Here is a 47,440-nt window from a genome sequence, read left to right as displayed (position 1 = left end):
AGTGAAGGTAAAGAATGTTGAAGGGTGCAATCTAAATTTTCAGATAAAGTCATAAAAAAATGAGCGTATTTACATACACTCATTTTTACTACATTTTACTAATATTTGCTTAACTGACTGGCATTACTCCAGATGGGGTGCTTTTTTATTTTTAATAATTGCACTGCCTCAAATAACCGAATCAGATACACAGAGTCTTACTTTTATCTAAAGATCGCTTTCTATACAATCGAATAAAACCTAGACAGCTTTTAAGCTTCACAAGAATTACATCCAGGACGATTAAAATGAGTAAAGACAATATCCGAGAACATTCTGCTCCCGTCTATGAAGGCATCGAAAATGCACCGGCCCGATCCATGATGCGTGCCACCGGTTTTCAGGATGAAGACTTTACTCGTCCGTTTATCGGGATCGCGTCGACCTGGGCCAATGTGACCCCTTGCAATATGCATATTGATGGCCTGGCACGTACAGTCGAGCAGGGCGTGAATGCTGCTGGTGGTAAGGGCATTATCTTCAATACCATCACTATTTCCGACGGGATCTCCAACGGAACTGAGGGGATGAAATACTCCTTGCTGTCGCGTGAAATTATTGCCGATTCGATTGAAGCGGTGGTCGGTTGTCAGGCCTATGATGGCGTGATTGCCATTGGCGGTTGTGACAAAAACATGCCGGGCTGCATCATGGGCTTGGCACGTTTAAACCGTCCAGGTCTGTTTATTTATGGTGGCACCATCAAGCCGGGTGAAGGGCATACCGACATGATTTCGGTATTTGAAGCGGTGGGTCAGCATGCCAAAGGCGAAATTAATGCGATTCAGGTGAAACATATTGAAGAAGTGTCTTTGCCAGGGCCGGGTTCTTGTGGGGGGATGTATACCGCCAATTCTATGGCCTCTGCGATTGAAGCTCTCGGCATGAGCCTGCCAGGCTCATCCGCACAGGAAGCGGTGTCTGAAGACAAGCAGATTGACTGTGCCCGTGCTGGTGAAGCAGTGATGAATCTACTGCGTCTGGATATCAAGCCACGTGACATCATGACCAAAGCGGCTTTTGAAAATTCAATTAAGGTATTGATTGCATTGGGTGGATCAACCAATGGAGTGCTGCATCTGTTAGCCATGGCGCATACAGCGGGTGTTGAGCTGAGCCTAGATGACTTTGTACGAATTGGTAAAGAAATTCCTGTAGTCGCCGATGTCCGTCCATCCGGTAAATATCTAATGTCGGAACTGATTGCCATTGGTGGGATCCAGCCATTGATGAAACGCATGCTGGATGCTGGCATGCTAGATGGTTCCTGCCTGACTGTGACCGGAAAAACACTGGCAGAAAACCTGGCAGATGTAGAAGATTATCCTGAAGACCAGCAGATTATTTTGCCATTCGACCAACCGGTGAAAAAAGACTCGCATCTGATCATTATGAAAGGCAACCTGTCACCAAATGGCGCAGTCGCCAAAATTACCGGTAAGGAAGGTCTATATTTCAAAGGACCGGCCCGCGTGTTTGAAGGCGAACAGGGTGCGATGCGCGGGATTCTGGATGGCGAAGTTCAGCCAGGTGAGGTAGTCGTGATTCGCGGTGTAGGTCCTAAAGGTGGACCGGGCATGCCGGAAATGCTAAAACCGACTTCTGCTATTATTGGTAAAGGTCTGGGGGATTCAGTTGCACTGATTACTGATGGCCGTTTCTCAGGCGGAAGTCATGGTTTTGTGATTGGTCATGTCACACCGGAAGCCTATGAGGGTGGCCCGATTGGTCTGGTGCAAAATGGCGATGAAATTTCCATTAATGCGGAAACCCGTGAAATGACCTGGCATATTTCGGATGAAGAGCTTGCTGCACGTCAGGCGGCCTGGGTGAAACCGAAACCGAATTACATTCACGGGGCACTGGCGAAATTCGCCAAACTGACCTCTGGGGCGGAGACCGGGGCCGTGACTGACCTAAATCTTGAAATCTAAAGTCCTAGAAAACATTGAACATTTGTTGCTGACTTGATATAAGTTTTGCACAAGACTTATATCAGGTCATAAACATCCTCATAATAGGATGTTGAATAAAACGATCCTGCTGGCAAGGGCTGGCATGACAAAATCTTTTCGAGGCACCTCTCATGTCCCTGCTACGCCGTTGGTTTGATCCAATCCGATCGAGTTGGTTTTACCAGAAACCAGTTCGTCAAACGGTGTTATCTATTGAAGATGGCTTGAGCATCCATTTAAGACTGGATGATGTTTATAGTTATCTGGCGGTACAACAGTTACCGCAACTGGAAGAAATTCTCAGTCCGGAACTGAAGCCACTCAAAGTCATCATTTCAGATCAGCGGGCTGAACCGCCTAATCAAATGTCTTTTGATGAATGGCAGCACTATTGCCTGAATGATGCCAAAATTTTATCTAAACAGCATCGTTTCAGTTTTCATGAGACCCCAGAATTACCGACAGCTGAAGCCTTAAAGCAGGCAGAAACCATCCTGAGAAATACACCATTACGCGGACAGGATTTTCTGTATTTGCTAGAAGATGTATTCCATATGCTCTGGCAAAAACAGAACGGAAAATTACGCACCTTATATGCGATGGCCAGCCGTCATCATGCGCCGCAGAATTTTCCGGAACGAATTTTTGAGCATAATCCGATTCTGGCCAGCTATTTCCAGTTTGGCGGACGCCAGTATCAGGCGGTAGATGACTTGTTACGTCTGACCCGTCGCCTGAAACAGCAGAGATTACTGACCGGCAATCCGATTTTCCTGATCAATCATATTGAATGGCGCGAGCATCTGATCAGTGATGCGGAAGAGCTGAATGAAATCCAGTCCATGGACCCGGAGCTAGACCTGTATATCGCTCTGGAAGATCCGATTTCCTGGTTATTGCTAGCCTATATTAAGGAAGAGTTGGCTGATTTTTATAATATCCAGTTGAATGTCTATCCGCTGTCTTATCAGGGACGGGACTGGTTTGACTGGAGTCTGGCGACACGCTTATCCAAGCGGACTGAAGTCAAATTTACCCCATTCTGCCGGCCAACCGAGCAGGCTGTAATGCCGATGGCGCAATTGTTTTATAGCTGTCCGGAAGAGCAGCGGATTGAAGCCATGTACCAGATTCTGGAAGCGGTCTGGACCCGTGGTTATGATCTGTCTTATGCGGCACATTTCAAGCGTATGCAGCAGGAACTGAATATTACTGAACTGACCCAGGAAGATGTTCTGGCCAAGTTGCAGGAAAATGACACCTTATGTGAAATGAAGTCCCAGCCGAATTTACCGGTGCTGGAACTGCGTATTGATGGGCAAAGTTATACATTTAATAGCTTATATCGTGTCTGGATGATTGAAAGTATTTTCAGTAATGTGTTAGAAGAAAAGTATAAGAGTGATAACTAAACTGAAAGTGACTGAATAAACATGGAAAAAATCAAAGCTGAATCATTACAACATGCACGTCAACAGATCGATGCCATTGATACAGCTTTAGTTGAGCTGATCGCTGCGCGTCAATTTTATGTTGATCAAACCACCCGTTTTAAAAAAACTGAAACTGATCTGCAATCACCGGAGCGTATGGAGCAGATTGTGGAAAATGTCAAAGCCTTGGCACAACAGCAGGGCGTGGATCAGGCCTTCATTGAGCATTTGTACCGGGAAATGTTCCAGTATTTCATTCAGCGTGAACTGAAAGAGTTCCGTCCTTAAACGACTTTTAAATCCGATTTTTGCTGATGAATCTGATGAGTTTCAGCACATCCATCTGAAGCCTCAATATTTACTTGAGGCTTCCTTCTTAAAACCCTGATTTTACTCTATTCGCGATTTCTATAGCATGAGCTTAAGTCAATTTAGGGTCATCAGATGACTGCTTTTATTATTGCTATTTTTGCTCTGGCTGGCCTGATTAAAGGCACCATTGGATTAGGTCTGCCTGCGGTGTCCATGGGTTTGCTGACCATGTTTATGAGCCCATTCCAGGCAGCAACTTTACTGATTGTGCCTTCGATGCTGACTAATTTCTGGCAGTTATTTGCCGAAGGTCATGTACTGAAACTGATTCGCCGTTTCTGGCTATTGCTGGCAGGCATTATCGTGGGTTCAATCTGGAGTATTTTTCCGACGTTGGGCCATTCTGAATTTCATAGTGAAGCCTTACTGGGGGGGATGCTTGCTCTATATGGCCTATATGGTTTACTGGCAAAACGGATGCCAGATTTAAGCCCGCATGAAAAGTGGCTTTCTCCAATTATGGGATATCTCGGGGGTGCCTTGACCGTGGCAACCGGGGTAGTGGTAATTCCAGTGGTGCCTTATTTGCAAACCCTGCATTTAAAACGTGATGATCTGGTTCAGGCTTTAGGGTTGGTATTTACTACCTCGACGGTGTGTTTGGCAATTTTCCTGCACCGAAACCCGGTAGAAGATATGCCGATTGATTATACCATGTCAGCGATTGCATTGATTCCGGCCTTGATCGGGATGTGGTTCGGCAAGAAAATCCGTTCCCGTATCTCTGAACAGAAATTCCGGACAGTATTTTTTATCGGCCTGATCGCCTTAGGTAGCTATATGATGCTGCATCAATTTGGCTGGATTTAATTCAGGATTTTTTGTACATCCGCAGAAATGAGGAACTGGCTAAAGTGCTGATAGGCGGTGCTCAGTTCATCAAAGTTCTTCGCAGCTAACAATAACTTGCGGTTGGCCCAATCTCCTGTCAGCTGGATTTGCTGAAATGCATAGAGCTTCGACAAACGTTGTGCAGCACGTTTTGGCATGATCGCGATACCTACACCATTGGCCACAACTTGGGCAATGGCGGCAAAATTTGGTAAGCGTAAGCGGTATTGAATTTCACAGTTCAGCAAGCGAGCCTGGGTTTCAATGGATTGCTGCAAAGAGTGATATTGCATCAGACCAACAAAGGGATAACTCAGACAGTCTGCTAATGTTAATGCCTGATTAGCTGCCAGATCATGTTGTTCAGGGCAGATCAGCACCAGAGGATCATCTGAAAATTCCAGAGTCTGTAATTGTGGCGCAGGAAAAAAGCTGGAAATAAGTCCTAGCTTGGCAGTACCACTCACTAAAGCCGCAATGATGTCCTTGCTCTCTGCTTCTTTGAGGTCGATCTGGATATTTGGGTTATTCACCAGATACTGGGGCAATAATAGGGGAAGGTACTCACTTTGTGCTGAAGAGTTACACCATAAGCTGATATTGGAATGGAGTCCTTCACTAAAACCGGCCATGGCTTGAGACAACTGTTGTCCCTGTTGCAACAGGGCTTGGGCATGCTCAGCAAAGACCTGTCCCGCAAAAGTCATTTTCACCCCGCCAGAATGGCGGCTGAACAGACTGACCTGATATTGCTGTTCCAGCTTTTTAATCCGCTCACTGGCTGCCTGTAAGGAAATGGCAGAGCGTTCAGCACCTTTGGTCAGACTACCTGTGTCGACTATATTGAGAAAAAGACGTAAATCAAAAAAATCCAGACGCATCGGCAGGATGCTCATATAAAAGATCAGGCCTATTTAAACAATTCTAGCGATATAAAAAAAGCAGCCCGGAGGCTGCTTAAAAATTTAAGTCTTCACATTATTTTTTATCGACCAGGCTAAAGAACCAGTTCAGGAATAGCGCAGCAAAGGTCGCTGTACCAATTCCACCGAGGTTAAAGTTACCGAAGGTCAGGGCAAAGTCACCTGTACCCAGAATAATCGTTACTGCTGCCACCATCAGGTTTTTGTTTTGTGAAAAGTCTACTTTATTTTCGATCCAGATTTTCGCACCGGCAATAGTAATCAGACCAAAGACCACAATTGAGGCGCCGGTTAAAATCGCTGTTGGAATGGTATGAATAATCGCACCAAACTTCGGTGATAAACCGAGGAATACCGCAAACACACCCGCAACAGCAAAGATAATCGTCGAGTAAACCCGGGTAACGGCCATCACACCAATATTTTCACCATAGGTAGTCATACCCGGTGCGCCCACACCACCTGCCAAGGTAGTTGCAATACCGTCCGCCACAAAGGCTTTACCGATATGCGGATCTAGATTCTCACCGGTCATGGCACCCACGGCTTTAATATGTCCCAGGTTTTCTGCAATCAGAATCAGGGCAATAGGCGCAATGATCAGCATGGCATTGCTATCAAATACAGGCGCATGGAAGCTTGGAACACCAAACCAGCCAGCTTGCTGAATGGGCGCAAAATCAATTGCAGTACCATAGCCCATTACATTACTTAAAATGTAGTAAATGAAGTAAGCCAGCAATAAACCGATCAAGAGCAATAAACGCTGTACCAGACCTTTGGTAAACACCGCAATGGACCCCATACACAGTACGGTCACCAGTGACATCCACATATTAAAGGTATTGCCCATGACGTTTTTCACAGTCACAGGGGCCAGGTTCAGACCAATAATCATCACCACCGCACCGGTCACGACAGGAGGCATCAATTTTTCAATCCAGCGGGTTCCCGTTACCATCACCAGAACACCCATCAAGGCATAAAGCACACCACAGGCAATAATCCCGCCAGCAGCGACACCAATATTTGGATTCAGTCCGCCAGCACCTGCATAACCGGTTGCCGCAATCACCACCCCAATGAACGCAAAGCTTGAACCCAGATAACTTGGTACACGACCACCTGTGATCAGGAAGAACAGGATGGTACAGATCCCCGACATTAAAATGGCCAGATTGGGATCAAAACCCATTAGAAATGGCGCCAGTACCGTCGCTCCGAACATGGCAAAGGCATGTTGTACCCCCAAGATCAGGGTCTGGGCAGGCGGTAAATACTCTGCGGTACCTACTGGTCGTGCATCGATACTACCCTCATAAGGGCGCCACTTGGGAAACCAATTGGACATAAAATGAGCACTCAAAAGATAAATTGTGCACATCATACTCTTGTTTTTTAGAAGATTTAATCACTGAAACAAAATTTTTGTTCAAATTAATTCTATGACTTTATTTGATATTTTACCGTGCGGTAAAAGTTTTTTAAATCAAAACTAAAGTTAAATCAGTGGATTAATTCCCGGACAATTCATATTCAACTTCTATAAGTAATTTTAATTTGATATATAAATAAAGCTTTTTTTGGCTATTGACTGATCAATAAAAAAGCACATCGTGTAGATGTGCTTTAAATGGAAGGGAAAAATCAACCGGTATTTCGTAAACCGGCGGCAATACCGGCAATACTCACCATTAGGGCATGATCGACTGGCGTGTGTTCAGCCTGCTGCTGTTCCAGATATAATCGACGACGTTTCATCAGTTCGGCTTGCAGTAAATGGAGCGGTAACAGATAAGGTTTACGCACCGTCATGGACTGGTCCAAGACACCATTACTGCTCAGCAGTTTTGATTCATCTTTTAAAGTGAGTAAGGTCTGGATGGCATCTTGCAAGCGTTGACGCAGTTCCGTGCCGAGCTCTTTCAGGTCTTCATCCTGAGTCAGATGTGATTCGTAATAGAGCGCGACATTGCTGTCTGCTTTGGATAGCACCATTTCCAGCATATCAATTAAGGTCTGGAAATAAGGCCATTCGGTTAGCATCTCATCCAGAATTGTACGTTGCCCTTGATCCAGTACCTCATTTAATGCGGCACCGGTACCCAGCCAAGCCGGTAACATCAGACGGATTTGGGTCCAGGCGAATACCCATGGAATGGCACGCAAGGATTCAATTCCACCGCTGACCTTACGTTTGGCAGGACGTGAACCAAGCGGCAGCATTTGCAGTTCCAGTTCTGGGGTCACGGTACGCAGGTATTTCACGAAATGCGGATTTTCACGTACCGTCTGACGATAGACCTGTACTGACAGATCGGTCATTTTATGCATCAGATCACGCCATTCCGGTTTTGGTTCAGGTGGCGGTAATAAAGTCGCTTCCAGCGTCGCCGCTGTATAAATTTCCAGATTTTGTAGTGCGATTTCTTCCAGACCGAATTTAAAGCGGATCATTTCACCCTGTTCAGTCACCCGAATAGCGCCTGAAATAGAGCCTGGTGGTTGCGAGAACAAGGCTTGTTGGGTGGGTGCACCGCCGCGGCTGATCGAACCGCCACGGCCATGGAACAAGGTCAACTGGATACCATGCTGTTTAGCAACTGCGGTCAGTTCTTCCTGCGCACGGTACTGTGCCCAGTTGGCTGACATAAAGCCGGCATCTTTGGCTGAATCCGAATAACCAATCATGACTTCATGCTTACCCTGAATATGCTGCTTGTACCAATGCATATTAAAGAGTGTCGACATGGTGTCAGCAGCGCCGTCGAGATCTTTTAAGGTTTCAAATAAAGGTACTACCCGTAAAGGCTGTTTAATCCCAGCTTCTTTTTGCAGCAGCAAGACAGCCAGCACATCACTTGGGTATTCGGCCATGGAAATAATATAGGCACCCAGAGACTCACTTGGCTGTTCGGCCAATGTGCGCATGGTGGTAAACACTTCCTGCACATCCGGATGTTCAATCAGGCTACCCGCTGGTTCATTCAGGTGTTTAGGTAGTAGAGGCCGTTTACTTTGCAGTTCCTGCAACAGGAAGTTTTGACGGGCCTGTTCAGTCCAGGTTTCAAAATTACCCAGACCCAGATATTCAGTAATGGCTGAAATGGCCTGACGATGACGACCAGATTCCTGGCGAATATCCAGTTTGAGAAGTTCAATGCCGAAACAGTTCACCCGGTAAATCAGGTCCAGCAGACTGCTATTGGCAAGTTCTGCCAGATTGCACGCCATCAATGAGCGATAACAGGTCAGTAAAGGTTTTAATAACTCATCTTTACTTTTAATCACCCGACTATCATCCGCATCTTTGCCATGCAGTTTTTCAGCCAGCCAGGCACGGGTGATTTTTAGACGTTCACGGATATCGCGTAAATATTCACGGTAGGGTTCAGGATGTTGATGGCCTAACGCCTGTGTAATTTCATCGCTGCATTGCTGAATAGAAAGTTCCCAGCGCAGGTTTTCAATATCACGCAGATACAGATCAGCTGCTTTCCAGCGCGACAACCACAATACTTCCTGAGTCACATTATGCGTCACATTCGGGTTGCCATCCCGGTCGCCGCCCATCCAGGAAGCGAAACGTACCGGAGCAACATCTAGCGGCAAAGCCTGGCCGCATTGCTCCTCAACCATGCCGTTCAGCTCACGGATGAATTTAGGAACCGCATTCCAGAGGGTCTGTTCAATTGTCGTAAAGCCCCATTTGGCTTCATCTACCGGGGTTGGGCGATGTTGACGAATTTCATCAGTTTGCCAGGCAGAACTGATGAGCTGTTTTAAGTCAGCCAAAACTGCCTGACGTTCACGCGGGGTCAGTTTCTGCTGGTCAAATTTGGACAGGGCATTATTGATGCCATCATATTTTTGGATCAGGGTGCGTCGGCTGACTTCTGTTGGATGTGCGGTCAGCACCAGTTCAATCTTTAATTCACAGATTTGCTGATATAAGGTTTCTGCAGAAATTTCTTGCTGTTTGAATTTTTCAAATAAAGGAACCAGAGGATTTGGAGATTCTGTAGTTTCCTCAAATTCGCTTTGACGGCGACGACGTACCACATGGTACTGTTCGGCAATATTGGCAAAGTTTAAGAAATGGGTGAAGGCACGGGTCAATGGCAGGATTTCATGATCTTCTAAAGTCAGGAATAATTGTTCCAGCTGTTTTTCTGCTTCCACCTGTCCATCGCGAGCGCCTTTCGATAAGGCCCGAATTTGCTCGACCTGATTAAACAAATCTTGCCCCGCATGTAACTTCAGGGTTTCTCCCAGCAAATTACCCAGTAAACGTACGTCTTCGCGTAGAGGTGCATCAATCTGTTGAACCATTTTTTATATCCCTCCGATTCTTCCTTTGACTATACCCCGACTGCATGACAATCCAAGTCTTTTGCAGACAAAAGTTGAATATCATTTGTTGATAATTGAATGAATTTTAGTCCTTACGCTGTTGCAAGGATCAGGCCAGATAGAAGAAATTTAACGGGAAATAGCATATTTCAGCATAAAGAGCTCGATGGCCTGCTGAATGATCTGATGGCGTTGCTGCATGTCGGGTAGCGGACTTAAGCCCAGTAAGACTTTGTGATGTCGCATACCTAACAGTAAGGACACCATCAGTTCGGTCTGATGCTGCGGATCATCAGTCTGGATAAATTGATGTTGCTGCGCCTGCTCAAAGAAATCATGCCAGGCCTGATTCAGCTTGATATGTGAGGCTGTATAAAAACGTTCCGCCAACGGATTTTTTTCATAAGCCAGTTGCATGATGAGCAGATCCAGTTTGAGAGCTTCCGGCAGATTGGCAATATTGAATGAGCGCAGACAGATCTGATACAGCTCCTGCTGAAAATCACTATCAGGCTGCAGAACTTTAGGAGATTCTTGCAGAATTGCCTCACAGGTTTCTTCAACCGCACAGCTAAACAGCGTAGCCTTATCCTGAAAATGATTATAGACAGTGAGTTTGGTCACACCGGCTTCCAGCGCAATCTGGTTCATGCTGGAACCATGATAACCATGCTGTAAAAACAGCTGTTTCGCTGCGTTCAGAATACGCTGGCGTTTTTCCAGATCCTTGGGCCGTCCAACCGGTATTTGCACAATTTCATCCAAAAAAATTCAATATGGTCATTGTCTTAACTGCAGAATCCTAATTAGTGTACCGGGTGGTATATTAATTAAAAAATAAGCAATTTATATATCTACCTATTTTGCCCTAAAAATGATGATTAGATAAGAGCGAACAATAATGATCACGATACAGAGCGCACTGGCTGGCATGATCGTCCTATGCAGTATGGCTTTCTCAGGATGTAGCAAGGACAGCGCTGCAGCAGAACAGGAAGTTCCATTTGTCATGGTGACCACACCGAAAACTTCACATCAGGAATTGAAAAGCTATGCCGGTGATGTCCAGGCACGTCAGCAAACAGCACTGGCATTCCGGGTAGGCGGGCAGGTCACCCAGCGTTTTGTCGATGTAGGTGATCAGGTAAAATTTGGGCAGATCTTGGCGACCCTAGATGTGAAAGATGCCCAGCTCCAGCTCAATGCAGCACGTGCCCAGCTGGAAAGTGCTCAATCGGCCAGTAAAATTGCTCAGGATGAATTACAGCGCTTCAAGCAGCTGTTACCCACCAATGCTGTGAGCCGCTCGCAATATGATGCGATTGAAAATCAATATAAGGCAGCTACCTCGAATCTGAAACAGGCTCAGTCCAATTATGATACGGCCAAAAACCAGACCGCTTATAACCAGCTCATTGCCAATAAAAATGGGGTAATTACTGCACGCAATATCGAAATTGGTCAGGTCGTTGCAGCAGGGCAGGCTGCCTTTGAACTGGCGATTGCCGGTGAGCGTGAAGTCGTGATTGGGGTTCCTGAACAGGCGATTTCCGAAATTAAAACCGGTCAGCCGGCCTGGGTCACCTTATGGTCTAAACCAAATGAGAAATTTGCTGCCTTTGTTCGTGAGATTTCACCAGCAGCAGATCAATCGCGTACCTTCCGGGTGAAAGTGGCTTTACGCGAAGGTAATAGCCAGATTCAGCTCGGTCAGAGTGCCCGGGTGTTCTTCCAGAATAGTCAGGACAATGTCCTTAGCGTTCCTTTATCCAGCGTTTCAGCGACTGATCAGCAGGCCTATGTGATAGTAGTCAACCCGGATCATACTATTCGCAAAGTGCCGGTGCAGCTGGGCGCTTATGGCCGTGATTCTGTACCAGTTCTCAGTGGGTTAAAGGCTGATGATTATGTGGTGATTGGTGGGGTGCATCTGCTGCGTGACCAGCAAAAAATAAATCCGATTGACCGTGAAAACCGTAGTGTGAAAATTCAGGCAGGGAGTTAAATATGAACTTTAACCTGTCTGAATGGGCCTTAAAGAATAAAGGTCTGGTACTGTATTTCATGATCCTGCTCGGTTTGGTGGGCATCGTATCCTATTCCAAACTGTCACAAAGTGAGGATCCGCCGTTTACCTTTAAGGTGATGGTAATCCAGACCTACTGGCCGGGTGCCAGTGCTAAAGAAATGTCCTTACAGGTCACCGACCGGATTGAAAAAGAGTTGATGACTACCGGACAGTATGACCGGATCATGGCCTATTCCCGTCCGGGAGAATCCATGGTGACTTTTATTGCCAAGGATTCCTTGGCTTCCAAGGATGTCTCAGATGTCTGGTATAACGTCCGTAAGAAAATCAATGATATTCGGCATGAATTGCCGCAAGGCGTACAAGGTCCATTCTTTAATGATGAGTTTGGTGATACCTTTGGCAACATCTATGTCATCAAGGGCAATGACTTTGATTATGCGACGCTTAAAGAATATGCCGACCGTTTACAGTTACAGTTGCAACGGGTCAAGGATGTCGCCAAAGTTGAACTGATCGGTCTGCAGGACCAGAAAATCTGGATCGAAATCTCCAACACCAAAGCTACCCAGCTCGGTATTCCGGTCACTGCCATTCAGCAGGCACTGCAGCAGCAAAATGCCATGACTCAGGCGGGCTTTTTTGAAACCGGTTCTGACCGGATTCAGGTGCGGGTCAGTGGTGCGCTGAATAATGTCGAAGAACTGCAGCAGCTACCTTTACTGGTGAATGGCAAGACCATCCAGCTTGGCGATGTGGCGGAGGTTTATCGCGGCTTTACTGATCCGGCACAACCGCGTATGCGCTTTATGGGCGAAAATGGCATCGGTATTGCCGTATCGATGCGTAAAGGCGGCGACATCATTGCCTTGGGTAAAAATCTGGAACAGGAATTTGCCCGGTTGCAGAAAACTTTGCCTCTGGGGATGGATCTGCAAAAAGTATCCGACCAGCCGGTAGCGGTGAAACGCAGTATTAATGAATTTATGAAAGTTCTGGCCGAGGCCGTGATTATTGTTCTCTTGGTGAGTTTTTTCTCACTCGGGTTCCGTACTGGTTTGGTGGTGGCTTTCTCGATTCCGTTAGTATTGGCGATGACCTTTGCCGGGATGCAACTGTTTGATGTTGGCCTGCATAAGATTTCTCTGGGTGCCCTGATTCTGGCACTTGGCCTTCTGGTCGATGACGCGATCATTGCCATAGAAATGATGGCAATCAAAATGGAGCAAGGCTTTAGCCGCTTACAGGCGGCCGGTCATGCCTGGCGGACGACTGCTTTTCCAATGCTGACCGGAACCCTGATTACTGCTGCCGGTTTCCTGCCGATTGCGACAGCAGCATCCAGTACCGGGGAATATACCCGCTCGATTTTCCAGGTGGTGACGCTGGCACTGTTGGTGTCCTGGATTGCCGCAGTTCTGTTTGTACCTTATCTGGGTGATAAACTCCTGCCAGATTTTAACAAGGATCTGGTGCAAAGAGCGCCATGGTATCAACGTCTCTGGGCGCGTTTACGCAAACGCCCTGAACCGGATCCGCTGGTGCATCATGCCGGTGAACATCATGATCCTTATCAAACCAAGTTCTATCAGGGCTTTCGCCGTTGGGTGAATATCTGTGTCACCTACCGTAAAACGGTCATTGCGGCGACTGTCGGGATTTTTGTGCTATCCATTTTGATGTTTAATCTGGTGCCAAAACAATTCTTCCCGCCATCGAATCGTGCCGAAATTCTGGTAGATCTGAAACTGGAAGAGGGCGCTTCATTAAAAGCGACTGAAGCGGCAGTGAAAAAAGTTGAAAACTTCCTGTCCAAACAGGAGGGGATTGATAACTATGTGGTCTATGTCGGTACCGGCTCACCGCGTTTCTATTTGCCATTAGACCAGCAATTGCCGCAAGCCAGCTTTGCCCAGTTTGTGGTATTGGCTTCATCACTTGAAGACCGCAATGAAATCCGTAAATCCTTAAGCGACCAGATTCGGGTGCTGTTACCAGAAGCCCGTACCCGCGTATCTCTGCTGGAAAATGGCCCACCCGTCGGCTATCCATTACAGTTCCGAGTATCGGGTGAAGACCTGGGATTAGTCCGTCAATGGGCACAGAAAGTTGCAGCAACGGTCGGAGATAATCCGAATACTACTAATGTGCATCTGGACTGGGGCGAGCCAAGTAAAGTGATTAAACTGGATATCGATCAGGATCGTGCCCGTCAGTTGGGAGTAAGCAGTAGCGATTTGGCCAATTTCCTGAATAGCTCAATTTCTGGAACTGCGATTGATCAGTACCGTGAGAAACGTGAGCTGATTGAGATCCGCTTACGGGGTGATCAGGCTGAACGTGTCGATGTCGGTTCACTGAGTAGTCTGGCAGTACCGACCACGAATGGGAGTTCAGTTCCTCTGGCCCAGATTGCCAAGATCGAATATAGCTTTGAAGAAGGCCTGATCTGGCATCGGAATCGCTTGCCGACCATTACCGTAAGGGCTGATATCCGGACGCAACTGCAACCGGCAACCGTGGTCAACGAGCTGAAAGATCAGTTGGCACAGCTCAGATCAGAAATGCCAAGTGGCTATTTAATAGAGGTAGGCGGGACAGTTGAAGAATCTGCGCGAGGGCAGAACTCAGTGAATGCGGGTATGCCATTATTTTTAGCGGTGGTGATGACTTTGCTGATGATCCAGCTTAGAAGTATCTCGCGTGCCTTTATTGTCTTCCTGACAGCGCCATTGGGCATTATTGGCGTGGTCTTATTCCTGTTAATTTTCAATAAACCTTTTGGCTTTGTGGCCATGCTGGGTACGATTGCTTTGTCAGGCATGATCATGCGTAACTCATTGATTCTCATTGACCAGATTGAACAGGATATTCAGGCCGGTGAGTCGCAATGGAATGCAATTATCAATGCCACAGTGCGCCGTTGCCGTCCGATTGTCCTGACTGCACTGGCTGCCGTTCTGGCCATGATTCCTTTATCCAGAAGCATTTTCTTCGGACCAATGGCGGTTGCCATTATGGGAGGATTGATCGTTGCAACGCTATTAACGCTGTTTTTCCTGCCAGCCTTATATGCACAATGGTTTAAAGTGAAAAAAAGTTTAAATTCTGTTTAAATTTGTCATAATTTCAGGTGCGAAATATTGAAAATTTCAATATAGTAGTGCCTGATTTTTTAATAATTCAAAAAAGACATACTGCTGCGGAACTTGCTTGTGCTGGGCCGCACACTAAGGTTGACTAAACATGACTCAAGACACACTCACCAAGATGCGACGCTCCGTGGCGATGGCTTATGTCTTCATGTTTTTTGCTTTGTTTACAGTGGTGAGCGGCATATTCGCCTACTGGTATGCACGTAAGGTGACCCAGATTGATTATGCCGAAGTCTGGTTACAGGCACAGGCACTCTGGATCATGCGTAATATTGTAATTTATTCGGTACTCGCCATTTTTGCAGCGCTTTGGTTCATTCCCTTATTTTTCTTCGCCTGGGATAGCCAGCTTTGGGTGAAAGCCTGCACAGTCGCAGGTGTGGTATTCAGCTTTATTGCTATTATTTTCCTCATTAATGCATGGTTCAAAGGCATCTTCAAATTTTCTCAAAACAAAGCCGTATTCTAAGCTTTCAATTTTTTTTTCAGAATTCCCCTTGTAAAGCTGGGTTTAACCCCAATTTTAGACCACAGTCAATATTAAATAGAATTCCGTGAGGAGCATCGCCAGACATGGCTAAACGTGATTATTATGAGGTTTTGGGCGTCTCTAAAACCGCTAGTGATGATGAAATTAAAAAAGCCTACCGTAAGTTGGCGATGAAATATCATCCAGACCGTAACCCGGACAATCCTGAAGCTGAAGAGAAGTTTAAAGAAGCTTCAGAAGCGTATGAAGTTCTGTCAGACAGCGAAAAACGCAGCATGTACGACCGTATGGGCCATCAAGCCTTTGAAGGTGGTATGGGCGGTGGTGCTGGCGGCTTCGGTGGTTTCAGTGCGGAAGATATTTTCAGCCAGTTTGGGGATATTTTCGGTGGAGCCTTTGGTGGGGGGGGCCGTGGCCAGCAACGTCAACGCCGTGGTTCAGACTTACGCTATGTGATGGAATTGACGCTTGAAGAAGCAGTCAAAGGCGTTAAGAAAACCATTACTTTTACTGCACCAGCACCATGTGACGCCTGTGATGGTAAAGGTTCTAAAAATCCGAACGATGTTGAAACCTGTCCAACCTGTCATGGTGCCGGCCAAGTACGTATGCAGCAAGGTTTCTTCTCGGTACAGCAAACCTGTAGTACCTGTCGTGGCCAGGGCAAGATCATTAAGAACCCATGTAATAAATGTCATGGATCAGGTGTATCTGACCGTCAGCAAACCCTAGAAGTTACTATCCCAGCCGGGGTGGACAATGGCGACCGCGTACGCTTGACTGGTAAAGGTGAAGCGATTCGTGATGGCCAATCAGGTGATCTATACGTTGAAGTCGTGGTACGTGAACACGAAATCTTCCAGCGTGACGGTGCAGATCTGTATATGGATGTGCCAATTTCAATTGCGGATGCAGCTTTGGGTAAAGAAGTTCAGATTCCGACATTAGATGGTCGTGTCAGCCTGAAAATTCCTGAAGGTACGCAAACCGGTAAACTGTTCCGCCTACGTGGTAAGGGCGTGAAACCAGTACGTTCAACCATGCAAGGTGATCTGCTTTGCCGTGTTGTTGTAGAAACACCAGTGAACCTGACTGCACGTCAACGTGAACTGTTGAAAGAGTTGCAAGCGACCATGGAAGATGAGGGCAGCCAGTCTTCTCCAAAGAAAAAATCTTTCTTTGATCGGTTGTTTGACTGATCTGGATAGATAAAAAAGGACGCTCAGGCGTCCTTTTTTATAGCTTAAATTCGGAAAAGATGTATAAGTTAATTATTAGATAAAAATAATGAGAAAATTATTCTTTTAATGATATTGGCTTTTTAAGAAGGATTTATACCCCTCACGCAGAGAAATATAAATCCTGTCATATTATTGAGCTTCAGTTGCTTGAGCTTCTGATGCTGGAGCTTCGCTTGCAGGTGCTTCAGCAGCTTGAACTTCAGACGCAGCTGTTTCAGTTGCAGCAGGAGCTGTTTGTGCTACTTCTTCAGCAGCAAAAGTTTGTGATGCAGCAATTAACGCTACCCCGGCAAAAGTTAATTGAACTAATTTCATATAAATTTCCTTGTATTAAAAATAGTGTACTACTCAGTACACTTGGCAAAAATGTTGACATAAAATGTAGATATTGATGTTTTTTTGTGTGTACTTATGTTTACTAATGTAATTTGATGTTGTTTAAATAATTGAAATATAAGAGTAATCATTAATCTCATAAAATTTAGCAAGTGGCAAAATATATAAGAAAATGGATTTTTTAATGTGATGTATGTCACATATTTGCACATCTAAAGAATGAAATTTAATTTAAACTCTAAAAGAAAAACCCCAGCATCCTGCCGGGGTTTTTCGTATGGGTTCGCTCGGTATAACTCCTGTCGTACCTTACTGTCCTTGTGCTGATCTATTGTTATTCTTGTTTGGAACTTCCTGTTCCTGATGAATTCATCATAGGAAACTTCCAGTATTCTGGATAGCAGCAAAAGGCCGAGATTAATGTGAGCCAAAGCGTACAAAGAGTCTGGTTTTACCTTTGCCAGATAGAAAAAATACTTTGTCTTTTAAGACCTCATCATCAGGATATGAAAATCCTGAATTAATGATCTCTCTATTCATTTGACTAATAAAATATTATGAATAATCTGAAATATTAAAAGAATTGTTACAAAAACTGGTTCCTATTAAATTTTTAGCAAACATGAGATTATTAATAAATTGATATATAAAATTAATTTTTAGGCCGACAATCTTGCTAAATAGGAATGATTTAGAAGGTTATTTAATCTATCAATTCCTCAAAACTTGCAGAACTTTTTCTAATTTGTAATCCTTGCGACCAAGGGTGTCTAGCTGAGCTAAGGCAGGTATTTGTTGTAGTCGGGCCGCTACAACTGATAACAGGTGCCTATATGTTTAATTTAAAGATTTTTAATAAGATCTCTACCGAAGTTTTGACCTTAAAAAATGACCTGGAGCTGAATTCCGAGATTCAACTCATCACTAAATATAAAACATCTATTTGTGAAGATTATAAAAAAGCGATTATTTTGATCTTTAAAGAACGTGGATATACCAGCTTGGAAGTTGGTCAACTACTTGATGCTTGATCCTTAAACATTTCTAAATTTAAAAAAGTATGGATTTATACTTTCATTTACTCAAACAATCCATCGCGCTTCATCTAAAATAATGCCATGCGCTAAAGGCATATGCCTCAGTACGCGATAATGGGTATTTAATTCAATAATATCAGTAATACTTATATTGCTGAGGTGGTCAAATTGGAGTTTCAATATATTTCCCTTAAATACAAATAATCTAAATATGAAAAATCAAGATCATACGTACCATGGAAAAATATTTTTTATCTTATTAAATTCAATTATTTAAAATTAAAATCTAATTCTTATTAACTAGAATTTTCTTTAAATGAGTTTATCTCTGACTAACCATTTAATCATTATTCCTCTAACGGAATTATTTTCTTTTTACTCGTCCATAAAATATTGTTTATATGGATACATATCAAAAACCCTCATGATCCTCTTTAATTCTTTTCATTGATTTTTATGCGATCAATCTTAGTGTTATGAGCGAGTTTTGCTATAGTAAGAGCAATTTCGAATCAACATCAGGACTATGTTATGTCAGCGACACCACGCATTGGGATTTTAGGTGCAGGCGGCCGTATGGGACGCATCCTTATTCAGGCGGTGAAAGAAGCCGGTTACCAATTGGCAGCAGCTGTTGAGCGCCCTGAAAGCTCATTGATTGGCGCAGATGCCGGTGAACTGGCTGGTGTAGGGAGCCTGGGTGTAAAGGTTGTCGGCCATCTTGAAGAAGTAGTTAAAGACTGTGACGTAGTGATCGACTTTACTGCGCCTGCTGCGACGGTGAATCATCTTAAAATCTGCCGTGAAAATGGCGTTGCGATCGTGATTGGTACGACTGGTATGAATGACGAACAAAAAGCTTATCTGGATGAATCTGCAAAAGAAACTCCAGTGGTCTATGCAGCGAACTATTCGGTTGGTGTGAACGTTTCGATCAAACTGCTAGAACTTGCCTCTAAAGTCTTTGGTGATACGGTCGATATTGAAGTGATTGAAGCACATCACCGTCATAAGGTAGATGCGCCATCAGGTACAGCTCTTATGATGGGTGAGGCGATTGCTGGAGCACTGGGTCGTGATCTGAAAAAAGATGCGGTATATCATCGTGAAGGGCATACGGGTCCTCGTGAACGTAAAAGTATTGGTTTTCAGACCATTCGTGGCGGTGATATCGTCGGTGAACATACTGCAATGTTTATTGGCGAAGGCGAGCGTGTTGAAATTACGCATAAAGCCACCAACCGTATGAACTTTGCAGCGGGTGCCGTACGTGCCGCAGCTTGGGTCGTTGGTCGTGATGCACGTAAATATGACATGAAGGATGTACTTGGTTTTAACGATATTCAAGTATAAATTTTCGTCAAAATCCTATATAAAAATAACTTAAAACTAAAATAAGATGACAATGGAATGAAGAAATTAATATTAATGGCGTGTGCTGTAGCCTTTGCCGCTACAGCACAGTCGACCTCTGTGCAGAATGCCAAGCTCAGCATTAATAAAAATAATATTAAAGTCTGGACCTATCAGGATGAACGTAATCCCGTTTTTCTCTATAAAGCCGAAACCACCTACAATGTCCCGATTGAGAATGCCGTTTCTCTGATTCTGGATGTTGATCATGCGGTGAAATGGGTGCCTTATATGGGCAGTATCAAGGTGCTGTCGCGTGATGATAAAAAAGGCGATTTCACCTTGTATATGGTGCTGGATTTTCCATTCCCTTTAAAAGACCGTGATCTGATTGTGCAGGGTAAAATGATTAAGGATGCCAATGGCCAGATCACCATTAAGAATAAAGCGATTCAGACCGGGTATGCTCTAAATCCGAATTATGTACGTTTGACTGATTATCAGGGAGACTGGACCTTCCAGAAACTGGCGAATAACAAGGTTAAGGTATCGACTTATGGCTATGCCAATCCTGAGGGCTCGATTCCTTTAACCTTTGTGAATATGTTTGTGCAACAGCAGCCTTATCAGATGCTGCAAAAGATGAAAACCGAACTGGCTAAACCTGTGGCAACGCCTGTGTTACCTGAAGCTTTACGTTAAATAGCCAATAAAAAAGTCCGCATCAGGCGGACTTTTTTGTGAAGGAAATTTTAAGAGCATTGCTGCGTAGTCATATCTTGCTGTGGAACCAGTTTCATTTGAATTAAAACCAGAAGCAAAGCAACAGCACTGAGCCCAGCACCGGCAAATGAAACCGCACTATAGCTAAGTCCCAGATTTAGCACACTGGCACCCGCAATCGCACCCAAAGCATTCCCGAGGTTAAAGGCACCAATATTTACTGAAGAGGCCAGTCCAGGCGCATCATAAGCTACGGACATGACTCGCATCTGTAAAGGTGGGACCACGGCAAAGGCAGCAGCACCCCAGATGATTAATGCCAGACCTGCGCCAAGAGCCGTGCTTGCCAGAATCGGGAAGAGCAGCATCATCAGCATGAGCAAGATTAAAAAGCCAATCAGGGTTTTATCTAAGGATAGATCTGCAAACTTGCCACCCAGATGATTACCAATCGAGAAACCTACTCCAATCAGCACAAGCATTAGGGTAATTAATGCCGGTGAGGCTTGAGTAAAGCTTTGCAGACTTGGCGCAATATAAGTGTATAGGGCAAACATGGCCCCCGCACTCATCACAGTGGTCAATAAAGCTAAAACAACGGGCAGGCGGGTCAATACTTGTAGTTCTTGCCTTACATCTGGTTTCTGGCTGCTTTGGCCTTCAGGCAAGGCTTTCCATAAGGAGAACATGGTTAGCACACCAAGCAGGGAAATACCCAGAAAAGCCATACGCCAGCCGATATGTTGTCCTATCCAGGTTGCTAGTGGCACCCCGCCAATATTGGCAATGGTCAGGCCCATAAACATCATGGCTACAGCGCTGGCCTGTTTATCTTTCGGAACGACACTTGCCGCGACAACCGAACCAATCCCGAAGAAAGCACCATGGTTCAGGCTGGTAATGATGCGTGCCCCCATCAGCCCCAGATAATTAGGCGCTAATGTCGCCAGAATATTACCAATCGTAAAAATCGCCATCAGTAAAATGAGAGACTTACGTTTGGAATAACGGCTTAACCAGAGGGTCATTAGTGGTGCACCCAACATCACCCCTAAGGCATAGGCACTGATCAGCATCCCGGCACGAGGAATCGAAATCTCTAGATCACGGGCGATTTCTGGCAGAAAACCCATTGGAGAAAATTCAGTGGTACCAATTGCAAAGGCACCAACCGCCAGTGCAAGCAAAGGAAAATTAACTTTCATGGTTTCTGTTTAATCCCAGATAGGCGCAAGCTGGTCCGGATCAACCTCGCGGCCATTGCGCTCCAAGGTGCTGATCAAAGCCATTTCTTCTTGAGACAGTTGTATCTCCTGCGCTGCCAGATTGGCAAGCAGATGTTCACGTTTGGTTGAAGAAGGAATCACAGCAAAACCTTTTTGCAAGGCCCAAGCCAGTGCAATTTGTGCAGTCGAAGCCTGATGCTGGGCAGCAATTCCTTGCAGGACAGGATCATTCAGCACTTTGCCATAAGCTAGTGTCATATAAGAGGTGACATCAATCTTCTGAGATTGTAGGAAACTGACCAGACGCTGATTTTGTAAATAAGGACTGAGTTCAATCTGGTTGGTTACGATATGCTCTAGACCAATCGTATCAATGGCTTGTTGGGTCAGCTCAATATTGAAATTGGACACACCGATATGCTCAGTCAGACCTTGCTGTTTGGCTTCTAATAAAGTCTGCATCAGCTCAGGAATTTGAACGCCTAAACGAGGTGCAGGCCAGTGAATGAGCGTTAGATTGACTGCATCGGTACGTAGTTTATGCAGGCTTTCTTTGAGGCTTGGAATTAATTTGTCTGGTGCGTAATGATCTGTCCAGATTTTGGTGGTAATGAATAGCTCGTTACGATTAACTTGGCTTTCTGCAATAGCCTGACCCACTTCCGCTTCATTGGCATAAATCTGTGCCGTATCTACGGCGCGATAACCGACTTCCAGGGCTGTTTTGACTGAATCAATGACGGTCTGTCCAGACAGGCGAAAGGTACCAACACCAAATTGAGGAACAATATTCATAGCTTTAATCTTTAAGTATTTTCGATGTTGAGTATTTTGTGCTTTTTATTGTTGCGAAAAAATAGCTGAATTTGCAAAATATTATTGACCGAAAATCAATAAAAGAGTGACAAATGAAATCGACGATTGAAGAATTACAGGCTTTTGTCACTATTGTGGATAGTGGTTCTATTGTCATGGCGGCAGAGCGTTTGGGACAAACCACTTCGGGTGTCAGTCGGGCATTGCAACGTCTGGAAAATAAGTTAAATGTTACTCTTTTAGAAAGAACCACACGTAAGCTGAAACTGACTCAAGAAGGCCAGCTATTTCTAGAAAAGGCGCGCAAAATTCTCAATGATCTGGCAGAAGCTGAAGATGCCTTACTGAAATCAGATAGTGATACTTCAGGATTGATTCGGGTCGATTCAGCGACACCTTTTGTACTGCATGTAATCGTGCCGCTAATTCAGGAATTTATGCAGCGTTATCCCCACATCGAAATTGAACTAAATAATCATGATCAGGTGATTGATCTGCTGGAACATAAAACCGATGTCGCGATCCGCTTTGGAGAACTGCATGATTCCAGCCTGCATGCCAGATTATTATGCCGCAGCCGTTTGTATATTGTGGCCAGTCCTGAATATTTACAGCAGAAAGGCAGACCGCAATCAGTGGCAGATTTATCGGAGCACACTTTGCTGGGATTTAGTCAGCCTACACATTTGAACACCTGGCCGATTCGGCTGGATGGCGAACCTATCACTGTAAAGCCAAAGATTCGAGCACCCAATGGGGAAACTGTCCGTCAATTAGCTTTATACGGGGTGGGTATTACCTGTCTGTCACGCTTTTTGATTGAGGACGATTTACAGGCGGGTCGTTTGCAGGCACTATTTGAAGACCAGATTGAGCTACATTATCAAAAAATTCATGCAGTCTATTACCGTCAGGAGCATCTGCCTAAACGGGTACATCTATTTATTGAATTTCTAGCTCAGAAGCTGGCTAAATATTTATAAACCAATTATTTATAAATACAGCCATAAAAAAATCTGCCCTAACATGAGGCTAGGGCAGATCTAGATTTACTGATGATTGGTACAAATTAGAAATCGGCTTTCAGTACGATCCGGTAACGGGCTTTGCCTGAGTGCAGACGTTCAATCGCAGCATTAATTTCCGACATTGGGAATAACTCAATTTGTGGCGCAATATTTTTACGTGCCGCAAATTTTAATAATTGACGTAAAGCTGCTGGTGAACCTGTCGGCGAGCCAGTCACTGATTTAGCACCGCCAATCAGTGAACCTGCAGAAATTTGCATAGGTTCCAGTGGTAAGCCCAGCATATGTACAGTGCCATTTGGCGCTAAAGTTGATAAATAAGCCTGCCAGTCTAGTGTGACATTGACAGTACTCATTAATAGGTCAAATTTACCACGGAGCGGTTTAAGCGCTGCTGGGTCGCGACTATTCACTACATGGTCTGCACCCATAGCTTTCAGCTCATCGGTTTTATCCAGATTTGAAGTAAAGGCGGTAATTTCACAACCCCATGCTTTCAGCAGCTTGATCGCCATATGTCCCAAACCGCCAATACCAATGACACCGACGTGGTGAATAGCCTGAATCTGATGTTTCAGAATCGGATCAAATACAGTAATCCCGCCACAGAGCAGGGGACCTGCACTTTCTGGGTCCAGATCTTCGGGTAAGGGAATTGCCCATTGCCAGCCAGCACGGACTTTATCTGCAAAACCGCCTGCATGACCGACGATGGTTGCAACCTGACCACCGGTACACAGCACTTGCTGGCCTGAAATACAAGGATCGCAATGTTGGCAGCTTTCCGCAGTCCAGCCAATACCGACACGTTGACCTACTTTTAGACCTTTGGCTTCAGAACCCAGTTGTGTAATGGTTCCAATGACTTCATGTCCGGCCACCACAGGATATACTGAAGATCCCCAGTCATTATTGAGTACTGAAATATCAGAATGGCATAGGCCGCAGTATTCAACTTTCACTTCGACCTGATGCGGCTGAAGTTCACCTGCATCAAATTGATAAGGTTCCAGAGCAGCACCGGCAGACATTGCGGCATAGGCTTGAATAGTATTAGTGGACATAGATTCAGCTCTTATTTGAATGGGAGGATATTGTTTTAAAGTGACAGTGATTTTCATGGTCATCGACCATGCCAACTGCCTGCATAAAAGCATAACAGATCGTAGGACCGACAAACTTAAAGCCTGCTTTTTTTAAGGCTTTGGACATGTTCTGGCTTTCAATGGTTTGTGCTGGAGCCTGACGATAATCTGCAACATCATTATTTAACCGGGGCTGATGGGCAAAGGACCACAACCATGTGACCACATCAATTTCTTGAGATTTAAGCTGTTGCCAGGTCCGGGCATTATCACGAATCGCAGTTAGTTTACCGATATGCCGGATTAGACTAGCATCTTGCAGTTTTGCGGTGAGTTGCTCATCTGTAAAAGAAGCAATCGTTTCAATCGAATATTGAAAGAAATGTTTGCGATAAGATTCACGTTTTCTGAGTACGGTAATCCAGGCTAAACCGGCCTGTTGGCCTTCCAGACACAGCATTTCAAATAGGCGTTTCTCATCATGCAGCGCCTGTCCCCATTCCTGATCATGGTAAGCAGTATACAGAGAATCATCAGAGCACCAGCCACAGCGTTGGATCGTCAAGGGATGCTCCTTTTGATTATCTTATAATTTAAATGTCGTCCACTGATCTTGCTGATTATCCCAGTAGGAGAGTTCTGCCTGCTGCAGATCGCTGAACTGGATCCACATATCCTTACCACTTTTATCGGCATAACCAGTACTGATCAGAAGCGCCTCTTCGGTAATTTCCATGATCCAGCCCTGATAGGTCTGGCCATTGAGCACGATTTTCTGTTGATTGCCTGATTCAGCAAATTCGACCAGACGGTTGATCAACGCTTCTGACATGTAAACTTCCTAAAATTAACGTAAATATGGATAAGGGTTAACAACACCACGGCCCTTACCATTTAAATAGAGACCATAATGCAGATGTGGCGCAGTATGCCGGGCATTGCCAGTATTACCGACATAACCAATGACATCGCCCTTTTTGACATAGTCACCAACTTTCAGGCCACGCTTATGACCATCCAGATGTGCATAATAATGCCAGGCACCACCTGGACCCAGAATCCAGACTACTTTACCACCCAAATTGTTATTCCGTAAATCCGCGATCAGACCAGGCGTCGCACTGCGAACCTTGGTTCCACGTGGAGCCAGAATATCAATGCCCTCATGCAAACGGCCACTACTACGCGAAGCTCCCCAAGTATCTTTCAATTCACGAGCCTGGACCCGATCTACCGGAATCGGCAGAGAAGAGGGCATACGCATATGATTCAGTTTTTTGACCAGTGCCGGATTAAGCTGAACCGCAGAAGGATGTTTCGGTGCGCTACTACACGCCACCAGAAATAACATCACCAAAGAAAGCCCGACAAACGCAAGAGAATGGCGCAAAATATTTATCCTTAAATGAGGCCAATATGATTCTTCTTGTCCCAGACTATGTCATAAATTTACGGTAGAAATCAATTTTTTCATGGCGGTTGGAATACCTGCATTGACTGCAGTTTCCGGGTTCATCCAGAAGCCTTGTAACTCAATCGCCAGATGTTCCTGCTGATCTGCATCGACTGCAAAAACCATGGCTTCAAGCTGCCAGGTAAAATGGGTGAAACTGTGGCTGATCTGGATCTTTTGTACGAGATTTTTCAGACCCAGTTGCTGGCACAGTTGTTCAAATGTATGAGTGTCTTCAATAATTGGCAGACACCAAAGCCCGCCCCAAAGACCACTATTAGGACGTTGCTGCCATAGCCATTCATCACCTGACTGGATCAACAGCACTTGAGCTGCTTTGACCGGTACCGGCTTTTTGGCTTTTTTAAAGGGCAATTCATTTTCCAGACCCTGTTGATGTGCCTTGCAATGTCGCTGCATTGGACAATACAGGCATAAAGGCTTTTTCGGAGTACAGACGGTCGCACCGAGATCCATAATCGCCTGGGTATAGTCATGATTCCGTTCAACCGGGCAAAGCTGTTCAGCAAGCTCCCACAAGGCACGTTCATGAACCGGTTTAGACAGATCATCTTCGATCGCAAAAAATCGTGCCAGCACCCGTTTGACATTACCATCCATGATCACGCCGTACTGACGTAAACCCAAAGACATTAAGGCTCCCGCGGTTGAGCGGCCAATGCCGGGCAGGGCGATCCATTCTTCTAGGCTCGTCGGGAAATGCCCCTGCCTTGCTACAATACCGGCTGCCTTATGCAAATTGCGGGCACGAGCATAATAGCCCAGCCCAGCCCAATAGGGTGCGACTTCATCCCAAGAAGCTGTACCTAAGTCCTGTACTGTCGGAAAACGTTGAATAAACCGCTCAAAATATTGCAGCACGGTTTTGACCTGAGTCTGCTGTAGCATGATTTCAGAGACCCAGACCTTATAGGGATCATCAGCCACTTGCCACGGCAAATCATGACGGCCATGCACATCAAACCATTCTAAAAGGGCATCTGAAAATACAAACATGAAGATAGAACAAACTGGAAAACGAGGCCTAGTATAACTGAAGAGACCCAGCTAAAAGATGAAAAGTCTGCTAAAACAGCAAGACTGAAAAAGAGTAAAAATGAATAAATGGAAGGGACAAGTGAACACTTCGAAAAGCATTCACTCGGGAAAAAAATTTAAATTCTTATTCTTCAATGCCCCAGCGTGCATCCAGCTTTAATACCTTGCCTTCATAACGTGGGATAATATGAATGTGTAAATGTTCTGATTTTTCCTGAAATACTTCGCCATCATTAAACCCGACATGAAAACCGGAAGGCTGATAGCGTAATTGCAATTCATTACGAGCCTGTTCAAGTAAGGACATCATGCTCTTACGTTCTTTATCTGTGATTTCAAAAAATGACGCCACATGACGTAATGGAGTAACTACATAATGTCCTTTGGACAGGGAGTTGGGTTCAGGTAACACGACAGCAAAATCATTTTTAGCCAGAATATCGTATTCGTCAAAATTACAGTACGGGCAGTTATTTTCAGTCATGATATTGGCTCCTTTCATTGAATTTATTTTTTTCATGTATGACCCAGCTCGATCATGAGCCGGATCAATTTATCTGTTATCAAGCGAGTCGTCGTGCCAGTAATTCATACATGGCAGCCAAGCTTTGTTTCTCTGCTTCAGCATTGTAGCCCAGATCGACACCATTGGCCTTGGCGCGCTCATCCGCAAGCGGGTTGCTAAATCCATGCTTGGCATTTTCAAATACAATCACATTATGCTCGACCTTAGCCGCCTGCATTTCTTCTTTAAAGCTGGCGACATCATCCAGACTGACCATACTGTCCTTTTCACCATGTAGGACCAGAATTTCTGCCTGTACCTGGCCTTCCTGTGCAGGTGCTTTAGGAGACAGGTTGGCATGGAAAGTAGCCACAGCTTTTAACGGTGCATTTGAGCGAGCCAGATCCAGAGCCACTTTACCGCCGTAGCAGAAACCAATCGTAGCCAGTTTTTCCGGATTGACTTCATCCTGTGCCGCCAAAGTATCTAAAGCAGCTTTCGCACGGTTCACAATGGTGTCCGGATCTTCAAACGTCTGCATCATCCATTGATAGGCTTGATCAGAGTTGGTGGTCACTTTCTTGTCACCATACATATCAATTGCCAGCGCGGCATAACCATGTTCCGCCAGTTCACGGGCACGCTGTTCAGTATAGTCATTGCGGCCCCACCATTCGGGTGCCACGATAACACCGGCTACAGGTGCATCAGTTTCTGGTGCGGCAAAATAACCAATCAAAGTGCTGCCATCCTGCGCAGTATATTGAATTTCGCGGGTCTTGATTGCTGCCATGCTGAAGTCCTCTATTGTTGTTGAATATTTTGATTAAACTATAAAATAGCAAAACTGCTATGAATATACATGAAAAGCTCCAACTAATTCGTTTCTCATCAGTACAAAAAAAGAGAGGCAAATAATTTGCCTCTCTTTTTAACTTTTACAATTAAAGGAATTTTTATTTAATAATTTCCAGTAATTCGATATCAAAAATCAGGGTACTATTTGGTTCAATTATATCTCCCGAACCAATCTGTCCATAGGCCAGATCAGCGGGGATAAAGAAGCGGTATTTAGCACCGACTTTCATGAGCTGTAAGCCTTCTGTCCAGCCAGTAATCACGTGGGTGGTACGGAAATCGACTGGCTGCTGGCGGGCAATCGAACTGTCAAAAACGGTACCATCAATCAGGCGACCTTCATAATGCACACGGACATTACTGTTAGCACTTGGTGATTTCCCTTTACCTTCTTTCAGTACCAGGTATTGCAGCCCAGATTTGGTAGTTTTAACGCCTGGCTTTTTCGCATTTTCCTGCAAGAATGCTTTGCCAGCTTTGGCATTTTCTTCAGCTTTCTGTTTCAGCACAATCAGTTCTTTGGCATCACTTTGACGTTTATACTGAGTCAGCACTTGGGTCATTTCTTCATCGCTTAAACTGGATTTTTGTCCAGCAGCGGCTGTCTTTAAGCCCTGGCTAAATGCATCTAAATCAAGATCCTTTAAAGTGTCTGCATTACTGCGACCCATCAGATAACCAAAGCTGTAACCAATCTTCTCAGCTTCACTACTTGTATTATTGATCTCTTTAGCAAAAAGGCTGCCTGAACTGAGCAGCAAAACCATTAAACTGATTTGTATTTTCATTATCAATTCTCAAAAATAAAGGAGAGCTGGTCGCTCTCCCTATTTGTATTATTTTACTTCGATTAATTCCACATCAAAAATCAAAGTGCTATGCGGAGGAATCGTACCAGGGACACCCTGTTCACCATACCCCAGATTTGACGGAATATATAGAGTTGCCTTACCGCCTTCTTTCATCAGCTGCAGACCTTCAGTCCAGCCTGGAATGACCTGATTTAATGGAAACTCGATCGGTTCACCGCGTTCTACTGAACTGTCAAATACGGTGCCATCTACCAGTTTACCAGTGTAATGTACTTTCACAATTGAAGAGGCTTTTGGCTGTTTACCTGTACCTTCTTTCGTGACTTGGTACTGTAAGCCGGAAGCAGTTGTTTTAATGCCGGCCTTTTTCGCATTTTCAGTCAGGAAAGTATCACTTGAGGCTTGAGCCTGTTTTGCACTATCAAGCTGCTTTTGCTGCATTTCTTTCTGGAACTGCTCATAAGCTGCCTGTAATTCTTCTTCCGTATAGGCAGGTGCAGAACGCGCATGTCCTTCACGTACACCGGTCACAAAACTGTTAATGTCCAGCTCAGGAGGAGTCTGATGCGCCACTTCATAACCGAGTGCATAGCTGATTTTAGAGACAGCAGAGGCATCTTTAGATGCTTTTGTAGTTTGAGTAGCAGGGTTTTGAGTTGCATAGTAAACAGGTACTAGCGCGGCACCGCCTAAAAGAACAGCGACGGCAATCGGTAAGGCCTTACTCATGTATTTGTCCAATCTAATGTTATCGTTGAGGTTCAGTCCATCTTAGCAGAAAATTTTAAGAAATCTTGTAGAACGGGTGGTTTTTTAGCAAGTGAATACCTGCATTTGGTACGACTCAAAAAAGAAAAAACCAGCAATGATTGCTGGTTTTTTTTAGGAGCTATTAGATTAGCTGGTTTTGGCTTTCGGCTTATAACTATATGTATAATCATAGCTATAGCTGCCACCTGCTGAACGCTGGATATCGTTCAGGATCAGACCATTGACAGTACTGCCAGCCTGTTTAAAGCGGTTTACTGTAAGTGCCAGTTCCTTCATCTGGGTTTTTGCATAGCGTGCTACAACCAGATTAAGTCCGACGTATCGGGAAACAATGATCGCATCCGTAACAGCCAGTACCGGTGGAGTATCAATAATAATATGGTCATAGTGTGGAATCAGTTTTTGCAACAACTCCTGGAAGCGTTCTGAATTCAGAAGCTCAGCTGGATTAGTTGCATTTTCACCACAGCTAATGACATTTAAGTTCGGCACATTGGTGGTTTGTACCACTTTATCCAAAGACACGTGTTCATTCAGATATTCAGTTAATCCATACTGGTTATCCAGATTAAAATATTTGTGTATATGACCACGGCGCAGGTCTGCATCAATGATCAGTACACGCTTATTTTTCTCTGCCATGATGACGGCCAGATTGCTGGCAACAAAAGATTTTCCAACTTTTGGTGCTGGACCTGAAATCATCATGATATTGTTTTTGGCCTGAGTCAGAGCAAAGTGGCTCGCTGTACGAATGCTTCTTAAGCTTTCAACTGCCATATCATCACTGTGTTTCAATGCCAATAAGAAAGGCATTTTTTTCTTTTTCAGTAATTTCAGGCCAGGTTTCTGAACAGTCGAATGAGCGATATTGGCATAGACTGGCAGGTCTAACTGATATTCGATCTGACTGCTATCTTTCACACCAGAACGTAGCATGTTACGCAACAACGCCACCAAGATGCCCAGAAAAATACCGAAACAGAAGGTTAAAAATAAAATCAGAGGCTGTTTCTGTTGAATCTGGTCAACTGGTTCAAGTGCGGTATCAATAATATGAACATTACCGCTTTCACCTGCTTTAGCAACACGCAGTTGCTGATAAGAATTTACCAGATTGGTGTACAGTTGCTGTTTCACTTCAACGTCACGAGACAGTTGTAAATATTGGCGTTGAATCTCTGGAATATTTTTAAGTGTTGAATTCAATTCACGAATCTTGCCATTCACTACGCGAAGTTGGGCCGTAATTTCACGCATGGCTGGATGGGCAGCTGCATACTTGGCACCTATTTCCGCCTGTCGCTGTTCAAGTAGGGCTCTTTGTGATTCTAAATTCACGCTCTGATTTAAATATAATTCCGATTCTCTGGTGATATCAACAGTATTATATTTTTGGCGGAAGCGATTGAAGGCAAACTCTGCATCATCAAGCTGTTTTCTTAAATCCGGCAATTGTTCATCCAGGAAAGCCAGTGTTCGTGCAGTGTCTGTCGAACGGCGTGTAATATTATGCTGGCTGTAAACTGCTAAAATCGTATTCAGGACTTTAGTGATGTGCTGTTTATCTTGACCCTGATAGCGAAGTTGCAAAACGCCGCTCAGATCACCTTTTTCTGTAATTGTATAATTGGCGAGAATAGAATCGATCGCTGCAGGCAATGAGAGCTTTTTCACCTGATAACTGTTATCAAGATTATCTTGAGTAAAGATGGCAATTTTCCAGTCGCCCTGTGCAGCTTTAGCCTCAACCGGCTGGTTTAGTGCGCCTTGAAAGACGATTTCTTCGGTCAGTGGATTGATCAGGCTAAAGCTCTGTTGTTGAAATTTCAGCAGCAGATTTTTATCCAGATAGGCTACAGGGACGTCAAACTGACGGATATCAAAACTTTTTTGACCATCCTTAAAGCGTACGGTTTCGGTCTGATATTCAGTTTGAGAAGTTCTGCCTTGAATCAAACGGTTAATAAAAGAGTCTTCAGTGCTGGCAATATGCAGATCCAGATTTAAACGGTCAATTACGGATTCGAGAATCGTACGTGATTTTAAAACCTCAATCTCGGCATTGGATGAAGACATCTGACTCACAATGCTGGATAGGCTACCAAGTAAAGCAGCTGATGAGCCTCTACTTTCTTCGACCTGGACGATTGCATCAACCTTATAGTTAATTGCTGCGGTACGTAGGTAAAGCAGCACTACAATCAGGCTGAGCAAACCACATAGCAGGATGAGCTTCCATTGCGCGAGCAGGGAAAAGAACACCCCTTTTAGGTCAATCATATTATCGGTATTGTTATTTTTGTTCATAATTTTACTATCTAAAAGTTTAAAAGTGATTTTTCCAGTCGCTGATGCCATTTTGAATTAACTCAAAAAAGACTGCATCAATGACTTGCTGCCCTGCGAGAAAGGATTCTCAATATTCTGTTTTTTATCCTCTCTGGGTATGTCGAGTCCGCTAAAGACCAGACATTCTGATTCTGATCAGAATAATGTTGTCTTTCATCTAATCTGTTTCATATCTGGTTTTCGGGCACCATGGAGTTACAGGTGAAGTCCATGGAGGAATTAAAAATAGTGTTTTTATTAGTACTAACAGTCATTATTTAGTTGATCCAGCCTTATAGATTTAATCTGAAAGTACGGATAGATCTTATAAATAAATGTTTATTCACTAATTGATGATTAACATGTCCAAAACAGATTGCTAAAAGATTTTTAATTTTCATACTTTCACCTATCGTATAGCTGAACCAGCGACATATGAAAATGGAAGAATCTGGCTCACTACGCGTTCCCAACGGGTCAGACCAGTAGCATCAACATAGACAATATCGTTACTATTCATCTTGAACTGTTTAGCCAGACCAAAATCTCCCAGATTTTTTAGACTTAAGTGATAGATTTCAGTCATCTTGTTGTCAGAATTGCCACGCAAGACATAAATTCGACTCGGATTGGCAGAATATGGATTAATACCTTCGCTTTCACCCAGTACATCAGCGAGCGTCATGCCCTGATCACGGATAGGTAATGGTTTATTGGTGCCGGCTTCACCCATGACATAGATTTTCTGGTTTTCCCGAGGACTGATATACAGGGTGTCATTGGGTTGAATCAGTAGCTTGTGTAAGGAATACCCAGCTTTTTCTAAAGCAATTGTGTTCAGATCATAGGTCACACCTTGGCGTACGAGCTGGATTGAAGTGGAATCACCTTGTTCATTAATCCCACCGGCTAGGCCCAGCGCCGTATACACACTTACCGGCTGATCAGTCAGATAAAATTGTCCAGCTGATTTTACATTCCCCACTACTGAATAACGCTGTCCCTGATAGGAAATTACTCTCACGACCACATCTGGATTATTCAAATAAGGAATTAACAGACGTCGTACTTCCTGATTCACTTGTGGAAGGGTTTTTCCGGCTGCTTTATAACGATTGATGAATGGAAACTGGATATAACCATTCCGGTCAATCTGATAACCATTGTTATTGTCACTTGCTGTAGGAACGGCACTAATTTCGGGATAAGCCCATAGCTGGAAAGATAAAATATCTCCTGGATTCAAGCGGTAATCCTGCACCTCAGTCTGAAATAGAGGAGCATAATGACTGAGATTATGCGTTTGCGCAGACTGTACTACAGGTAATGTATCCTGAGTCAGTTTCACCAGATTGACTGGAGTTCCCAGTTCAGTTTGATAGATTCCTTCTGTCGGTAAATCATACGTTTGAAAGCCGGATGTTGCTGCACATCCAACCAGAGATAGGCTTAAGGTAAAAGTACCTAAAAGGTGTCTATAGTTCACTTGAAACCCCTTTATTTTTATATGTTCAGAATTGGTATTTATTAATAATTATTAATTTTTTTGAATTCGGTTTATGTGATTAACGTCTAAAAAATATAATAGATCACATACCTTGTCTATAGCTATTCTTAAGTCAATTTAACAAGTTTGAGCTGAAATTTAACTGTAAGATTGACGAAAATGGACGTGAAACCGTGATTAAATAAGCTATAGAGATATAGTGAATTGCTTAAGATAGCATTAGAATATTAATTGTTTCCAATTGTTATTTTTTAAATAAGTACTATTCTTCAATGATAGAAGGAATTAAGCCCTGAAATTAATATAGAAAAGTATTTTCATATAATTTTTATCTAATCTAGAGGTTTTTTAGATCATTGATTTTTCTTAATATTCAATTATATTTTAATAGAATTTAAAATACTTTATCTTTATAGTAATCAAAATAATCTGTTGTTAATTAAAATAATATTTAATTAGTTTAGGTGATTGTTAAATTAATATTAGTGGAAAATTATCTAAAAAACTTGGAGCCTATATAAGATGGACTAAGTTTAAAAAACATTATCCGGATTTGTAAAATGTAACTACATTTGATGATTAGCTGCTCTATGGGTAGTTTGTGTAATAAAATTAATATATCTTATAGACAAATCAATAAAAACAGATATGCCTAGACGGCATTAACACATTAAAAATAATTTGTGAAAAGTAAAATAAAAAATATTAAAGGATAATCAAAATGGTGATGAATATATTGGTAACCGGTGGGGCCGGTTTTATTGGATCTGCCGTCATTCGGCATCTCATTAACGAGACTGAACATCATGTATTAAATGTTGATAAGTTAACTTATGCAGGTAATCTGGAGTCACTTATTTCTGTATCGGATCATCCTCGTTATCAATTTACGCAAACTGATATTTGCGACCATGTATCTTTAACCCGATTATTTTTAGAGTTTCAGCCAGATATCGTTATGCATCTGGCTGCAGAGTCTCATGTGGACCGTTCGATTGATGGTCCGGCAGAATTTATTAATACAAACATTGTGGGAACTTACACCTTATTGGAAGTAGCCCGAAAGTATTGGCAAAATCTATCTACGATTAAAAAGTCTAGATTCAAGTTCCATCATATTTCAACGGATGAAGTATATGGAGACTTAGAAGGTACAACAGACTTATTTACTGAAACTACGCCTTATTTACCAAGCTCACCTTATTCAGCAAGTAAAGCCAGTTCGGATCATTTGGTTCGGGCTTGGCATAGAACCTACGGTTTGCCAGTCGTAATCACGAACTGTTCAAATAATTATGGTCCTTATCACTTTCCTGAAAAATTGATTCCTTTAATGATCTTAAATGCCCTGGATGGTAAGTCATTGCCGGTTTATGGCAATGGTCAACAGATCCGGGACTGGCTTTTTGTAGAAGATCATGCGCGTGCTTTATATCAGGTTGCAACCAAAGGCATCGTGGGAGAAACCTACAATATCGGGGGGCATAATGAAAAACAGAATATTGAGGTGGTTAAAACCATCTGCAAAATTCTGGATGAGCTCAAGCCTCGTCTGGAGGGAAAAACTTATACAAGCCTCATTACTTTTGTTAACGATCGGCCAGGTCATGATTTACGTTATGCGATTGATGCTTCAAAAATCGAGCGCGAACTGGGTTGGAAGCCACAAGAGTCCTTTGAAACAGGTATCCGGAAAACGGTGCAATGGTATCTGAATAATCTGGAATGGTGTCAGCGTGTTCAGGATGGTTCTTATCAGCGTGAACGTTTAGGGGAGGCAGTATAATGTTAAGAACAACAAAAGGGATTATCTTGGCAGGTGGCTCAGGTACACGTTTGCATCCTATTACCAAAGGAATCTCAAAACAGTTACTTCCGATTTATGATAAACCAATGGTTTATTACCCCTTATCGGTATTAATGTTGGCCGGTATTCGTGAAGTCCTAGTGATTAGTACACCAGAAGATATTGAGGGGTTTAAGCGTTTATTAGGGGATGGTTCGCAATTTGGCATGGAGCTGAGTTATGCGATCCAGCCTCGTCCTGATGGTCTGGCACAAGCCTTTATCCTGGGTGAAAAATTTATCGGTCAAAGCAATGTATGTCTGGTACTAGGCGATAATATTTTTTATGGCCAAGGTTTTACACCGATGTTACGTCAGGCCGCAGCACGACAAAAAGGTGCAACAGTATTTGGCTATCAGGTGAAAGATCCTGAACGCTTTGGTGTCGTAGAGTTCGATGAACAGCAACGGGTAATCTCAATCGAAGAAAAGCCCCAAAATCCAAAATCTAACTTTGCGGTGACAGGTTTATATTTTTATGACAATGATGTCATCCAGATTGCCAAACAGGTCAAACCCTCAGAACGGGGTGAGCTGGAAATTACCTCAATTAACCAGGCTTATCTGGAACGTGGTGACCTAAATGTTGAACTTCTGGGACGTGGATTTGCCTGGTTAGATACAGGTACCCAGGGTAGTTTGCTTGAAGCGGCTCAATTTGTTGAAACCCTCGAAAGACGTCAAGGTTATAAAGTTGCTTGTCTAGAAGAAATCGCCTTGAACAATGGCTGGTTGAGTAAAGAGCAAGTTTTAGCGATTGGTCATACCATGCATAAGAATGGCTACGGTCAATATCTGATTTCTTTGGTGGGGTAATGAGCATGAACTTAATTAAGTGGATTGAATTACCTAACCTGGGAGATCACCGCGGCAGTCTGGTCGTCGCAGAAGCCAATCGGAATATACCCTTCAGTATACAGCGACTTTATTATATTGCTGGCGCTCAACCTGATGTTCCACGCGGATTCCATGCACACAAGCAACTTCGACAGATTGCTTTTGGAATTCAAGGTAGCTGTAAAATGCTGATGGATAATGGCAAAGAAAAACAGGAAGTTTTAATCGCTCAGTCTAATAAGGGATTATTAATCCCCCCTATGGTTTGGCATGAGATGCATGATTTTTCAGAAGATTGCATCCTATTAGTACTGGCAAGTGATTACTATGATGAAAGTGATTACATTCGTAATTATGACCAGTTCCTAAAAGAAGTAGGCCAGACTTTGGTTGAGCAGATCATTAAATAATAAAATTAATTCATTAGAATGAAGGCCTTGCTAAAGAAGAAGCTTTAAAAGATAGAATTAAAAAATAATAATAAATATCAAGGAGATATATGACGTGATTAAGCCGCTTACATCATTGCGTATGTTTTTCGCACTTTTTGTTTTTCTGAGTCATTTGGCTTTTCTAAAAGAAACCAATTATGCCAATATTTTTAATAGTATTTTTGACGAAGGCTTTTTAGGGGTCAGCTTTTTCTTCATTTTGAGTGGATTTATCTTAGCCTACAATTATAAAGAAAAGTTTTTAATCGGAAATATTTCAAAAAGAGAATTTTATATTTCTCGTCTAGCCAGAATATATCCCGTACATATTGCCACAACAGCACTGGTATTTTTATTAACTTTTGCTCAGTCTGGCAAGGGTTGGGAATATTTAATACAGCATGTTTTTCTGATACAAAGCTTTTTTACTTCAGAAGAGATCCATTTCTCATTGAATTCTCCTTCCTGGAGTATCTCTGATGAAATGTTCTTCTACCTGCTGTTTCCATTTGCATTTTTGATTTCTGAAAAAATCAGAAGTTATATTTTTATATTCTATCTTATAGGTATTTTGATTCTAAATATTCAGCTTGATAAAAATCAGGATCACTATTGGTTATATATTTCACCATATGTGCGTTTTTCTGACTTTTTGTTGGGTATTATCCTGTTTGATATTTTTGAAAAATTAAAAGTGGGCTATTCCAAAATTAAGCAACCTGTAGTTATATTTGAATTAGGAGCTATTTTAATTTTTATTTTATTCTTTGTATTTCATAATAAAATAGATATAAGTTACAGGTATTCAATTTACTATTGGTTGCCTATGGCAGCAATTATTTTAATTTTTGCACTGTCTCATGTTGCTCAGAAGAAAAGTATAATTACCCAATTTTTGTCAAATAAATACATGGTGTTAGCAGGGGAAATCAGTTTTTCTTTTTACTTGCTGCATGTTCTGGAAATACAGGTTTTAAATTATATAAGAAAAATATTTTCATTGAATATGGACTTAATGCTGTTTTCATTTTTTATATTTATTGTCACTCTAACCGCTAGCGTTATAATGTATAGATTTATTGAAAAACCGCTAAATAAGAAAGTAAAACAATTTTTATTGGAGCCAAGATTTAAATCTAAAGGTTACGAACTAAATAAATAGGATTGTATTTAAATACTATAGGTATATTAATTTTAATTAATATGAGATTAAAAAATAAATATAAATTTTTATATGAGATTGATAAAAATGATTCCTTTTCTTGATCTGAAAGCGATAAATACTCAATACCGTGATCAACTGATTGCAGCTTGCACTCAGGTAATTGACTCTGGTTGGTATATCTGTGGCAAAGAATTAGAAGAATTTGAGCATAATTTTGCAAATTATTGTGGAACACGATATGCCATAGGTGTTGCTAATGGCTTGGATGCGCTTATTTTAACGCTACGCGCATGGAAAGAATTAGGAAAACTCCATGAAGGAGATGAGGTCATTGTCCCGTCAAATACCTATATTGCAAGTATCTTAGCAATTTCACAGAATAATCTGAAACCGGTACTGGTTGAACCGGATATAACGACTTTTAATATTGATACCAAGAAAATTGAGACAGCCATAACTCCAAAAACAAAGGTAATTTTGCCTGTGCATTTATATGGACAGCTCGCTGCAATGCCAGAAATTATGACCATTGCCAAAAAATATAACTTGCTGGTTTTAGAAGATTCAGCCCAAAGTCATGGTGCTGAAATAAATGGTCAAAAAGCAGGAAATTGGGGAGATGCTGCAGGTTTCAGTTTTTATCCTGGTAAAAACTTAGGCGCACTCGGTGATGGAGGAGCAATTACCACCAACGATGCTGAGTTAGCGCAGATGCTTAAAGCTATACGTAATTATGGTTCACATGAAAAATATAAAAATCTGGTACCGGGTGTAAATAGTCGTCTTGATGAAATTCAGGCTGCAATCCTGAATGTGAAACTTAAATTTTTAGATCAGGAGAATCAGCATCGTCGGCATATTGCAGATCTGTATTTAAAAGAAATTCATAATCCCGCAATTGAGCTCCCATGCAAAAATATAGATACCGAGACTTATGCTCAACATGTCTGGCATTTATTTGTGATCAGAACAAAATATCGGGAAAAATTACAACAATATTTAGCAGAAAACGGAGTACAGACACTCATTCATTATCCAATTCCACCTCATCAGCAGCAGGCTTATCAGGAATGGAATGGCTTAAGTTTTCCAGTTTCAGAACAGATTCATGCGGAGGTCCTAAGCTTACCGATTGGACCCACTTTATCTATGGATGAAGCAAAGCAGGTTGTTCAGTTATGTAATGGTTTTCAGGCATAGATGAATCTATTTAGGACCAGTGTACTGAATGGTGTAGCCGTTTTGATTAAGACCATCACCATGTTTGTACTGAATAAAATTCTGGCTGTATATCTAGGACCTACCGGATATGCAGCGATCGGCCAATTCCAGAATTTTATTCAAATGGTGACGACTTTCGCTGGCAGTGCCATTAATACCGCTGTAGTTAAATATACGGCTGAATATCATGAAGATGAGACTAAACAACGTGCAGTCTGGAAAACAGCAGGGAGTATTGTTTTTCTATTTAGTTTCGTTTTCGCAATTCTCATACTCATTTTTCAAAAACAGCTGGCATTATATATATTTCAATCACTTAAATACCAAACGATTTTTATATGGTTTGCTGTTTTTTTAATATTTTTCAATTTCAATACGCTATTTTTAGCCATATTGAATGGAAAAAAAGAAATTTTAAAGCTGGTGCTTGCAAATATTGCCGGTAGTTTATTTGCACTTGTAATCACTGGTGTTTTGGCAATCAAGCTGCAATTATATGGGGCTTTAATTGCATTATCCATTTATCAGTCGATTGCATTTATAGTGACATTAATACTCTGTCATAGAGCAGACTGGTTTGAGTTTTCCTCCCTATTAGGAAAAATAGACCTAGGAATTACCAAAAAATTTGCTTCGTTTATTCTTATGGCACTAGTCAGTGCAATCTGTGTGCCGCTATCGCAAATGTTAATTCGGGCTTACTTAACCCAAGAATTTAGCCTGGCTTATGCGGGCTATTGGGAGGCGATGATCCGTCTAAGCACAGTATATCTTTTGCTTGTAACCACTACATTAGGCGTGTATTACTTGCCGCGCTTATCAGAACTCAATGCAATTGATGAAATTAAGAAAGAGGTCTATTTAGGCTATAAGTTTATTTTTCCACTTGCTGTTGTAGGCGGAATTTGCGTTTTCATATTACGTGATTGGATTATCAACTTATTATTTAGTCCATCTTTTGCCCCTATGCAGGATTTATTTCTTTGGCAAATGATGGGAGATGCCCTGAAGATAGGAAGCTGGATACTGGCTTATTTAATGCTCAGCAAAGCAATGACTAAACTCTATATTTGTACAGAGATTATATTTACAGTGTCTCTCATTGCTTTAACTTATATATGTACTCAAGTGTTTGGTTTCGAAGGTGTTTCTATTGCCCATCTCATAAATTATGGGCTGTATTGGATCGTAATCAGTTTATTTATATTTAAACAATTAAAATAAAGAGGGAATAATATGATGATAAGTGAACAACCCTTAGTCTCTATAGTTATACCAAGTTATAATCATGAAAGGTTTATACGTGATAGCATCAAGAGTGTCATTGACCAGTCTTATCAGAATATTGAGTTAATTATTATTGATGATGGATCTACAGATGCTTCAGTAGAAAAAATACAAGAATTAATTCCATTATGTGAAAAACGGTTTACCCGATTTGAGTTTAGACATCGTCCAAATAAGGGCTTAAGCGCAACTCTAAATGAAGCATTAGAATGGGCACAGGGGGAATATTTTTCCTCCCTTGCTTCTGATGATATAATCTTAAAAGATAAAATAAAAATACAAACCAAATTTCTAAGCCAGAATAAGAACTGTATAGCTGTATTTGGAGGAGTATCAATTATTGATAATGATTCTAATCTTGTGAAAAATAGAGTTAGAAAAAGAAAAAGTTATACCTTCGACCAGATTTTATTGTTAGAACATGATTTGCCCGCTACTACACAACTTATTCGTACTCAAGCTTTAAAAAAAATAGGTGGCTACAATGCAGAAGTACAAATAGAAGACTGGTATATGTGGCTGCTTTTAGCGCAAGAAGGGGAGTTATGCTATCTTCCTGTGCTTTTTGCAAAGTATAGGTTGCATGACAATAATATGCATAAGCAAACGACTCTTATGCACGATTCAAGAATGATGATTCTAAGTGAATATCAGAATCATATTTTATTTAATAAAGCAAAAAAGAGAGCTTTGTGGATTAATGCATTTGAATTAGGGCTATTATCTAAAAAGAAATCATTAGAAAAGATGATAAAAATTTTAAAAGAATATCCTACAGAAATTTTAACATATGATTTTTTTAGATTTTTTTATTGGCTCTTAATAAAAAAAGATTTTTAATAATTAAAAAATTTTATATCAATAATTATATTTTAACTATGTTTAATAAAATAATTTAGTTAGTAATATAAAAATATTAATCATTTCTTTTGCTGATTCTAGGCATTAGATAATAATAAAAGGAATGGATAATGATTATTTTAAATGAAAGTAATTCAAAAAATAACATTATTTTTTTAGATGATATTAATTTAAAAGATAAAGTGGTTATATACTTTGTCTTGCTGTCATTTTTCTTATCTCAGTTTTATTTTTGGTCCAGTGGGGTTCCACAATTTAGTCACCTTTTTATTATGGCGGCTATATTTTTATTATTCAGCCGTAGCTCAAAAATAACCATCGAATACTCAAGTGTAGCCTTAATCTTTGTCGCATATACAGTTTGTGTAAATTTTGCTTGGTATTTGATCGTTCTAGATCCCAGTTATATGGTTTCTACCATTTACTGGATCTTTAACTTGTTGTTTTTTTTATTATTAATGAATTTGAGTTCCTCTCAAGTTAACTTTTTTTATGAAAAAATACTGTTTCTTATTCCATTTTCCTATGTAATAGAAATTGCAATCTGGGCAAGTGGATTAGGTCGTTACAATTTTGAACCACGATACAATGGTCTTTTTAATGATCCCAATCAGATGGCATTTTGGGTTTTAACTACCTGTGCTATCTTTTTATATATTTCTGAAAGTAATTTAAAAAAGATAATCGTTTATTTTTTAGCTTTATTCTTAATTCTATTGACCATGTCAAGGTCTGCTTCAATTGGCTTCTTAATGCTGACTTTAGGATTTATATTTAGTCAAAAAGGGGATCTGAATAAAAGAATATTTGTATTTTTTGGCATATTAGTCATTTTTAGTACCCTCAGTTACTTTTTATATCATTTAGGGGCTTTTGATAGTGTGGTTCTGCGTTTTGTCGAAGGCCTGGATCAAAAAGACAGCCAGGCAGAAGGACGAGGTCTTTTTAACTTCCTTGAATATCCTCAATATTTAATTTTTGGTGCTGGCCAAGGTGCGCACTGGTTATATAACCCGAAAGGGAACGAAATTCATTCAACCTGGTTAGGTATCCTTTTTTATTATGGGATCGTCGGCATCTCTTTATTTTTAATCTTTTTATATCAAATATTTAAAAAATTATCATTTTCAAACAAGTTGATATTCTTGGGGCCGATGCTATATGGGTTTACAACTTATAGCGCAAGAACACTGATTTTTTGGTTTTTATTGGCCGCTTTTTTACTATTTTCAAATAATAATAAGGAAGAATAAATATGTATATTTCTATAGGAATACCATTTTTTAATGCTGAAAAATATTTAGAAGATGCCATTAAATCGGTATTAGCGCAAACTTTTCAAAATTGGGAATTAATTCTGGTAGATGATGGGTCAACAGACCGATCTTTAGAGATTGCCCGCTCATTTAATGATCCGAGAATCCGTATCATAGCTGATGGGCATAATAGAAGATTACCCTACCGCTTAAATCAGATTATCAATGAAGCAAAGTATGATTTTATTGCACGTATGGATGCCGATGATTTAATGGCAGTCGATCGTCTTGAAAAACAGATTAAAGTACTAAATGAAAATCCAGATATTGATGTTGTAGTCACCAGCTTATATTCAATTGGAGACAAGAATGAAATTTTAGGAAAAAGAATCTATTCTAATCATCAAATGCAACCCAAAGAAATTTTGCAAGGTGTTACTAATATCCTGCATCCTTCATTACTTGCCCGAAAGGCGTGGTGTAAAAGAAACCCGTACCAAGTCGATAATTGCTTAGCTGAAGATTATGAACTATGGCTTTCAGCTGCGATAAAAAATGATTTTAATTACGTCGTTTTACAGGAACCTTTATATTTTTATAGAGAAGTTGAAAATGTAAAAAAAGAAAAAATGATCCGTGGTTACAATACCCAGATCGGAGTAATCAAAAAATATTATAATAGTACTATTTCCGATCTTGAAAAAAATAAGATTGTTTTAAAGTTTGAAATTAAAAAAATTATTGTAAAAGTACTAAATTTTTTGAACTTAATGCAGATACTACATAAGCGTAGAGTTACATCAGTCTCTGACTCCGATAAAAATTTTTATGCTGCACAATTAGAACTCATAGAGCGTATAAAGCCATGATCTCTAAAAAAATTATCATCATTGGAACGACTGCCTCTAATCTTTACGGTTTTCGAAAAGATTTTATTTTGTCTTGTCTGGCACAGAATTATCATGTTTATGCCTTTGTATCTGAATATACAAATGAATGGTTGGCCAAAATTCAAGATTTAGGAGTCACCTTAGTGACATATCAGCTTAGTCGAGGAGGATTGAATCCCTTGGCTGATCTACGTTCAACTTATCAGCTGGCTAAAAAAATAAAAGAAATTCAACCTGATATCGTATTCTCATATTCAACTAAGCCTGTTATCTATGCAACGCTAGCCGCCTATAAGACTAAAGTGCCTTATATTTATGGCATGATTGAAGGACTAGGCTCACCTTTTACTATTCATAAATATGGCCAAAGCTTAAAGGCTAAATTCATACGTTTTGTACAGGTGTCACTATATCGGCTTGCATTTCCATATCTAGATAAAATTATTTTTTTAAATCATGATGATCCTAAGGATTTAGTCCATCATTATAATTTGCCACATAAAAAAAACGCGATTGAAGTCTTGGGGCCAATTGGTCTTAATTTACAAGATTATGCTTATACAAAATGGAATAATCAGGAAAATATATCATTTATCTTTATAGCCAGATTGATCGCTGAAAAGGGAATATTTGAATATATAGAAGCAGCACGAATAGTAAAAAGAAAATATCCTGAAGTTGTGTTTAAAATTATTGGTGGATTAGATCCTGAAAATCCAACTGGCTTAAAGCAAGCTGAATTAGATCAGCTAATACAAACAGGTATTATCGAATATAATGGTTTTGTGACTGATGTAGATCAAAGGCTACGTAATAGCGCGGTTTTTGTATTACCATCTTATTATCGAGAGGGGGTGCCCCGTAGTACACAAGAAGCAATGGCTGTAGGACGTCCAGTCATCACTACTGATGTTCCAGGCTGCAATGAGACTGTAGTTGATGGATTGACAGGTTTCCTTATTCCTAAATGGGATGTGGCTGCATTGGTAGAGAAAATGACTTATTTTATAGAACATCCTGAACAAATAAATAAAATGGGCTATCAAGGATTTCTCTATGCTAGAAAGAATTTTAATGCGGATCATATAAACCATAGACTATTACAAATGATGGGCATTAATGGGCTTTAAAAAAAGTAATAGTATTTTTTTAATAAATAGAAAAATTATATTTGATTTAAAAATAATAACTAGGATATAGGTATGGGTACTATAATGAAAGAAGACTTAGGTTTTCAAATACATAAATATGAAGCTTCAGATAAAATAATATGGAATGAATTTTTATTAAAATGTAAAAATTATCATTTTATGTTTAATCGTGATTTTATGGAATATCATGCTGATCGATTTGAGGATTTCTCATTGATATTTAAAAATGAAAAAGGGAAAATTGTAGCTTTATTGCCTGGAAATATCAAAGATAATATTTTTTATAGTCATCAAGGTTTAACTTTTGGTGGTTTTTTAATTACTAGAGATGTTCATGCCGCTGACATGCTAGAATTATTTAATTTATTAAAAATTTATTTAAAACAAAAAAATATTGATAAGATTATATATAAATGCATTCCTGTTATTTATCATAATTATCCTGCTCAAGAAGACTTGTACGCTTTATTTCGAAATGATGCCAAGCTTTATCGACGAGATATTAGTGTTTCTATTGATTTAAATGAAGAATATTCATACTCAGAAAGTAAAAGAAGATCAGTCAATAAGCTCAAAAAAAATGGGATCAGCTGTGAGGAAGTAGATCAACCTAGTATGGTTTGGGGAGTAATCCGGGAAGTACTGCGTCAGCATCATAACCAACAACCTGTACATAATGAAGATGAAATAGATTTATTAAAAAGTCGTTTCCCTAATAATATAAGAGCATATAAATGTTGTCTTGATGGAAATATTGTGGCAGGAGCAGTGACTTTTGAAACTGAAAGAGTAGTTCATACTCAATATTTGGCTAGCAATTATAAAGGTAGGGAGAAAAAGGTATTAGATTATCTCATTGATCATTTAATAGACAAAAGTAAGAAAAATGCCAAAATATTTGATTTCGGTACTTCTAATGAAAATGAAGGGAAATACTTAAACATTGGATTGATTGATCAAAAAGAAAGATTTGGTGCACGTGGTATTGTACATGATTATTATAGTATAGATTTATGATCACCTAATTTTAACTTGAATTATTCCACCTCATTATTATTAGAGGTGGATTTCTAGTTTTCTTAAATTTTTTTATCTTATCTGGTTTTATATATTTAAGACGGTCTCAATAGAATAAAAATAACGTTATCTTGATTGTATAATTAATTAGAAATATATTTAATTATAAGCTTAAAATAGTATTTTATTGTGATATAAGACTCATTATTTATAAATAAATTACATTTTGTCACATTTTATTTAGTGTGAGATTTGCTATATTTTAAAAAATTATTTATCTTAATAATGAAATATATTTCATTATTAACTGATCTAGTGTAATTATAAATTATTTATTTTAATTTAATATAAGTGGCTAATATTTATAGAAAAAATATAAACTTAAGTTTTTTATTAGGTGAAATTTAACTAAATTTAGTTAAATATATATTTTAATAAAAATAATAATAATATTTCTAAAAAACTAAAATATGAAATTGGCTAACAATAGTCTCTCTACTTTAATAAAAATACAATTGATATGATGCGTAGATAGACATAGTGAGGTGTTTATTAATGGATCTACAACAAGAAAAAAATAAGATCGAAAACTTTGTAAAAAGCTCTATTACAACACGTAAATCGTTATTTATTGAAAAAGATAATATTTTCTTAAAAAAAAATCTTGTAGAAAAAGAAGGGTATAAGAACCAAATCATTCAATTTTCTCCACGGATAAATAAAGTGGCTAAGCTAGAGAAAAAAAAATCTTGGTATTATCGAGGGAAGAAAGATCTAATTTTAAAAAATTCTTTAACATCTTTTCCTCATCTATATTCTAGTAGTGACCTTTTTAGGAGTGATATAAAAGTTGCTAAGCGATTAATCGATATTATTATTTCGCTTGCTGCTATATTTATATTATTGCCAGTTTTTATCATCATTGCTTATAAAGTACGTAGAAATCTAGGCTCCCCAATTTTCTTTTATCAAGAACGACCTGGTAAAAATGGAAAGCTCTTTAAAATGATTAAGTTTCGGTCTATGAGAAATGCATTCGATCAGTATGGTAATCCTTTACCAGATAAATTTCGAATTACACCATTTGGTCAAAAATTACGTTCTACCAGCTTAGATGAAATGCCTCAGCTTATAAATGTCTTAAAAGGTGATATGAGTATTGTTGGGCCTAGACCTCAAATGAAAGAATTTCTAGAACATTATACCGCTGAACAAATGCGAAGACATGAGGTAAAACCCGGCATGACAGGGCTTGCCCAAGTCAGTGGGCGTAATAACTTATCTTGGGAAGAAAAATTCGACTTAGATGTTCAATATGTTGAGCAAAATAACATTTGGCTAGATTTTAAAATTATGTTTAAAACAGCTAAGGTGATGTTTACTCAAGAAGGAATTAATGCGCCAGATCAAGAAGTTGGTGCTGCACGATTTTGTAGAAAGGAGGTCACTGAAAACCATTTACGTGCAAAAGAAGTGAAATAATTTAATAAAGTTCATTATTACTAAAAAATATTTTTAACTTCTTCTAATTGTTTTCTAGAAGATATCTTTTACTACTTTTAATTTTATCTTAGTATTTTAATAAGGGTTTTTAATTATTTCTGGATAAAAGATATTAATCAGAGGTGGTCCCACTTGTTTGAACAACTAAAAGCGTATTTATAAGTGATATTCCGCTCTAGTTAAGCCACCTTGTTTTGTTGGGGTAGCTGATCATAGTAAAACTCATTTGGTGTCATTTTGTCTAGACTCGAATGA

42 protein-coding genes are annotated in these 47,440 nt (G+C 41.0%); 24 read left to right on the top strand and 18 right to left on the bottom strand.

Going from position 1 to position 47,440, the window contains the following annotated elements; all coding sequences use genetic code 11:
• Positions 1–287 precede the first annotated feature (287 nt).
• The 4 genes from ilvD to FTV18_RS11630 all read left to right on the top strand — a co-directional run bounded on the left by ilvD (position 288) and on the right by FTV18_RS11630 (position 4,609).
• Complete coding sequence (gene ilvD / locus FTV18_RS11645; protein ID WP_180018124.1) at positions 288–1,973, top strand: dihydroxy-acid dehydratase; 1,686 nt, start codon at positions 288–290, stop codon at positions 1,971–1,973.
• Positions 1,974–2,125: 152 nt separating this feature from the next.
• Positions 2,126–3,406 carry a hypothetical protein gene (locus tag FTV18_RS11640; RefSeq protein ID WP_180018125.1) on the top strand — a complete coding sequence of 427 codons (1,281 nt, stop codon included), beginning with the start codon at positions 2,126–2,128 and terminating at the stop codon, positions 3,404–3,406.
• A gap of 21 nt (positions 3,407–3,427) precedes the next feature.
• Positions 3,428–3,715 (top strand): chorismate mutase, encoded by a 288-nt coding sequence (locus FTV18_RS11635; protein ID WP_004780403.1) that lies wholly within the window; start codon positions 3,428–3,430, stop codon positions 3,713–3,715.
• Between the two features lie 156 nt (positions 3,716–3,871).
• Positions 3,872–4,609 carry a sulfite exporter TauE/SafE family protein gene (locus FTV18_RS11630; protein ID WP_180018127.1) on the top strand — a complete coding sequence of 246 codons (738 nt, stop codon included), beginning with the start codon at positions 3,872–3,874 and terminating at the stop codon, positions 4,607–4,609.
• On the opposite strand, the gene FTV18_RS11625 is transcribed toward FTV18_RS11630, so the two are convergent.
• From FTV18_RS11625 to FTV18_RS11610, 4 genes are all read right to left on the bottom strand, one after another.
• Positions 4,606–5,511 (bottom strand): LysR family transcriptional regulator, encoded by a 906-nt coding sequence (locus tag FTV18_RS11625; protein WP_180018159.1) that lies wholly within the window; start codon positions 5,509–5,511, stop codon positions 4,606–4,608. The genes FTV18_RS11630 and FTV18_RS11625 overlap by 4 nt on opposite strands.
• 97 nt (positions 5,512–5,608) lie before the next feature.
• The gene (locus tag FTV18_RS11620) at positions 5,609–6,904 is read right to left on the bottom strand and encodes a solute carrier family 23 protein (RefSeq protein ID WP_180018130.1); all 1,296 of its coding nucleotides are present in this window, start codon (positions 6,902–6,904) and stop codon (positions 5,609–5,611) included.
• Between the two features lie 296 nt (positions 6,905–7,200).
• Positions 7,201–9,885: a phosphoenolpyruvate carboxylase gene (gene ppc / locus FTV18_RS11615; protein WP_180018132.1), complete on the bottom strand. Its 2,685-nt coding sequence runs from the start codon at positions 9,883–9,885 to the stop codon at positions 7,201–7,203.
• 150 nt (positions 9,886–10,035) lie between these two features.
• Positions 10,036–10,659, bottom strand: coding sequence for a TetR/AcrR family transcriptional regulator (locus FTV18_RS11610; protein ID WP_180014495.1), 624 nt, complete (start codon positions 10,657–10,659; stop codon positions 10,036–10,038).
• A 148-nt stretch (positions 10,660–10,807) separates the two neighbouring features.
• On the opposite strand from FTV18_RS11610, the gene FTV18_RS11605 reads away from it, so the two are divergent.
• The 4 genes from FTV18_RS11605 to dnaJ all read left to right on the top strand — a co-directional run bounded on the left by FTV18_RS11605 (position 10,808) and on the right by dnaJ (position 16,779).
• Positions 10,808–11,911 (top strand): efflux RND transporter periplasmic adaptor subunit, encoded by a 1,104-nt coding sequence (locus tag FTV18_RS11605; RefSeq protein WP_180018134.1) that lies wholly within the window; start codon positions 10,808–10,810, stop codon positions 11,909–11,911.
• A gap of 2 nt (positions 11,912–11,913) precedes the next feature.
• Positions 11,914–15,051: an efflux RND transporter permease subunit gene (locus tag FTV18_RS11600; RefSeq protein ID WP_180018136.1), complete on the top strand. Its 3,138-nt coding sequence runs from the start codon at positions 11,914–11,916 to the stop codon at positions 15,049–15,051.
• 130 nt (positions 15,052–15,181) lie between these two features.
• Positions 15,182–15,559: a hypothetical protein gene (locus tag FTV18_RS11595; RefSeq protein WP_104426832.1), complete on the top strand. Its 378-nt coding sequence runs from the start codon at positions 15,182–15,184 to the stop codon at positions 15,557–15,559.
• 104 nt (positions 15,560–15,663) lie between these two features.
• Positions 15,664–16,779, top strand: a complete 1,116-nt coding sequence (gene dnaJ / locus FTV18_RS11590; RefSeq protein ID WP_034703346.1) for a molecular chaperone DnaJ — start codon at positions 15,664–15,666, stop codon at positions 16,777–16,779.
• Positions 16,780–16,950: 171 nt separating this feature from the next.
• On the opposite strand, the gene FTV18_RS11585 is transcribed toward dnaJ, so the two are convergent.
• Positions 16,951–17,136 carry a hypothetical protein gene (locus tag FTV18_RS11585; protein ID WP_004780424.1) on the bottom strand — a complete coding sequence of 62 codons (186 nt, stop codon included), beginning with the start codon at positions 17,134–17,136 and terminating at the stop codon, positions 16,951–16,953.
• Positions 17,137–17,990: 854 nt separating this feature from the next.
• Between FTV18_RS11585 and FTV18_RS11580 the strand changes: the two genes are divergently transcribed.
• The 3 genes from FTV18_RS11580 to FTV18_RS11570 all read left to right on the top strand — a co-directional run bounded on the left by FTV18_RS11580 (position 17,991) and on the right by FTV18_RS11570 (position 20,249).
• Entirely contained in the window at positions 17,991–18,188 is a 198-nt protein-coding gene (locus FTV18_RS11580) for a hypothetical protein (RefSeq protein ID WP_104426834.1), read from the top strand.
• Between the two features lie 537 nt (positions 18,189–18,725).
• Positions 18,726–19,547, top strand: coding sequence for a 4-hydroxy-tetrahydrodipicolinate reductase (dapB, locus tag FTV18_RS11575; RefSeq protein WP_034704877.1), 822 nt, complete (start codon positions 18,726–18,728; stop codon positions 19,545–19,547).
• A gap of 57 nt (positions 19,548–19,604) precedes the next feature.
• On the top strand, positions 19,605–20,249 hold the full coding sequence (locus FTV18_RS11570; RefSeq protein ID WP_034170748.1) for an START domain-containing protein: 645 nt from the start codon (positions 19,605–19,607) through the stop codon (positions 20,247–20,249).
• A 50-nt stretch (positions 20,250–20,299) separates the two neighbouring features.
• On the opposite strand, the gene FTV18_RS11565 is transcribed toward FTV18_RS11570, so the two are convergent.
• Together FTV18_RS11565 and dkgB are read right to left on the bottom strand one after the other, a co-directional pair.
• Positions 20,300–21,475 carry an MFS transporter gene (locus FTV18_RS11565; protein WP_180018138.1) on the bottom strand — a complete coding sequence of 392 codons (1,176 nt, stop codon included), beginning with the start codon at positions 21,473–21,475 and terminating at the stop codon, positions 20,300–20,302.
• A 9-nt stretch (positions 21,476–21,484) separates the two neighbouring features.
• A complete protein-coding gene (dkgB, locus tag FTV18_RS11560; RefSeq protein WP_180002614.1) occupies positions 21,485–22,291 on the bottom strand; it encodes a 2,5-didehydrogluconate reductase DkgB in 807 nt (268 codons plus the stop codon).
• Between the two features lie 113 nt (positions 22,292–22,404).
• On the opposite strand from dkgB, the gene FTV18_RS11555 reads away from it, so the two are divergent.
• Entirely contained in the window at positions 22,405–23,295 is an 891-nt protein-coding gene (locus FTV18_RS11555) for a LysR family transcriptional regulator (RefSeq protein WP_180018140.1), read from the top strand.
• A gap of 86 nt (positions 23,296–23,381) precedes the next feature.
• On the opposite strand, the gene FTV18_RS11550 is transcribed toward FTV18_RS11555, so the two are convergent.
• From FTV18_RS11550 to FTV18_RS11500, 11 genes are all read right to left on the bottom strand, one after another.
• Entirely contained in the window at positions 23,382–24,404 is a 1,023-nt protein-coding gene (locus FTV18_RS11550) for an NAD(P)-dependent alcohol dehydrogenase (RefSeq protein WP_166135373.1), read from the bottom strand.
• Positions 24,405–24,408: 4 nt separating this feature from the next.
• The gene (locus FTV18_RS11545; protein WP_179992911.1) at positions 24,409–24,990 is read right to left on the bottom strand and encodes a DNA-3-methyladenine glycosylase I; all 582 of its coding nucleotides are present in this window, start codon (positions 24,988–24,990) and stop codon (positions 24,409–24,411) included.
• Positions 24,991–25,011: 21 nt separating this feature from the next.
• Complete coding sequence (locus FTV18_RS11540) at positions 25,012–25,257, bottom strand: hypothetical protein (protein WP_004780440.1); 246 nt, start codon at positions 25,255–25,257, stop codon at positions 25,012–25,014.
• A 15-nt stretch (positions 25,258–25,272) separates the two neighbouring features.
• A complete protein-coding gene (locus FTV18_RS11535) occupies positions 25,273–25,776 on the bottom strand; it encodes a M23 family metallopeptidase (RefSeq protein WP_171431287.1) in 504 nt (167 codons plus the stop codon).
• Positions 25,777–25,866: 90 nt separating this feature from the next.
• Positions 25,867–26,895: an A/G-specific adenine glycosylase gene (gene mutY / locus FTV18_RS11530; RefSeq protein ID WP_218945559.1), complete on the bottom strand. Its 1,029-nt coding sequence runs from the start codon at positions 26,893–26,895 to the stop codon at positions 25,867–25,869.
• Between the two features lie 166 nt (positions 26,896–27,061).
• Positions 27,062–27,421: an HIT family protein gene (locus FTV18_RS11525; RefSeq protein ID WP_005233203.1), complete on the bottom strand. Its 360-nt coding sequence runs from the start codon at positions 27,419–27,421 to the stop codon at positions 27,062–27,064.
• A gap of 79 nt (positions 27,422–27,500) precedes the next feature.
• Positions 27,501–28,235 carry a dienelactone hydrolase family protein gene (locus FTV18_RS11520; RefSeq protein ID WP_180018142.1) on the bottom strand — a complete coding sequence of 245 codons (735 nt, stop codon included), beginning with the start codon at positions 28,233–28,235 and terminating at the stop codon, positions 27,501–27,503.
• A gap of 163 nt (positions 28,236–28,398) precedes the next feature.
• On the bottom strand, positions 28,399–29,088 hold the full coding sequence (locus tag FTV18_RS11515) for an FKBP-type peptidyl-prolyl cis-trans isomerase (protein ID WP_180018144.1): 690 nt from the start codon (positions 29,086–29,088) through the stop codon (positions 28,399–28,401).
• A 48-nt stretch (positions 29,089–29,136) separates the two neighbouring features.
• Positions 29,137–29,841, bottom strand: a complete 705-nt coding sequence (locus FTV18_RS11510) for an FKBP-type peptidyl-prolyl cis-trans isomerase (RefSeq protein WP_125279709.1) — start codon at positions 29,839–29,841, stop codon at positions 29,137–29,139.
• Positions 29,842–30,009: 168 nt separating this feature from the next.
• On the bottom strand, positions 30,010–32,193 hold the full coding sequence (locus FTV18_RS11505; RefSeq protein WP_180018145.1) for a polysaccharide biosynthesis tyrosine autokinase: 2,184 nt from the start codon (positions 32,191–32,193) through the stop codon (positions 30,010–30,012).
• A gap of 430 nt (positions 32,194–32,623) precedes the next feature.
• Entirely contained in the window at positions 32,624–33,700 is a 1,077-nt protein-coding gene (locus FTV18_RS11500; protein ID WP_034170758.1) for a polysaccharide biosynthesis/export family protein, read from the bottom strand.
• 748 nt (positions 33,701–34,448) lie between these two features.
• Between FTV18_RS11500 and rfbB the strand changes: the two genes are divergently transcribed.
• The 12 genes from rfbB (at position 34,449) to FTV18_RS11440 (ending at position 47,164) form a co-directional block, all read left to right on the top strand.
• The gene (rfbB, locus tag FTV18_RS11495; protein WP_180018163.1) at positions 34,449–35,507 is read left to right on the top strand and encodes a dTDP-glucose 4,6-dehydratase; all 1,059 of its coding nucleotides are present in this window, start codon (positions 34,449–34,451) and stop codon (positions 35,505–35,507) included.
• Positions 35,507–36,382: a glucose-1-phosphate thymidylyltransferase RfbA gene (rfbA, locus tag FTV18_RS11490; RefSeq protein WP_104426847.1), complete on the top strand. Its 876-nt coding sequence runs from the start codon at positions 35,507–35,509 to the stop codon at positions 36,380–36,382. Before rfbB ends, rfbA begins: the two co-directional genes overlap by 1 nt.
• A 5-nt stretch (positions 36,383–36,387) precedes the next feature.
• Positions 36,388–36,813, top strand: coding sequence for an FdtA/QdtA family cupin domain-containing protein (locus FTV18_RS11485; protein ID WP_180018165.1), 426 nt, complete (start codon positions 36,388–36,390; stop codon positions 36,811–36,813).
• 94 nt (positions 36,814–36,907) lie between these two features.
• Positions 36,908–37,996: an acyltransferase gene (locus FTV18_RS11480; protein WP_180018147.1), complete on the top strand. Its 1,089-nt coding sequence runs from the start codon at positions 36,908–36,910 to the stop codon at positions 37,994–37,996.
• An 87-nt stretch (positions 37,997–38,083) separates the two neighbouring features.
• A complete protein-coding gene (locus FTV18_RS11475) occupies positions 38,084–39,199 on the top strand; it encodes a DegT/DnrJ/EryC1/StrS aminotransferase family protein (RefSeq protein WP_180018149.1) in 1,116 nt (371 codons plus the stop codon).
• Complete coding sequence (locus FTV18_RS11470) at positions 39,200–40,444, top strand: O-antigen translocase (protein ID WP_180018151.1); 1,245 nt, start codon at positions 39,200–39,202, stop codon at positions 40,442–40,444. It begins immediately after the preceding gene.
• Positions 40,445–40,459: 15 nt separating this feature from the next.
• Positions 40,460–41,347 (top strand): glycosyltransferase, encoded by an 888-nt coding sequence (locus FTV18_RS11465; protein ID WP_180018153.1) that lies wholly within the window; start codon positions 40,460–40,462, stop codon positions 41,345–41,347.
• Between the two features lie 131 nt (positions 41,348–41,478).
• A complete protein-coding gene (locus tag FTV18_RS11460; RefSeq protein ID WP_180018155.1) occupies positions 41,479–42,621 on the top strand; it encodes an O-antigen ligase in 1,143 nt (380 codons plus the stop codon).
• A gap of 2 nt (positions 42,622–42,623) precedes the next feature.
• Positions 42,624–43,493 carry a glycosyltransferase family 2 protein gene (locus FTV18_RS11455; RefSeq protein ID WP_180018157.1) on the top strand — a complete coding sequence of 290 codons (870 nt, stop codon included), beginning with the start codon at positions 42,624–42,626 and terminating at the stop codon, positions 43,491–43,493.
• Positions 43,490–44,644 (top strand): glycosyltransferase family 4 protein, encoded by a 1,155-nt coding sequence (locus tag FTV18_RS11450; RefSeq protein WP_180012097.1) that lies wholly within the window; start codon positions 43,490–43,492, stop codon positions 44,642–44,644. The genes FTV18_RS11455 and FTV18_RS11450 overlap by 4 nt, the downstream gene beginning before the upstream one ends.
• A gap of 84 nt (positions 44,645–44,728) precedes the next feature.
• Positions 44,729–45,682 carry a GNAT family N-acetyltransferase gene (locus tag FTV18_RS11445; RefSeq protein WP_180018167.1) on the top strand — a complete coding sequence of 318 codons (954 nt, stop codon included), beginning with the start codon at positions 44,729–44,731 and terminating at the stop codon, positions 45,680–45,682.
• 843 nt (positions 45,683–46,525) lie between these two features.
• Positions 46,526–47,164, top strand: a complete 639-nt coding sequence (locus tag FTV18_RS11440) for a sugar transferase (RefSeq protein ID WP_180018169.1) — start codon at positions 46,526–46,528, stop codon at positions 47,162–47,164.
• Positions 47,165–47,440 lie beyond the last annotated feature (276 nt).

The sequence above is a fragment of the Acinetobacter sp. YH12241 genome (assembly GCF_013417535.1).
Taxonomy (GTDB): domain Bacteria; phylum Pseudomonadota; class Gammaproteobacteria; order Pseudomonadales; family Moraxellaceae; genus Acinetobacter.
Note: the sequence above shows the minus strand (reverse complement) of the source record. Positions and strands in the feature narration are given on the sequence as shown.

Bases quoted from the DNA above. Each gene is read 5' to 3' on its own strand.
- ilvD (WP_180018124.1), top strand. From the start codon at position 288: ATGAGTAAAGACAATATCCGAGAACATTCTGCTCCCGTCTATGAAGGC.
- FTV18_RS11640 (WP_180018125.1), top strand. From the start codon at position 2,126: ATGTCCCTGCTACGCCGTTGGTTTGATCCAATCCGATCGAGTTGGTTT.
- FTV18_RS11635 (WP_004780403.1), top strand. From the start codon at position 3,428: ATGGAAAAAATCAAAGCTGAATCATTACAACATGCACGTCAACAGATC.
- FTV18_RS11630 (WP_180018127.1), top strand. From the start codon at position 3,872: ATGACTGCTTTTATTATTGCTATTTTTGCTCTGGCTGGCCTGATTAAA.
- FTV18_RS11625 (WP_180018159.1), bottom strand. From the start codon at position 5,511: ATGCGTCTGGATTTTTTTGATTTACGTCTTTTTCTCAATATAGTCGAC.
- FTV18_RS11620 (WP_180018130.1), bottom strand. From the start codon at position 6,904: ATGTCCAATTGGTTTCCCAAGTGGCGCCCTTATGAGGGTAGTATCGAT.
- ppc (WP_180018132.1), bottom strand. From the start codon at position 9,885: ATGGTTCAACAGATTGATGCACCTCTACGCGAAGACGTACGTTTACTG.
- FTV18_RS11605 (WP_180018134.1), top strand. From the start codon at position 10,808: ATGATCACGATACAGAGCGCACTGGCTGGCATGATCGTCCTATGCAGT.
- FTV18_RS11600 (WP_180018136.1), top strand. From the start codon at position 11,914: ATGAACTTTAACCTGTCTGAATGGGCCTTAAAGAATAAAGGTCTGGTA.
- FTV18_RS11595 (WP_104426832.1), top strand. From the start codon at position 15,182: ATGACTCAAGACACACTCACCAAGATGCGACGCTCCGTGGCGATGGCT.
- dnaJ (WP_034703346.1), top strand. From the start codon at position 15,664: ATGGCTAAACGTGATTATTATGAGGTTTTGGGCGTCTCTAAAACCGCT.
- FTV18_RS11585 (WP_004780424.1), bottom strand. From the start codon at position 17,136: ATGAAATTAGTTCAATTAACTTTTGCCGGGGTAGCGTTAATTGCTGCA.
- FTV18_RS11580 (WP_104426834.1), top strand. From the start codon at position 17,991: ATGTTTAATTTAAAGATTTTTAATAAGATCTCTACCGAAGTTTTGACC.
- dapB (WP_034704877.1), top strand. From the start codon at position 18,726: ATGTCAGCGACACCACGCATTGGGATTTTAGGTGCAGGCGGCCGTATG.
- FTV18_RS11570 (WP_034170748.1), top strand. From the start codon at position 19,605: ATGAAGAAATTAATATTAATGGCGTGTGCTGTAGCCTTTGCCGCTACA.
- FTV18_RS11565 (WP_180018138.1), bottom strand. From the start codon at position 21,475: ATGAAAGTTAATTTTCCTTTGCTTGCACTGGCGGTTGGTGCCTTTGCA.
- dkgB (WP_180002614.1), bottom strand. From the start codon at position 22,291: ATGAATATTGTTCCTCAATTTGGTGTTGGTACCTTTCGCCTGTCTGGA.
- FTV18_RS11555 (WP_180018140.1), top strand. From the start codon at position 22,405: ATGAAATCGACGATTGAAGAATTACAGGCTTTTGTCACTATTGTGGAT.
- FTV18_RS11550 (WP_166135373.1), bottom strand. From the start codon at position 24,404: ATGTCCACTAATACTATTCAAGCCTATGCCGCAATGTCTGCCGGTGCT.
- FTV18_RS11540 (WP_004780440.1), bottom strand. From the start codon at position 25,257: ATGTCAGAAGCGTTGATCAACCGTCTGGTCGAATTTGCTGAATCAGGC.
- FTV18_RS11535 (WP_171431287.1), bottom strand. From the start codon at position 25,776: ATGTTATTTCTGGTGGCGTGTAGTAGCGCACCGAAACATCCTTCTGCG.
- mutY (WP_218945559.1), bottom strand. From the start codon at position 26,895: ATGTTTGTATTTTCAGATGCCCTTTTAGAATGGTTTGATGTGCATGGC.
- FTV18_RS11525 (WP_005233203.1), bottom strand. From the start codon at position 27,421: ATGACTGAAAATAACTGCCCGTACTGTAATTTTGACGAATACGATATT.
- FTV18_RS11520 (WP_180018142.1), bottom strand. From the start codon at position 28,235: ATGGCAGCAATCAAGACCCGCGAAATTCAATATACTGCGCAGGATGGC.
- FTV18_RS11515 (WP_180018144.1), bottom strand. From the start codon at position 29,088: ATGAAAATACAAATCAGTTTAATGGTTTTGCTGCTCAGTTCAGGCAGC.
- FTV18_RS11510 (WP_125279709.1), bottom strand. From the start codon at position 29,841: ATGAGTAAGGCCTTACCGATTGCCGTCGCTGTTCTTTTAGGCGGTGCC.
- FTV18_RS11505 (WP_180018145.1), bottom strand. From the start codon at position 32,193: ATGAACAAAAATAACAATACCGATAATATGATTGACCTAAAAGGGGTG.
- rfbB (WP_180018163.1), top strand. From the start codon at position 34,449: ATGAATATATTGGTAACCGGTGGGGCCGGTTTTATTGGATCTGCCGTC.
- rfbA (WP_104426847.1), top strand. From the start codon at position 35,507: ATGTTAAGAACAACAAAAGGGATTATCTTGGCAGGTGGCTCAGGTACA.
- FTV18_RS11485 (WP_180018165.1), top strand. From the start codon at position 36,388: ATGAACTTAATTAAGTGGATTGAATTACCTAACCTGGGAGATCACCGC.
- FTV18_RS11475 (WP_180018149.1), top strand. From the start codon at position 38,084: ATGATTCCTTTTCTTGATCTGAAAGCGATAAATACTCAATACCGTGAT.
- FTV18_RS11470 (WP_180018151.1), top strand. From the start codon at position 39,200: ATGAATCTATTTAGGACCAGTGTACTGAATGGTGTAGCCGTTTTGATT.
- FTV18_RS11465 (WP_180018153.1), top strand. From the start codon at position 40,460: ATGATAAGTGAACAACCCTTAGTCTCTATAGTTATACCAAGTTATAAT.
- FTV18_RS11460 (WP_180018155.1), top strand. From the start codon at position 41,479: ATGATTATTTTAAATGAAAGTAATTCAAAAAATAACATTATTTTTTTA.
- FTV18_RS11455 (WP_180018157.1), top strand. From the start codon at position 42,624: ATGTATATTTCTATAGGAATACCATTTTTTAATGCTGAAAAATATTTA.
- FTV18_RS11450 (WP_180012097.1), top strand. From the start codon at position 43,490: ATGATCTCTAAAAAAATTATCATCATTGGAACGACTGCCTCTAATCTT.
- FTV18_RS11445 (WP_180018167.1), top strand. From the start codon at position 44,729: ATGAAAGAAGACTTAGGTTTTCAAATACATAAATATGAAGCTTCAGAT.